The following is a 56,919-nucleotide window of genomic DNA, read 5'->3' as shown; positions in this document are numbered from 1 at the left end:
GTGGCCGTTCGCACTTCGTCAACATGCACCGCTTCGAGCTGCGCGATGCCCACCACTGGATGGAAAAACAGGTTTACCTGGCAGTAGGCACCCTGTTGCTGGGCGCGGCCGCCATGCAGATTGATGCCTGCCCGATCGAAGGTTTCGACCAGAAAGTGCTGGATGAAGAACTGGGCTTGCGCGCCAAGGGGTTCACCAGCGCAGTCATCGTGGCACTGGGCTATCGCAGCGACAGCGACTTCAACGCCACCCTGCCCAAGTCGCGCCTGCCGGCCGACAGCGTCATCACCCGCCTGTAAGCATCAGACCGTCCGGCAACCGCAGGCCACCCGGACGGAACCAGCGCAGCAGGTTGCAGAGATCCCGCTGCTCGCCAGGTATAAGTTGCTGATACGCAGCCTGTGCACGCTGCTGCAGGCCGGGGTCGATCGCCCGGCGCGGCGTGCTACGCAGCACCACCATGAAGGGGGCCAATGCCGTGTAGTAACAGGCCGGGGCGCTGGCCAGCACGGCAGCTGCCTGCTGCAATTCCGTCAGGCTGAACGCGGCTTGCAGGGAATTCAGAAAATCAGCCGTGAAAGCAGGCGACTGCAAATCCATGCGGTCGTAAGCAAAGAAGCGCTGCGTGGCACGGCGCTTGAGGCGGCCAAAATCAGCCAGATACACCCCGCCCTGCGGACGCAGAATGCGGGCAATCTGCTGCGTGCAGTGCTGCAAGGCCGTGCTGTCTGCCAGATGGTGCAGCGACATGGTGCAGGTCACCACGTCGGTGCCGGCGGCAGCCATGCCATCCAGCCGGGTCATGTCGCCCTGTTGCAGGCTGACATTGTGCACACCGGCCTCGCGCAGATTCTGCTCTGCCAGCTCCAGCATGCGGGCCGAGGCATCCATGCCGATGAAATGCGCATCCGGATGCAGGCGGGCATGGCGTAACAGCTGGTTGGCCGGGCCACAGGCCAGGTCCAGCACCACATCGCCCGGCGCAATCAGTGCCGCCGACATCAAGCTGTGAAACAGGTAGATATAGTTGAGAATGCCCTGATCCTTGCCGCTGTCGGCAAAGGCCGCCACTTGCAGCGGGTCTTCCATCACCGCCGCAGTCTCCGGAATACGCGGTAGCGGATGGCGTGCCAGCTGCTCCAATAGCAGATGGACAAGCATGGCGGGGGCAGACATGAGATCAGCAAGCTTTCAGAAGTCAGATGCCGTTAACGCGGCTGCACGGCACGCCGGTACAGCAACAACGGCAGACGCAATGCAAAACCGAACATCAGGCGGATGTGCATCCAGGTCAGCAGGCGGTTATCGCGCCAGTAATTGAAGTGCGACACCCCGCCTTCATCCGCCTGAAAGTATTTGACCGGTGATGGCAGATTAAGCGGCGGCACCCCGGCCCAGCACAGGCGCACCACGGCTTCCGGGTCGAAGTCGAAACGGCGCATCCAGCGCTGGCGCTGCATGATGCGCTGCAAGGGCGCCACCGGGTATACACGAAAACCGAACAGGGAATCGCCTATCCCCATCCACAGGGTTTCCAGATTGGCCCACCAGTTGGAAATCTTGCGTCCCTTCACCCGCAGGCTGGGCGCACTGGCATCGAATACCGGCAGGCCCAATACCATGGCTTGCGGCTGTTGCTGCGAGGTGGCCATGAACAGCGGAATCTGCTCAACCGGGTGCTGGCCGTCCGAATCCATGCACAATACATGAGTGAACCCCTGCCGGCTGGCCTGCTCCAGACCATGCAGCACGGCGGCTCCCTTGCCACTGTTTTGCGGCAGCACGAATACCTGCAGGCCGTCATCCCCGGCCGCCATGCGCTGCAAGCCTTCGGCCGAGCCATCGTCGCTGCCATCCACAATCACCCACACCGGCGACCATTGCTGACGGGCCGCGCGCACCGTGTCATACACCTTGGGGCCGGGGTTATAACTGGGAATCAGAACCACATGCGTGGAAGAAGGTGTAGGCATGGCAGGCAGAAAATGATTGGACACCGGAATACGGTAATGATGTAGAAACGGGAAAGGACATTAGCCGATGACAGTCGGCATGGTCAATCCCGCGTGGTGAGCCGGTAACTGATTTACAAATGCAGTTCCGGGTCAATCGAGCGCGTTAGCGTGCGCTGGTAATACTGCTGAATACGCTGTGTCATTTCATCCCGACAGGCAGACGCTTCAAATTGCTCTCCCGGAATTGCCCGATATATCAAGGGAAACTCCGGAGGTCGCCATATTTTCCAGCCTTTGCTCAAATAAGGCGAATTAGTGCTAATCAGAATGGTTTGCAATGGTGCTTGTGCTCTTTTGGCAATCAGCGCAACTGCCTCACCCATCTCATTCACCGGCTGGCGCGTGGTACGCGTACCTTCGGGAAATATCATCAATACCTTGCCATCGCGCACGGCATGAATGGCGGCGCGAAACATCAACTCAGGGTTACGGTTGGAAATAAAACCGGCCAGATAAGCCCCCGCCCCCAGAAACAGATTGGAGCTGATGCTGGCTTTCATCAGGCACACTACATGCGGAAGGCGGGAAAAGACGAGAAATGCGTCGATCATGCTGGGATGATTGGCAATCAGCACGGTACGCCGACAGCCGCCCAGTCGATCCAGCGCGCGCAAATCCAGCTGCATCAGCCCGCTGGCCTCGGCACCGGCCAGAAAACAGCGGCAAATCAGGCTGATGGCGCGTTGCACCAGTGGTTCACGCCAGGCGCGCGGCGCCAGCAGCAATGGCAGCACCGCCAGATTGCCCAATAACAGCATGAACCCCAGCCAGCACAGCATCAGATAAAACAGCAGGATCTGGCCTAAACGCACACAGCAATACCACATTATTCCACTTCACTTCTCGTTGACTGCCCGCCACATTTAAAGCGCGAGCGAATTGGCCATACCCGGCAGCAATTTCACCCGGATATGGCGAGCCGGGAAAGTGCGACATACCGGACGATAATACAACCGGGTATTCAATGCTGATGGATAGGACATGCTTGAAATCACCCGCAGGCAAGCCGAGCCAAATCAAACCGGGGTAATGATTTTACTATATAATCGGCCCTCTTTGCTGCATGCACCGCTCGGGATTGAATGCTTATGCTAGAAGAAATCATCAAAAACTATCTGATCAATACCAAAGGCAAAGACGCTGCATTGTTTGATGATCCGGACTTGCAAGTGTCTGCTCTGGGCCTGGATTCGCTCGATATGGTCGAGATGCTGTTTGAAATCGAAGACCGCTGCGGCTTTCAACTGCCCGACCCCACCCGCTACCCGAAAATGGGGTTTGCCGAAATGCTGGCCGATATCGAAGCGGCCATTCGCGCGCACAATAACGGCGAAATGCCCGACCTCAGCCTGGAAGCGGAGCAATAATTGGCACAGGTTCTGATTACCGGCATGGGAGCCATCAGCCCGCTGGGGGCAGACCTTCCCACCAGTTTTGCCCGTGCGCTGGAAGGGCACTGCGCCATTGGCACTGCCCCGGCCAACATCAGCAAATGGCTGCCCGACATCCTGCTGGCCCCGGCAGCCAGCGAACCGGCTGCCCTGCTGGACAACAAACATGCCGGGCTGGACCGAGCCAGCCAGTTTGCCCTGGTCGCCGCAGGCGAAGCGCTGCAACAGGCCAACTTCCCGGCCCAGCCGGAAAACAGCCGCCGCGTGGGCGTGTTTGTCGGTATCGGCTTTGGCGGGGCCCACACGCTGGACGGGCTGTACGACCGCTTTCAGGCGGCAGTCAACAGCAATGGCAAGCGCAATCCGGCCATGGTACACCCGCTGTCTGTTCCCAGGATGATGGCCAATGCCGCTGCCGCCGCCATCTCCATGAGCCATGGTTTCAAGGGCCCCAGCAATACCTACTCCATTGCCTGTGCGTCCTCTGCCACCGCCATAGGCGAAGCTTTCCGCGCCATTCGTGACGGCTATCTGGATGCCGCAGTGGTGGTGGGCTGCGAAGCCATGCTGACACCTGGTTCCATCCTGGCCTGGAATGCATTACGTGTGATGGCCAAACCCCATGCCACCGACCCTGCACGCAGTTGCCGTCCGTTCTCACAGGATCGCAGCGGCTTTGTGCTGGGAGAAGGCGCAGCAGCCATGGTACTGGAAAGTGCCGCCCATGCAGGCAGGCGTCAGCAAGCCGGGCTGGGCGAAGTGTGTGGCTATGGTTGCAGCAGCGATGCCGCCCATCTGACTGCACCATCCAGCGCCGAACAGGTATATGCCATGCAACAGGCGCTGGCCGATGCCGGGCTGCAAGCCAGTGACATTCAATACCTGAATGCCCATGGTACGGCGACACCAAGCGGCGATGTGGTGGAAACCGAATCCATCCGCACCGTATTTGGCGCTCGTGAAAACAGCACGCTTGCCATCAGCTCCACCAAATCCATGCACGGCCACCTGATCGGTGCCAGCGGCATTCTGGAATTCGCACTGGCGGTAATGGCGATGAACAGCGGTTCGCTGCCGCCCACGGCCACGCTGGAAACGCCAGACCCGCAATGCGACCTGGACTTCATCCCGCTGCATGCCCGTCACGGCTGCACGGTAAACGCCATCATGTCCAACTCTTTTGCCTTCGGCGGCAGCAATGTCTCGCTGGTGGCCAGGCGGTATCCGTCATGAGTGCTGACTACCACTACCCCATGCTGCTGGCGCGTGAGGATATTGCGGCCATCCTGCCGCACCGTGGTGCCATTTTCGTGTGCGAGCAGCTGTGTATCGAAGGGCCGCACCAGTTCCATGGCACGGCACGCTGGCCGCATGACAATGCGGTGATAGCAGGCCACTTTCCCGGCCTGCCGCTGGTGCCCGGGGTGATGCTGATCGAATCCATGGCGCAGTTTGCCGGTGCCGGCCTGCTGGCGGGCGACCCTTATGTGAAAACCCTGCCGGAAGATTCAATCGGCGTGCTGGCAGCAGTCCGCAACTGCTGGTTCAAGCAGCCGGTACAGCCGGACTGTGCGGTGGATTTTTTCATCCAGTGCCGTCAGGTGGCACCTTTGCTGGTGCAGGTGAATGCCCAGGTGAAAGTGGCGGATGCCGACGTGGCCAAGCTGGAAATCGCGCTGGCTTACGCACCGCGTGCGCAGCTGGTCAGCCAGCTTGCGGCTGACAAGGCATAAGGCCTCTCAGCCCGCCAGAACGGTCTTACAGCATGCCGCCGTTGATGGAAATCACCTGGCCGCTGATATAAGCCGCCTGCTCTGAGGCCAGAAAGGCCACCAGGCTGGCCACTTCCTCTGGCTGCCCTACCCGCTTCATCGGCACCAGCTGCGCCACCATGTCCTTGTCGAACACATCCTTGCTCATGTCCGAAGCAATAATGCCCGGCGCCACCGCATTGACGGTGATACCGCGGCTGGCCAGCTCCAGCGACAGCGAGCGCGTGGCCCCATGCAGCGCGCTCTTGGCGGCGGCATAGTTGGTCTGGCCGCGATTGCCCGCCAGAGCCGCCACCGAGGTGATATTGATGATGCGCCCCCAGCGGGTGCGTATCATCGGCATGGTCAATGGCTGGGTGACATTGAAAAAACCATGCAGCGAAACGTCGATCACCCGGTGCCACTGCGCCGGCTGCATACCGGGAAACACCGCGTCGTCGTGGATACCGGCATTGTTCACCAGCACCTGGACCGGGCCTTGTTCCAGAATGCGCTCCAGCACGGCCGCGCTGGCCGTGGCATCCGCCACGTCAAACTGCACCGCCTCGGCACTGCGGCCCTGCTCGCGCAGCGACTGGCCCAGCGCTTCTGCCGCTGCCAGATTGCTGTTGGCATGAATGATGACGTGAAAACCATCGGCCGCCAGTCGCTGGCAGATGGCAGCACCGATGGCACCACTGCCACCGGTGATCAGGGCGCGTTTCATGAAGACTCCCGGGAAGAAATGGCAAGCGGGGCCAGTGCGGCGGCATCCAGCACCACGCCCAGGCGGCCACTGGCCAGCAGACGCCCGCCGGATGACACGGCAAAACGGTACATGGCGGTAATGTCGTTGCCGGACAGGCGTTCGGCCTGCACGTGCAAGGCATCGTCCAGTTCATCCAGCCGCTGGCAGTGCCAGCTGGCTTCGCGCACGCTGGTGAGATAACCGGCGCGCGGCGCTGCTGCATCGCCCGCCAGCAAGCTGCCATGCACTGCCATGGCCTGGGCGGCATATTCGATGGCATTGGCCACACCCAGTCGCCCGGCCGCGCGCAAGGGGTTATCCGCCTGCAGGTGGCTGCGGGTCAGACAGACGATGTGTTCCGCATCCCAGCGCTCCACGCTATCGAGCAGACACATGCTGCCCTGGTGCGGAATACGGGCGGCAATAGCCTGACGGTCCATCATGCTTGCACCGTGACGGCCAGACGGCAGTCATCCAGATAATCCAGCACTACCCGGCCCGCACTGCGCTGCGCCAGCAATTGCAGCAAAGGCAGGCTGCGTGCTGCCGGAATGGTTTGCCGCAGTTGTTCCAGCGCGGCATCAGCCATGGTGCTGGCCGCTTCGTTGCACAGCGACAGCTGCAAGGCAGCAAGGCTGCGCTCACTCCGACGGGCGCTGAACACCATGCCCACCCCCATCGGGTAGGGAATGGGGCGCTGCGCATACAAGGGTTGCGGATAGGCGGTATCAAACGCCACCAACAGGCCGCGGTCACCACTGGCCTGCACCTGGGTTACCGTTTCCAGCAAACCGGCGGCGAAGGTGGCATCGTAGGCGCACAGGCTGGTGGAAGCCGCAGTACAGCCGGTGGCAATGCCCCAGTAACCGGCCGGGGCATTGTGTACCGAGTTGTGAAAGCGGGTGGGCGAAACCAGCCGCTGGTCGGAGGCCAGCACATCCAGCAGGTTGTGACAGTTGTCGCAGTCGCCACCGGTGGAGCAGAACACATTGGCCAGCAAGGCCGCATCGGCCCCGGCTGCGTCCACGGCGGCAAAGCCGGTGGCCATGGCCAGCTTCACCGCGGCACCCACACGCCGCCGCTCGGTAGCGGGCAAGGCGGTGACCGGCGGCAGGCTGACCTCGGCCACGGCAAATGGCTGCTCGCCGCGCAAACATGCCGCAGCGGCGTTCCAGTCGGCCATGCCAGGGCCCAGTACGCTCAGGCCATCCAGATAGATTGTTGCTGTGCTCATGCCGTCACCTGCGAAAAAACCAGACTGCAATTACTGCCGCCAAAACCGAAAGAATTGTTCAGTACATGCTGCAAGGGCTGCTGCTGATTGTGCAGCAGGTAATTGACCGGCAAGGCCGGATCCAGCGTGCTGGTACCAACGCCGCCGGGCAGCAGGCCGTCGCGCAGTGCCAGCACACAGAAAATGGCTTCGATGCCACCAGCCGCGCCCAGGGTATGGCCGGTATGGCCCTTGGTGGAGCTGCACGGCGTGCCTTGGCCAAACAGCGCCAGCACGGCCGCGCCTTCGGCGGCATCGTTGCTGGGCGTGGCGGTGCCGTGCAGATTGATGTAGCCGATGTCGTCCGGCTGCAAACCGGCCATCTGCAAAGCTTGCTGCATGGCCATGCACGCGCCCAGCCCTTCCGGGTGTGGCGAGGACATATGGTAGGCATCGCTGCTTTCACCCACGCCGGTGAGCAGGATTTCGCCTTCACCTGCGCCCTCACCTGCACCATCGGCGCGCTCCAGCAACACATATGCCGCGCCCTCGCCAATGGAAATGCCATCACGCGCGACATCAAACGGGCGGCAGGGTTCACCCGACACCAGTTGCAGCGAGGAAAAACCATAAATGGTGGTCAGGCACAGGCTGTCCACCCCACCCACGATGGCAGCGTCGATCAGCCCGGCAGCCAGCATGCGCTGCGCCGTGCCAAACACCTTGGCACTGGAAGAACAGGCGGTGGACACCACACAGGCCGGGCCGCTCAAGGCAAAATGCTTGCGCACGAAATCGGCCACTGAATAGCCATTGTGGGTTTCACGGTAGCGCAGCCAGGCCGGCAGGCTGCCGCTGGCAGGGTCGCGCTCGCGATAGGCCAGCTCGGAATTGAGAATGCCGGAGGTGCTGGACCCCAGAAACACACCGATACGGCCCGCACCATGGCGTGCCTTGGCAGCTTCGATCTGCTCGGCAAAACCATCCTGCTGCAAACCAAGCAGGGCCAGACGGTTGTTGCGGCAGTCGTAGGCGGCCAGTCCGGCGGGCAGGGTGATGTCGTCCACACCGGCCACTTCACCGATACAGACATCAAACTCCACCGTTTCCCAGCGTTTTTTGACAATGCCGCTGCGCTGTGCGCGCAGTGCGGCCAGATGTGGTTCCACCCCACGGCCCAGGGCTGTGGTGAGGGTATAGGCGCTAAGTCTGAGAGCTTGCATAGACAACCGATGAATCAGCTTGGATTGAAAAACGGGCTCAGCTTGCGCGCTTGGCCGCAGCCGGTGCGGGTGAACAGGCTTGTGGCAGCGTCACGGCATGTAGCTGGCGGCAGGACAGTTCTTCCAGCAGACGCGGCAGCACCTGCAAGATGACTGGCGTACCGTCTGCCATGCGGGCGGCATTGCCATCGTGCAGCAGCAGTATATCGCCAGCGGCCAGTTGGCGGGTCAGTCTGGCATACACCAGGGCCGGGTCCCGGACGCGCGTATCATAGCCACGGCGCGTCCAGCTCGCAAGAAACACGCCCAGCCGCTGCAAGACCGGTTCCAGCTGCGGGTTGCGCAAACCGGCAATCGGGCGGAAGAACTGCGGCGCACGGCCGGTGATGGCCTGCAAGGTGGCCTGCCCCTCTCCCACTTCACGCCGCCAGCCGGAGAGCCCGAATAACGATGTCTGCTTGCGATGCCGCTGGCCATGGTTTTCCACTGCATGGCCTTCTTGCGCCGCCTGACGCACCAGCTCCGGATAGCGCGCCGCGCGCTCGCCGATGCAGAAGAAAGTGGCTTGCACCTGATAACGCCGCAAGATGTCCAGCACTGCCGGAGTAACCGCCGGGTCCGGCCCGTCATCAATAGTGATGGCCACTTCGCCACGGCGGATGGCGGCTTGCGGCAGGCGGGTCAGGTTCGGCCCCAGCAGGGTGCTGCGCGGCAGCAGACCCAGCAGCGCAATCAGCCCGTGCAACAGCACCAGCGCGCCCAGCAGGACCGGCCACCATGCCGGTTGCCAGCACAGCAACAGCAGCGCCAGCAGGTGCAGCGCCAGGCACAGCTTGATGAATGGAGAAAACACCAGCGAGTTCATGTCCTGTCCTTCTGCCCCGGCGCACCTTGCGCCAGCGGGCCATGGTCCAGCCAATGCTGCCATTGCTGCTGCCACACCGGCCAGCTGTGATCACCCGCCATGCGGTGTACCCGTGCGGCGGGCAGCAGGCTGGCCAGCAGTTGCTGTCCGGCAGCAAAACGGTCGTCGTCGGCCAGACTCAGCCACACCGGGCAAGGGGTGCTTTCCTGCTGAGCAGCCAGCCAGTGCCACCAGTGTCGTTCGTCCTGCAAACCGGGCGAAGCATCCGCCCAGGCCTGCGGCCCGCCAGCTTGGCGGATTTCCTGCAGGATGTCGGCAGTACCGGGATAAGGTGCCAGCAAGAAGATACCGGCCAGGTGCTCAGCATACACCGCCGCATAATGCAGGGCATTGAAGGCACCCAGAGAAATTCCGGCCAGCCAGATGTTGCGGTAGCCTTGCGCCAGCGCAGGCTGTAGCACGGCCTGATGCAGGCTGTCGGCCACCGTACCGGCCAGCACCTGTTGATAACCGACATCCGCCAGCATGATATCCAGCGGCAAGCCGCGCGCGCGCACTGCCGCCACCATGCCCTGCGCCAGCAGGTCGTCCAGACTGGCCTTGGCCGGTGGCAACAGCAGCAGCAAGCTGTCGGCGCGCTGCCCGGCGCGTAAGAGATCAGTCAGACAGCGCACGCGGGGTCATCCTTGCCATCATGGCGGCAAATAGCAGCGCCAGCAGCGCGCCAATGGCCACCGTGCTGCCGATATAGGACAGCACCGGCACGTTGGAGCTGCCCAGCAAACCGAAGCTGGTGACGGTGGCCAGATTGGCCACCACCAGTGACACTTCCACCTGACGCTGCTCGGCCGCACTGCCCAGTTGCTGCTTGTTGGCAAAAAATAGCGCGTAATTGGAGCCGATGGCCACCACCAGCAGCAGGCCTACCAGATGCAGAATGGTCAGCTGAATGCCACAGGCATCCAGCAGCGCCACGGTACACAGCACCGCGCAGCCCAGCGGAATGGTGACGCGCGCCGCTTGCAACCAGCCGCAGGTCACCCCCAACAGCAGCAGGATGGCCAGACTGCCCAGCGAGGAAAACAACAAGGCTTCGTGGGTGTAGCTATCGAAAATGGCGGTGGTTTCTTCCAGCAGGTCGATCACCGTCACCTGCCCCAGCTGCTGGGCAGCCAGTGCCGCGCGTACCTTGTCCAGCGCGATGTTTTCACCACTGGCCGGGCGCAGCGGCATCAGCACCAGATCACTGCCAGGCCGCTTGATCAGCATGGAATCCAGCAGCACGCTGGCCGCACTGCCATGCAGGCTGGCACGGCTGAGCAGCGCTTGCTGCTGCGCACGGGTCACGTCGCTGACAAACCCTTGCAGCTGAGACGCATCCACCGGCAGGCCTTGCAGCGCCTCGGCCAGCCGTGGTGCAGCCGTACCCGCTGGCGGCAAGGCAGCCTGCCGCGCGCGCTGGGTGGCGATGCTCGGCAACAGTTCGTCCGGGGTGTGGAAGCCGCCAATCACGTTCTGCCGGTTCAATTGCTGCAATACCCGGCGCGTGCGCTCGGCCAGTTGCAGGGCGCTTTCCTGATCCGGCGCGCTGAAGCTGGCCACATAGCGCATGTCATTGCCGCCCAGATCGGCCCGCAGTTCGGCATCCAGCTTGTTTTGCGCGGGCGAGGTGGAGCTCAGTGCATTGAGCTGGCGGTTCCAGATGTCCTGATGATGCAGCGCCAGCACCGCCACCGCCGCCAGCATGGCCACCGCCAACAGCCAGCGCAGCCGGGTCAGGCCATCCAGCACTTTTTGCAGCAGCAGGCCGGGCTTGCTCAGGTCGCGCAGGTTCAGCCGTGCCGGCATCAACAGCGGCAGCACATAGCGCGTCACCAGCGCGGCCGTCACCAGCCCGCTGATGGAATACAGGCCCAGTTGCGACAGGCCGGGGAAACTGGAACACATCAGCGCGGCAAAACCGGTGATGGAGGTCAGCACACCCAGACGGATGGTGCGCCAGAAATGAGAGGGATTACCGCCCCCGGCACGCTGGATGAACAAATAGATGGAGTAATCCACCGCCTCGCCGATCAGCGTGGTGCCAAAGCCCAGCGTCAGGCCATGTACATGGCCAAAGCCCAGGCTGACGCTGGCAATGCCCACCAGCGCACCGGACACCACCGGAATCAGCCCCAGCAGCAACAGCGGTAGCGAACGGTAGACCAGCAACAACAAGGCCACCACCAGCAAGGTGCCCAGGGTGGCCAGCCGTTCCACTTCGCTCTGGATGATGTTGCGCGAGGCCACCGAAATGACACTGGTACCACTCATCACCAGCCGGGTGTCGGCATGACGGGCCGGCAGGCTGGCAAAAGCCTGTTTCACATCTTCCAGCGCCGTCGCCTGGGCGTCGGTATTCAGGCCGGACTCGGCCAGTTGCAGCAGCAATACCGCGCGTTTGCCGTCGCGTGATACCCAGATGTCCTTACTGGTGCTGGGCTGGCTTTCGCCCATGAACTGCTCGAGGATTTGCAGGGTTTCGCCGGTGGGGTCGCGCGGCAGGATTTTCTTGACGATCAGCCCGGCATCGCCGGACATCGCCAGCAAGGTGTCCTGGATGGCGTCATGCATGCCGGCAGCAGTAAAGCGCTGCGGCGTGACGGCCGGGCTCAGCAGGTAGCGGTTGTCGAAGAAATACTGCTGGTCGCGCTGCTGGGTCTGGCGGTCGCCGTTCTGCACGGCGGTAAAGCGCGGATTGCCGGACAGCTTGCCCACCAGCAGGCGCGACAGGCGACCGCGTTCGTCCTCGTCCGCGCCTTCGATACCCACCAGCACCAGCCGGGCAATGGCACCGTCGCGCAGCTGGTCGATCAGCATTTGCTGGCGCGCACTGGGCAGCTTGGGCATGAAGGCGGACAGGTCGGCCACGAAGCGGGTCTGGCTGATCACCAGCACCGAGGCCAGCATGGCCGCCAGCCAGATCAGGATGACCGGCTTGAACAATCTGGTTTTCATTTGGCGCTGGTGCCGGTAATGGTCATTTCCGAACGGTCGCCATCCGCCTGCAAAAATTCGATGGTTTTCACCTGGGCGCGGCTACCGGCAATGCGGATCTGGCTGATCACCTTTTGCATGCGCGCTTGCAGCGGGGTCAGTTTGAGCTGCCATTCTTCGCTGCCACCGGACAGCGACGGGGTGTAATAGCGTTCCAGCGCATTGCGGTCGCCCGACAGCGTAGCGCGGATGCTTTCGACAAAGGCCGACACTTCCGGGCGGTCGGACAGGTTCACGCTCATCTTGCGGCCATCGCTGCGCTCCAGCGTCAGCTTGTTGCCTTCCAGCAGCACGGCTTCCGCCTTGGGCTTGAGCGTGCGCTTTTCCAGCCTATCCGGCGCGGTGAAAGCCAGCTCGCCAGAGGACTCCAGCGGCTGCTTGAGCATGGCGATGTATTTTTTCTCGACAAAGGTGGCGGTGCCGGATTTCTTTTGCCCCAGTTGCTGCATCAGCTCGCTCAGGGAGAAATCGGCGGCATGCAGGCTGCTGGCCGAGAGTACGACAAACAATCCGGCCAGGGTCTTGCTGATGATGGATACACGCATGATCGGTCTAGCTTTCATCCCAAAAATCGTAAAAATTGAACCAGTTGTACGGATAGGCCCGGCAATGGCGCTCCAGTGCCGCAACGTATTTGTCCAACAGCGACTGCATGGCCGCCTCACGCTGGGCCCGACCCACGGTGGAAAAGTCTTCCAGCAATTCAAAATGCACCCGGTAGCGATTGCCGCCCAGGTAAATACCCGCCATGAAATACACCGGCTGCTTGAGCATGGCGGCCATGCGCAGCGGGCCGCTAGGAAAACGGGCGGGTGCGCCCAGCAGCATGCGGCAGAGGTATTCGTCCGGCCCGGCGGCACGGTCGGCCAGAATGCCCACCAGTGCGCCCTCTTCCAGCCTGGCATGCACCTTGAGCATGGCATCCATGGTACCCAGCGGAATGATGTCCGGGGCCAGCGCCGGGTTGATGGCATGCAAGGCCTGGTTGATCTGGCGGGCGTTTTCCGGATACATCGCCATGCTCACCTGCATGTCGGGGCGAAAACGCGCCATGGCGCGCAGCACTTCAAAGCTGCCCAGATGCGCGCCAAACAGCAACAGGCCCTGCCCGCCTTCCTGATGCCGGTGCAGGGCTTCGGCACCGGACAGGTCGATCTCGAACACATCAAACCGGTCGCGCAGCAGATAAACCCGGTCGTGAATGGTGCTGGCAAAACTCAGCACATGGCGATACACATCGCGCCAGCGCGCCGGACGGCCCAGGCTGCGCGCCAGATAGCGCCGCGAGGCCTGTACCGCCTTGCCGCCGAACAACACGAAATACACGGCAATACCGTACAGCACCAGCCGGGAGCAAGGCCTGCCCAGCCAGCAGGACAGCGCCGACATGATGCGCAACCAGAAGCGGCTGCCGCGCTCCTGCTGCCGCATCCACTGCGGGCTGGCTTCAGGCTGTGCCTCGGTTTGCGGATTCACGCTGCAGGCTCCGCTGCCAGCACGAATTTGCCGTCCGCCACTTTTTCATCACCGCGCGAGATGACAAAGGCCACGCTGGCAGCATCCAGTCTCCAGGCCAGCTGCAAGCTGTCACCCGGCGCGACCGGACGATGGAACTTGGCCTGGGCCAGTCCGGCCAGCTGCACCGCGGCAGCCTGTTCGATGGCCAGTTGCGCATGGTCCAGCAACACCACGCCGGGCAAGACCGGTTGGCCGGGAAAGTGACCGGCATAGGCCGGATGATCGGCGGCTATCACCAGAGGAAGGGTTTGCATGCTCAGTGGTTTCCGGAAAGATGGCGGACAATCAGTTCCTGCAAGGTACGGGCCAGGATCTTGCCATTACCGTCGCGCGGCAGGGCATCGACAAATACGATATGGCGCGGCAGGAACACCGAATCCAGATGCTGGCGCAGGCCGGCCAGAATGGCGGTACGGTCCAGAGTCGGTGCCACCACGAATACGGCCAGACGTTCGACCACCTCGTCACTGCCGCGTTCCGGCACACAGTACACGCCATCCACCACGCCCGGCAGGCCGGTGAGTACGGCATTCAGAAACGACAGCGAGCTGCGCTTGCCCGCCACGTTGATCATATTGGCCTTGCGGTCCACCAGCCGGAACTGCTGCGGGCTGAACAGTTCCACCGTGTCATTGAGCATTTGCGGGGTCTGATACACCTCGCCCACCGCCCACAACTCGCCGTCACGCTGCTCCAGCGTAATGCCTTGCAAGGTGTGCCAGGTGGTTTCGACATCGGTTTCCCGCGTAGCCACCTGGCCGGTTTCGGTGGAACCATAAATTTCCAGCACCGGGCAGCCAAGCTGCTGCCGGGTTTGTGCTGCCAGCTCGACAGACAAGGGTGCGGTGGCCGACAGGATGGCGGCTATCGGCGGCAGTACGATATTGGCATCCAGCAATTTGCGCAGATGAAATGGCGTGATCACCAACAGACGCGGCGCGGGCATCTGTGCCAGCGCATCGGCAATGTCTGCCGGGAAGAACGGAATGCGCCCGGACAGGCGGCCACCGGCCAGAATGGGCAGCAGCACGCTGGATTCCAGCCCGTACATGTGACGGATGGGCACCGTTCCCACCACCGAGCACGCCTGGCCAGCCGCTCCCCACACCCGCTGTGCTCCGGCCAGAATGGCCAGCCGCAGGCGGCCAAATGTCTTGAAATGCGGCATCGGCGTGCCGGTGGAACCCGAGGTATACAGACAGGCAACCGGCTGGTCGTACGGAATGTCCGGCAGGGGTGCTGCCGCCAGTTCCATGCGCGCCGCCAGCGTGTCTACCTGCAGATACGGCAGGCCCGGCACCGGGTTTTCTGCCTGATCGCCCAACACCAGCAAGCCGGCTTGCTCGCTGGCTACCGCAGCCAGATGCTCAGGGGCCGCGGAATTGGGCAGTATGGTCAGCATATTGCGGGCAATCGCCGCAAACAGTGCCACGGCAAACCAGTAACGGTCGTTGCACATGTTCAGCACCCGCGGGTGAGCGGGCAAGGCGGCAGCCAGGGTCAGCACCTGGGCATGGAAGGTGCCACGGTTGATCACCTGCCCGTGCACATAGGCAAAGTCGGCAGCAGGGTCGGCAGCAGGAAGGAGCGGTATCGGATTCATGGATTCGGTGGCAAGGAAACGGCAGCGGCAGCCTAGCGACGCGTGTCGCCGCCCTGCGTGTATTTTCGGTATGACTGTATGGTGTGGGCAATGCTGAATGAGGGGCTGTCCGGTAACACCAGCCTGCGCACCAGATATTCGCCGCCAAACATCAGGCCCAGCGACAGCGGGGTGCACACGGCAGCATAAAAGGCCCACCACGACAGGGGTGCCAGCGTAAACAGCGCCAGCGACAGCACGGCGGACAGCGCAAAATACAGCGTCCAGGCCAGCGTCACTTTCCAGGTGTAGCGGAAATAAGCCGCATCCAGCGGCCCGGCAATGGCAATGCGCGCAATGCGCGAACACAAGGCATTTTCGTGGCTGCCCAGCGTACTGCCAAACATGAAACCCAGACCGCACATGATGCCGGCGTGCTGCAACAGGTAGAACCAGGCTGCATGACTCAGCAGCTGGTCAATATTGAGGGCAATGGCCAGCAGAACCATGGCCGCCAGCAGCATGACCGGCCAGCGGAAGCGTGAGTTCCAGCCCGCGGTCAGCAGGCCCAGGGTCAGCGGTGCCGCTCCCACCACCACCGCATACAGCGGCGGCTGCCGGGATGAAGACGCCAGATAATCCATCACCACATAAAACAGGCCGGCCAACGCCAGTACAGCCAGGCGCATGCTGCGCCACAGCCGGGTCATTTGCTGCGATGCTCGCGAATATAAGCCGCCAGTTTGCGCAAGGAGGCAAAAATGGTGGAGTTGTCTTCGTTGTCGGCTTTCATTTGCACGCCGTATTGCTTGGACATGACCAGCGCGATTTCCAGGATATCAATGGAGTCGATTCCAAGTTCATCACCGTATAGCGGGGCATCAGGAACAATTTCCGCCGGGGCAATGTCAAGATTCAGCGCGGAAACGATCAGACCGGCAATTTCGCTTTCCAGCGCCAGGTCTGGCGTATTCGATTCAGAAGAGTGTTGTTCCATGATTTGCAATAATCGTATCGGTATGAGTAAACAAGTTGCCCGCAATCGCCAATGTCACAGTGTTTCGGTATCATCGCCGCTCGCAGGAATGCGCTCTTGGTAAATTGAATAATTCTTATCTTTGCGGCAGGACCAAGAGGCATCAGAAAAATGAAGACGGAGTATACCCTCACGTATTCAGCAGGGCAAAAATCAGCTGTTTTACATGTAATTGCATACTAAAACATGCCAACAGGAGGTAACTTGAACAAGGGCATGACGAACATCAATGGCACAGCCGGAATAATTGAAACGGCGCTGACCCGCTTCTGGTTCAAGATGTTCGGCACCATGGGTTTTACCCTGCTGTTTTTTGTCGCCTATGTTTATCTGCTGCATCATCCGGCTGGTGCGGTGCATATTGTGCCGGCCAGCGCGCTGGACCGCTGGCTGCCATTTCAGCCCTGGGCCTTGCCGGTTTACCTGTCGCTGTGGGTTTATGTATCACTTCCGCCGGTGTTGATGCTGTCACATCGCGAGATCATCCGTTACGGTTATAAAGTGGCCCTGCCCTGCGTGAGCGGGCTGCTGGTGTTTTATTTCTGGCCCAATGCCATTGCCCCGCCGGACATAGACTGGCAGCAATACCCCGGCGTGGCCTTCCTGAAAAATGTGGATACAGCCGGGAATGCCTTCCCGTCGCTGCATGTGGCAACTGCGGTATTTTCCGGTGCCTGGCTGCATTGGCGCCTGAAAGTACTGCAATGGAGCCGTGCGCTGCAGGGATTGAACCTGCTGTGGTGTGTGGCCATTGCCTACTCCACCCTGGCGGTAAAGCAGCACGTGGCGCTGGATGTGCTGGCAGGCACCTTGCTGGGCCTGGGCAGTGCATGGCTGGTGCGTTTGCGCGCCCATGCCATACAACCGGACGGTGACGAGCCGCTTGGCCGCTAAACCCTTTTTGTCGACAACTTCCTGTTCAGCAACTGGCAGCATGTACCCAGATACCCGTTTGCACTACACGCCCCCCCATCCGCCAGGCTCGGTGGCTCTCACCCATGAACAGATTCTGGGCATCTGCCGCTTAGGCCTGGATGATCAACATCAGCCCTGGCCTGTGCAATCGGTGTTGATGCCGGTACTGGGCCCGGCCACCGCCAGCTTGCAGGAAGTGTGGCATACCAGCCTGCCAGCGCAGGATGGCCGCTTCGGGGACGTGCATTACCGTCGCGCGGGCAATCTGCTGTTTGGCGTCATCACGCTGGAAGAAGCGCAATTTGCCGGGCAGGACGGGTCTACCGCCTTGCAGACACTGGCAGAGCGCGCCTACCGCCAGCTGTTTGCCCTGTTGGAGCAGCAGCAGTGCCTGCACTTGTGGCGAGTATGGAATTACATTCCGCGCATCAATGTCGAGGAACACGGCATGGAGCGCTATCGCCAGTTCAACATCGGTCGCCATCAGGCCTTTGCCGGTAGCCAGCGTCCGGTACACGGCAGCCCGGCCGCCTGCGCGCTGGGGACAGCCAGTGGTCCGGTCAGCATTGCCTTTCTGGCGGCAAACAGTGCTGCCCTGCCCATCGAGAACCCGCGCCAGGTCAGCGCCTTTGCCTATCCGCAGCAATACGGCCCGGTCAGCCCCACCTTCAGCCGCGCAGCGCTGGCGGGCCAGTCTGGTACGCAATGGCTGTTCATTTCCGGTACCGCCAGCATCGTCGGCCATCTCACCGTGCATGTGGGCGATGTGGCGGCACAAACGGCCGAAACCTTTGCCAATATCGCCATCCTGCTGGAGCAGGCCAACCGTCAGCAGCCACGCCAGCCCTTCACCCTTGCCGGGCTGGATTACCGGGTATATATCCGCCATGCCGCCGACTACCCCGCCGTGCGTGCTGCGGTACTGGCGCGCCTGGGCGAGGACAGCCGCGTGGTGTATGTGCAGGCGGACATCTGCCGTGCCGACCTGCTGGTGGAAATCGAAGCGCAGGGCACAGGCTGAAACCCACCCCGGCATGCACCAGAACGGTCAGGTTCTGCTCGCTTTGGTGCAGCACTGCATAGCCGCTTTCCACCCCCACCTGCATCGCCAGCCCTCACTGCCAGCCGCTTTACAGCCCGCAGCTGCACACTGCACGACCCGCCCGCCAGCACTGACAGCGCCATGACAGATGGCATGAGTCTTGCTAAGATTTCATACATTTTTAAAAATATTCATACTCAGCCTGCACCATGCTTTCGGGTGACAGGCCTGAGAAAGGCAAGCGCATGCACATTCCAGATGGTTATCTCAGCCCGTCCACCTGCGCCCTGACCCTGGCCATTGCCCTGCCCTTCTGGTGGCTGGCCTACCAGCGTGCCAAACGCCTGCTGCACACCCGGCTGGTTCCGCTGTTTGCCGTATTCTCCGCCTTCAGCTTTGTCATCATGATGTTCAACCTGCCCCTGCCTGGTGGCACCAGCGGCCATGCGGTGGGCATGGGCATTGTCAGCATCGTGCTGGGGCCGTGGGCATCCATCATTGCCATCTCGCTGGCCTTGCTGATTCAGGCCTTGTTTTTTGGCGATGGCGGCATCAGCAGTTTTGGTGCCAACAGCCTGAACATGGCCATCGTCGGTTCGCTGGTGGCCTGGGCCAGCTATCGTCTGCTCAGTGCTGGCGCACCGCTGGCCTCGCGCCGCCGCGTGATAGCTGCCGGGGTGGCCGGTTATCTGGCCATCAATGCTTCCGCCCTGCTGGCTGCCATCGAGTTCGGGGTACAGCCCATGCTGTTCCATGACGCCAGCGGCACGCCGCTGTATGCGCCTTATCCGCTGTCGGTAGCCATTCCGGCCATGATGATTGGCCACCTGAGTTTTGCCGGACTGGCCGAAATGCTGCTCAGTGCCGGTCTGGTGGCTTATCTGCAACGTGCCCATCCGGCTTTGCTGGCCGGTACGGCGGGAATCAGGGCAAATAACAGCCAGCAAAACGGCAGCGTGCGTCAGCTGTGGTACGGCCTGGCCGGGTTGATGATTTTGTCGCCGCTGGGCCTGCTGGCAGCCGGAACCGCCTGGGGGGAATGGGGTGCCGAAGACTTTGCCAACCCGGCGGCCCGGCAGGAAATCATCCAGGCATCCGGCCTGCATGCCTTGCCGGATAGCGCACCGGAAGGCCTGGCTAGACTGGCCGGTTTGTGGTCCGCTCCCTTCCCAGACTATGCCCCGGCCTTCATTCACAGCCCGGCTTTTGGCTATGTGTTGTCTGCCGTGTTCGGTGCCGGGTTGATTCTGCTTAGCCTGTTGCTGCTGGCCCGGCTGGGCGGCAAGCGTGGCCTGCCCCAGTGAGTGAACAATCGTTTCTTGCCGGCAAACACCGCCATCACGGCAATATTGCCGAGCGCATGGTGCATGGCTTGCAGCAGGTAATGGAGCATGCGCTGGATGCCGAAGCCATCAGCGCCACGCCCGGCCTGCTGCAACAACTGGACCCGCGCATCAAGCTGCTGTCCTTGCTGGCGGTGCTGGTTGCCACGCTGCTGGCAAGCCAGCTCACCACGCTGCTACTGCTGTTTGTCCTGGCGGTAGTGCTGGCGCTGGCCTCGCAGGTATCGATATCCCGCTTGTACCGCCAGGCGTGGCTGAGCGTGCTGCTGTTCAGCGGCATGCTGGCCCTGCCTGCCATCTTCATGGTGCCGGGAGAACCGCTGTTCACTCTGCCGCTGCTGCACTGGCACATCACCCGGCAGGGGCTGTCCAGTGCGGCCTTTTTGCTGGGTCGGGCCGAAGTCTCGGCCAGCTTTGCCCTGCTGCTGATGCTGAGCACACCGTGGATGCATGTGCTCAAGGCCATGCGCAGCCTGGGGGTGCCGGTGCTGGTGGTGGCCTTGCTGGGCATGACCCATCGCTATGTATTTGTGCTGCTGCAAACCGCCAGCCAGATGTTTGAAGCCCGCCGCAGCCGCCTGCTGGCCCCGCCTTCCGGCCGTATGGCACGCCAACTGGTGGCCAGCACCAGCGGCGTGCTGCTGGGCAAGGCCTTGCAGCTCAGCAGCGATGTACACATGGCCATGGTGTCACGTGGCTATCGGGGAGAGGTTTACCTGCTGCACAATTTTCACACCCGCAAGCGCGACTGGTGCGCGCTGCTGCTGGCCGTGGCACTGCCCTTGGTCATTGTCTGGAATCACGCATGAGCACACCGGTTTTTGCCCTGGACGGGGTGAGTTATCACTATCAGCAGCATGCGGCGCTGCATGCGGTGTCACTGGAGATTGCCGCCGGTAGCCGGGTGGCGCTGCTGGGGGCCAATGGCTCGGGCAAATCCACCTTGCTACGTCTGCTGGACGGGCTGTATTTCGCCACAGCTGGCGAGGTGCGCGCCTTTGGCACGGTGCTGAGCGAAGCGGCGCTGGCGGATGAGGCCTGTCATTATGCGTTTCGCCGCCGGGTGGGCCTGGTGTTCCAGAACCCGGACGTGCAACTGTTCAACCCCACCGTGTTTGACGAACTGGCCTTCGGCCCGCTGCAACTGGGCTGGCCGGAAGCGCAGATCCGCAGCGCGATTGACGCCAGCTTGCAGCAGTTTGGCATCAGCCATCTGCAACAGCGCGCCCCGCACCGGCTGTCCGGTGGCGAGCGCAAACGGGTGGCGCTGGCCTCGGTGCTGATCATGCAGCCCGAGGTACTGTTGCTGGACGAACCCACCGCTGCGCTGGACCCGGCCAGCCAGAGCGAAGTCATCCGTTTTCTGCAGGAAAGCCAGGGCCAGGGCCGCACCATCATTACCGCCACCCACGATCTGGACAGCGTGGCAGACATTGCCGACCGCGTCATCGTGCTGGCCGACGGACACGTGGTAGCACAGGGCAGCCCGGCTGACATCCTGTCCGACCATGCCCTGCTGGCGCGTACCCACTTGCTGCATGCCCACCCGCACCGCCACGCCGACGGACAGGTACACAGCCATCCACACCAGCATGGCCACCGCCACGCTCATGGCAGCAGCGCTGCCCGCTACCGCCGCTTCGGCATGGGGCGGTAGCCGCAGGACAATTACTGAATCAGCGGCCTGACTTCTTGCGATAGCCCAGGCCCGTGCTGGCTGCAGGCTTGACCGGAATCAGCTGCACCTGGCCGTGGCGCACCCCGGTTTCGGCAATCACCGAACGGGCAAAGCTTTCCACCTCGCCACTATCACCGCGCAGGATCACCGTTTCGATACAGTCGTCATGGCTGATATGCGCGTGCATGGTGGCGACAGCAAGGTCGTGGTGGTCGTGCTGCAAGCCGGTCAGCCGGGCGGACAGTTGCCGCTCGTGATGATCAAACACATAGCTGAGCACCGCCACACAGGGCCCGCCTTGTTCACTTCCCAGATTGTCCTCGCCCAGCTCGCGGCGCAGCATGTCGCGCACCGCCTCGGACCGGCTGCTGTAACCGCGCCGGGTCATCCATTCGTCAAATGCATCTGCCAGTTCGTCGCTCAGCGAAATGGTGAGTCTTTGCATGTTTGTCTCCACAAAATCCGTGCCGCAGCATAGCAGACCGGGGCGCGATGGGGTTGACCACTCCCGACATGACAACTGTCATGTCAGGCTGCTGACAAAGTCATTTGGTGCGATGGCGCAGGACCCGGCGAAGCCGGGCCTTCCGGGCAAGGGATTGATTCCGCAGCCTGTCCATCCAATCCCGATCCCCCCGCCCTTTCCCTGACAGGGAGCCTCGCCTTCTTGCCGCAGGCTCGCCGGGCTTGACCACGCCCGACATGACAATTGTCATGTCGGCTTGGCACAAATGCTGCGATAGTGCTCAGGACACATCCACCTTGCCATTGCCCGTCCATGGCCCAGAATCAAAGACAAGCCAACTTCCAGCCAAGAGCACACCATGCAGATACGGCAGCTTAGCTTGCATCAGGACCAGCCCGAGCGCGACCAGCTCGCCACACTGCAAACGCTGGCACCACAGCTGCTGCTGGTGTTTGCCGCTCCCGCCTACTTTGGACGTGGCAGGCTGCTCTTAAGCCTGGAAGCTGCCTTGCCGGGCTGTGTGGTGCTGGGCTGTTCGACAGCGGGCGAAATTGCCCACCACGGTGTGGAAGAAGGCTGCGCCGTGCTGACAGCCATCCGCTTTGGCTCTACCCGCGTGGCCAGTGCCACAACCTTGCTAAAGGACATGCAGGACTCACAGGCGGCGGGCCAGCGTCTGGCCACAGCCTTGCAGGCGGATGACTTGCAACTGCTACTCCTGCTGGCACCGGGTACCGACATCAACGGCACTGCCCTGCTGGACGGCCTGCAACAGGTGCTGGGCGATGCCGTCCCGGTGGTGGGCGGCATGGCCGCTGATGATGGCCGTTTTTGCCAGACCTTCACCCTGCATCAGTCCACATGGCACGATCAGCAGCTGGTGGCCGTCGGCCTGTACGGACAGCAGCTGCAAGTGGGGCACGGCTCCTGTGGTGGCTGGACCACGTTCGGCCCGGCACGGCAGGTCAGCCGCTGCCAGCAAAACATTCTGTACGAACTTGACGGCGCACCCGCTCTGGAAGTGTACAAGCGCTATCTGGGTGAATACGCCAGCGGCCTGCCCGGCAGCGGCTTGCTGTTTCCGTTTGCCATGCTGGGACGCAGCGGCGAAGACCAGGGTGTGATTCGCACCATTCTGGGCGTGAACGAACAGGATGGCAGCCTGACCCTGGCTGGCGAACTGGCCAGCGGCAGCCTGCTGAAACTGATGCATGCCGGCACCGACAGCCTGGTGCGCGGGGCGGAACAGTCCGCTGGTCATGCCCGCTTGTCAGGCGCAGAGCATGAAGACAGCCTGGCGCTGTTGGTATCCTGTGTCGGACGCAAGCTGGTGATGGGCGACCGGGTAGATGAAGAAGTGGAAGCCGTGGCCGACATACTGGGCAAGCAGGTGGTGCTGGCGGGTTTCTACTCCAATGGAGAAATCAGCCCCTTTGCCGTAGGGCAGCCCAGCCGGCTGCACAACCAGACCATGACCATCACCACCTTGCGTGAAATCACGCAAACCGATTGAAACCGGCAGGACAGGCATGCAAAACACACTGTTACGCCAGCTCAGACGCACCATGGGCATTGCCGACGAAACCAGCCTGCGACAGGTGCTGGACGGTTTTGAGCGGCTGGCCGGGCGCACAGACATCGACCCGGCCATTGCCACCGCCCTGCGCGGCTTTACCGGCTTGCTGCAAAGAGTGGGCGACAGCTACACCCAGCAAGACCGCGACATCAGCCTGCGCAGCCGCAGCCTGGAACTGAGCTCGGCCGAACTGGGCGAAGCCAACCAGCGCCTGCAGGCAGAACTGGGCAAGCGCGAACATGCCATTGCCCGCCTGCAAGACACCATACACCTGCTGCGCAAGGAAACCGGACAGCAAAGCGGCACACAGCCAGAGGACGATCTGGAAGGGCTGATCAATGCCGTCTCCTCGCTGGTGGCCTACCGCCAGCACGGTCAGCAAGCCATCCGCCAGGCACAGCAGGCACTGGAAAACCAGAAATTTGCGCTGGACCAGCACGCCATCGTCAGCATTACCGACCGCCACGGCAACATCAGCTATGCCAACGACAAATTCTGCGAGATCAGCGGCTACCGGCGGGAAGAACTGATCGGGCGCAACCATAATCTGGTGAATTCCGGCCTGCACTCAGCGGCTTTCTTTGCCGACATGTGGCGCACCATCCGCGCCGGCAAGGTGTGGACTGGTGAAATCCGCAACCGTGCCAAAAATGGCAGCCTGTACTGGGTGGCCGCCACCATCGTGCCCTTTGCCAACGAGCATGGCGAGCCGGAACAATTTGTCGCCATCCGCACCGACATCACCGCCCGGCATCAGGCCAGCGACCGTCTGCAAGAGCAGCTGCACTTTGTCGAAGAACTGGTGGAGGCCATGCCGATGCCGGTGTATGTCAAAGGACCGGACCTGCGCTATCAGCTGATGAACCGCGCCTTTGCCGAACTATTTGCCATCCGGCGGGAAGATTTCCTGGGCAAAACCTCGGAACAGCTGCTGGACGCGGAACTGGCCAGTTACCACCAGCAGCGCGACCGCGAACTGCTGCAGGAAGTATCGCGCCAAAGTTATGAAACCACCATGCAGCTGCAGGATGGCACGGTACGCTACGGCATCATCCACAAAGCCACCCTCACCCGGCCCGATGGCAGCATTGCCGGGCTGATCGGCACCATCGCCGACATTACCGAACAAAAACTGCTGGCGCGGGAATCACGCCAGGCCCGCGAAGTGGCCGAAGCGGCCAACCGGGCCAAGAGCGAATTTCTGGCCAATATGAGCCATGAAATCCGCACACCGATGAATGGCATTCTGGGCATGACCGAACTGGCGCTGGATACCGATTTGAACCGGGAGCAGCGTGAATACCTCAACGTGGTGAAATCCTCCACCGAAGCCCTGCTCACCGTCATCAACGACATTCTGGATTTTTCCAAGCTGGAAGCCGGCAAGATGGTGATAGACCAGACCGCCTTCGGGCTGGAAAGCGTGCTGGCCGGCACGGTCAAGAACATGGCCATGCATGCCGAGCAAAAAGGCCTGGAACTGGCCTGCCGCATGGCACCGGACATTCCGCCGGTACTGCTGGGCGACCCGGGCCGACTGCGGCAGATTCTGCTCAACCTGTTGTCCAATGCCATCAAGTTCACCCAGCACGGTGAAGTATTGTTGCGTGCCTCCTTGCTGGAACAGGAAGGCGAGCAAGTAGTGGTCAAGTTTTCGGTCAGCGACAGCGGCATCGGCATTGCCCGCGAACAGCAGGAAAGCATTTTTGAAGCCTTTGTCCAGGCCGACAGCTCCACCACCCGCAAATACGGCGGCACCGGACTGGGCCTGTCCATCTGCAAACGGCTGGTCAGCATGATGCAAGGCCAGATGTGGCTGGAAAGCCGCCCGGGACATGGCAGCACTTTCCACTTCACCATCCGCTTCACTCGCGTGGCCACCACACAGCTGCCCGCCCCGCTCAGCCCGGATGCGCTGCGCGGCAGTCATGCGCTGGTGGTGGACGACAACCGCATCAACCGGGAAATCCTGCTGGAAACACTAGCACACTGGGGGGTGCATGCCGATGCTGCCGACAGCGGTGCCCGTGCGCTGGCCCTGTTGCAACAGCCGGGCAAGTCCTTCCGCTTTGTCTTGCTGGACGGCATGATGCCCGAGATGGACGGGCTGGCCACCGCCAGATGCATACAGGCACTGGACCTGCCCGCGCCACCCCGCATCATCATGCTGTCCTCGGCTGCCACCCAGGGTGGTGCCCAGTATCAGCAAGCCGGTATCTGCTGCCACATTGCCAAGCCGGTGTTGCAGTCCGAATTGCAAGAAACCATCTTGCAGGCACTGGGCGACACACCGTGCTGCGCAGCAGGCAGCCCCCCCACGGCCAGACTGCAAGGTGATGGCCAGTGCTTGCGCGTACTGGTGGTGGAAGACAACATCGTCAACCAGCAGCTGGCGCTCAATCTGCTGCAACGCTGGGGCCATCAGGCCACGCTGGCAGAAGACGGCCAGCAGGCACTGGCAGTCCTGGCCAGGGAACAGTTCGATCTGGTGTTGATGGACATGCAAATGCCGGTGATGGGCGGGCTGGAAGCCACGCGCCGCTTCCGCCAGCAAGAAACACCCGGCCAGCACCTGCCCATTATTGCCATGACCGCCAATGCCTTGCAGGGCGACCGTGAACAATGCCTGGCCGCCGGCATGGACGACTACCTGAGCAAGCCGGTGCGGGCCGCCGACCTGCAACAGCTGCTGCAACGCCACGCCAAGACAGCGTCCTCCTCGTTTGACTATCAGGCCGCACTGGGCCAGCAGGATGCGGAAATCATCGACATCGTGGCGGACAGTTTCCTCAACAGTTTTCCGCGTGAAATGCACAGCCTGCGCGAGGCCTTGAACAGCGCCGACAGTGCCCGGCTCAAGCGGGTGGCCCATACCCTGAAGGGCAATGCAGCCCTGTTTGGTGCCAGCCCCATGGTGAATGCCGCCAGCCAGCTGGAGAACCTGGCCACCGAGATGGACAGCCCGCTTGTTCCGGTGTTGCTGCAGCTGCTGGAACAGGCGTTTGCAGACTTGCAAAGCGCGCTGCGCCAGCGACGGCCCGCCGGCTGAAACATGAAAAAGGGCGCGGCCAATACGGTGGCGCCCTGTTCAGTTACCCGTAGCGGGGTTCAGCCGCGCTGCGGATACCAGCCCACCAGGCCCGGTTGCAGATTGATGCTCACCTGCTTGACTTGCTGGTATTCCAGCAAGCCGTTAACGCCCAGATCGCGGCCATAGCCGCTCATCTTGTAACCGCCCCACGGCGCTTCGTTGAAGGTGGGGTTGTAGCAGTTGATCCAGGTCACCCCGGCGCGTACCTCCTTCACCACCCGCAAAGCACGCGCGCCATCAGTGGTGAACACGCCACCGGCCAGGCCATAAGGGGTGTCATTGGCCATGGCGATGGCTTCGGCCTCCGTGGTGAAGGTCTGGATGGCCACCACCGGGCCGAATACTTCCTCGCGCACGATGTCCATATCGCGCGTGCAATTGTCGAAGATGGTGGGCCGCACGAAGTAACCGTTGGCGCACTCGCCCTCGACATAGCGCTCGCCACCGCACACCAACGTGGCACCCTGCTGTTTGGCGCGTTCGATATGACCCAGCACCTTTTCCAGCTGCGCGGCCGACACAATCGCGCCCATGTCGGCATCCTTCATGCCCGGCGCAATGGTCATGGCATTGGCACGTTCGGCCAGACGGGCGACAAAGCGGTCCTTGATGCTTGCTTCAATCAGGATGCGCGAACCGGCCGAGCATACTTCGCCCTGGTTGAAGAACACGCCTATCATCGCCCATTCCACCGCGCCTTCCAGATCGGCATCGGCAAAGATGATGTTGGGCGACTTGCCCCCCAGCTCCAGCCCCACTTTTTTCAGATTGCCCACAGCCGCGGAGGCAATGGTTTGCCCGGTGCGGGTGCTGCCGGTGAAGGTGATCATGTCCACATCATGGCTGGCGGCCAGCTCCTGCCCGGCGGCCGGGCCGCTGCCCAGCACCAGGTTGGCGGTGCCGGCCGGCAGGCCCACCTGGTGGAAAATCTCGAACAGCGCCACGGCCGACAGCGGGGTGACTTCGCTGGGCTTGAACACCACGCAGTTGCCCGCCGCCAGCGCCGGGGCCAGTTTCCAGGTGGCCATCAGCAAGGGGTAGTTCCACGGGGTGATCAGCGCGCACACGCCCACCGGCTCGTGCATGGAATAGGCATGCATGGGGCCAAAGCCGTCGCTGACTTCATACACCCCGCCCTGCGGCTTGGTAATCAGCCCGGCGTAATAGCGGAAACAGGCCACCGCATCGTCCACATCGCAGCGCGCCTCGCGCAGCGGCTTGCCATTGTCCAGCGTGTCCATCACCGCCAGCTCGTCGGCGCGGGCGGCAATGGCATCGGCAATACGCAGCAGCATGTCGGCGCGCTTGGGCCCGGCCATGCGCCGCCAGCTGCCGTCATGGTCAAAAGCATGACGTGCAGCGGCAATGGCCTGCTTGCTGTCCTCGGCCACGCTGTCAGTGACCAGGGCAATCACCTCGCCATTGGACGGGTTGATGACTTCGCGGGTGGCACCGCTGACCGAAGCTTGCCAACGGCCATTGATGTAGTTGTTGCGCACTTCCATGTTTCTTCCTCCTGCCTTGCCATTGTGGTGCCGGGCGGTCTGTGCCGCTCAGGCGATGTAGATCTTGCGCAGTGTTTGTGTCACCACCCAGGTGGTGGCGGTGCCGGCAGCCAGATGTCCTACCGTGCCGGGCTGCAACTCCAACGCTGGCCGGCCATCGGCAAACTGCACCGTGGCGCTACCTGTCAGTACGATAAAGAATTCGTCCACTTCCACATCAGTGGTGACGCTGGGTGACATTTCCCACACGCCAATGCTGCAGCCGTGCAACTGGCCCAGCTCGGCCGTGCCGACCCGGGCCGGGCCGGAAATCAGCTGATCAGCCGGGACATCGCGATATTCCAGCGCAATGCGCGTGGCGTCCACACTGAGATTGGCCAGCAGAGTAAATGGATTGGACATGCTTGCTTCCTTTGATTCTCAAACAGGGGGCGAACAGATTCAGGAGTCGAAGCCCAGGCCCAGCGCATCCATGGTGCGCAGCATCAGATTGCGCTTGCCATGGTTGTGGTCAGCCTGGTTCAGCGACCAGCGTGTGGCCTGCACGGCAACATAGGTCAGCGGCTCCGGCGGAAACGGTGGCGGTATCTCGCGCACCATGCGCAGCCGGGTGCGTGGCGTGTCCAGCCCCTCCAGCTTGTCCAGCAGCACATTGGCGGCAAAACGGGTGGCCCCTACGCCCAGGCCGGTAAAACCGGCGGCATAGGCCACCTTGCCGCCACGTGCCAGCGCAAAAAAGGCGCAGAAGCGGGTAGACGTATCGATGGCCCCGCCCCAGCGATGGCTGAAACGCAGCCCGGCCAGTTGCGGGAAGGTGGTAAAGAAGTGACTGGCCAGCCGGGTAAACGAAGCCGGGCGTTCGTCATAGACATCATCCACCTTGCCGCCAAAGTTGTAGACGGCATCGTAGCCGCCAAACAGGATGCGGTTGTCGCGGGTGATGCGGTAGTAATGAAACTGGTTGGCCATGTCGGCGATACCCTGGCGGTGTTGCCAGCCGATGGACGCCAGTTGCTCATCAGAGAGCGGCTCGGTCATCAGTACATAGTCGTACACCGGAATGGTGTGCCAGCGGTAACGCTTGAGCAGCGAAGGAAAGGCATTGGTAGCCAGCACCACGCGCGCGGCATCCAGTTCGCCCTGCCCGGTGGCCAGCCGCACCCGGCTGCCACGGCTTTGCAGCACAGTGACGGCGGATTGTTCGTGAATCTGCACGCCCAGCTCAACGGCCACCCGCGCCAGCTCCAGCACCAGCTTGCCGGGGTGAATCATGGCCGTAGTGTCTTTTTCCCAGATGCCGGACAGGAAGGTGGGTGAATCGAGCTCGGCGCGGATTTGCGCGGCATCCATATAGCCTTCGCCACGCAGTTGCTCGTCCTGGTAGGGTTCTACTGCCACCACCAGCACGCCGGTGCGCTCGAAGTCACAGTCAATGCCATAGCGACGGATGGTGGCTTCGATTTCATCCAGATTCTGCAGGCCCTGCGCATGCAGCTCGGCCATTTCTTCCGGCCAGCGCTGCTCACCGTTTTCCTCGCCATGGGTGATGCTGGCTTCACAAAAGCCGCCGTTGCGGCCGGATGCTGCCCAACCCACCTGACGACCTTCCAGCAGGGTGACAGAGCGCGACGGATTGCGCTCCTTGGCCAGAATGGCGGTCCACAGACCGAGAAAACCACCGCCGACAATAGCCAGATCGGTACTGGCCTTGCCTTGCAGCGGGGGAAAACTGCGACGCAGATGCGCCACATCGTCTCCCCAGAAAGGGCGGTTGACGCTGCCGGCCAGGGCGGCGTCGATCAGCGCTTGTTGCGGTGCCTCACGTTCAAACACGATTTGCGGCATAAAACAGATATTCCTCGGGCATGGGACAATTCACAGGGAGACGCACCGCGCTGCAAGACAAAGTGGCAGTCGTGGTGTCGATCATGCGATGTCGGCAGTTGGCACGCAAGTCGCGCAGCAAGGCATAGCAAGGTGCAGCCGTCATCATGGCGGATAGCCCGGTAATACTGCGCAGCCCCACACCATGCAACAGCCATCCGGCACCCGTCGGTGCATGGGCAGCTTGTTGCTTGGCATAGCTTGAACCAGGTGATATGTTGAGATAAATCCCGAATTTCTTATCTTCAGTTTCAAAAAAACTCAACTGATGAGCAAAAAAAAATCCCTGGGCCAGGTCAGCGATTTTGATATCCGCCTGCTACGCCTGTTCAAAACCGTCGTCGAATGCGGCAGCTTCTCCGCCGCCGAAAGCGTGCTGGGCATCAGCCGCTCCGCCATCAGCCTGCATATGGGTGATCTGGAAAAGCGCCTGGGCATCTGCCTGTGCCAGCGCGGTCGGGCCGGTTTTGCGCTCACCGACGAAGGACGGGCCGTGCTGCACGCCAGCCAGACCATGCTGTCCGCCATCGAGGAATTCCGTACCGAGGTGAACCAGCTGCACCACCAGCTGCGTGGCGAGCTGAATATCGGCATCATCAACAACCTGGTCACCCAGTCGCACATGCACCTGACCCATGCGCTCAAATCCTTGAGCGCGCGCGGGCCGGGGGTGCGCATCAATATCTCGATGACAACCCCCAGCGAAATCGAACTGGGCGTGCAGGACGGCCACCTGCACGTGGGCGTGGTGCCGCTGATCAACCCGCTGTCAGGGCTGGACTACCTGCCCCTGTACGAAGAACATTCGCTGCTGTATTGCAGCCGCGAGCACCCCTTCTTTGCCCGCGCCGATAGCGACATCAGCCAGGACGAGCTGCACAGCGCCGAGGCCATTGCCCCCAACTACCGGCTGACCGTGGAGGCCATGGCGCAACACCACGCGCTCAACTGCACTGCCACGGCATCCGACCGGGAGGGTATTGCCTTTTTGATTCTCACCGGCAGCTATATCGGCTTTTTACCGGATCACTTTGCCGCCGGTTGGGTGGCACAGGGGGTGATGCGGCCGCTGCACCCGCAGCAATTCTGTTACGACATCCCGCTGAATGTGGCCATGCGCAAGGGACGACGCCCCAATCTGGTACTGGAATACTTTCTGCAAACGCTGGAGCAAAGCCGTAACGGCTGAATACCCACACCCGCCAGACGCAAAAAAGCCCGCAATCGCGGGCTTTTTGCTGTGCTCCGGCCAGGCCGGATGGTGACACAGCGCTTACTTGCCGGCTTCGCCGACAAAGATTTCCACACGGCGGTTGGCGGCACGGCCAGCCAGGGTGCTGTTGTCGGCAATGGGTTGACGCGAGCCCATGCCGTCGATGCTGATACGGCTGGCTGCCACGCCATGGCTGACCAGGTAATCGCGGGTGGCGCTGGCACGATTGACCGACAGCGGATTATTGATGGCATCGCTGCCGGTATTGTCGGTATGGCCGACAATACGCACGGTAGTCACCGGGTTTTGCTGCAAGGTGGTGGCAAAGCGGTCCAGCACCGGACGCAGATTCGGCTTGATGTCGTAACGGCCGGAATCAAACGATACGTCGCTCGGAATATTCAGCTTGAGCTGGTTGTCGGCGGTCTGGCTTACGCTGACGCCAGTACCCTGCGAGGCTTTTTCCATGGCCTCTTTCTGCTTTTGCATATGCTGCGACCACAGATAACCACCGCCCGCCCCCAATGCCGCGCCCACGGCAGCGCCGGTTACTGCGCTGCGGCCGGTATGGCCACCGGCAGTCAGCGCGCCCAGCAAGGCGCCAACTCCCGCACCCACGGCGGCACCGGTACCGGTGGTTTGCTGGGTTTCATTCATGTTGGCACAGCCACTGAGGCTGGCCGAGGCGATGGCAACAGCCACCAGGGTGGTCATCAGGTTTTTCATTGTGATCTCCTCATTACGGTGCGTGCCATGCACGACACCGGCAGGGTTGGGTCCGTGCCGCAGACGCTGCTTTGCCGTCTGCCGCCTCAGGGCTGGGTATGCATGGCAAGGTGCCATCCGGCATGCTCCACGCATTTGCCTGAGGCAGTGCAGGCACAGACAAGTTCACTGACGGTCGGAGACAGACTGCGACACATCGGTTTGCATTAATTCATATTATAGAACTGCTGACAAACCAGCCGTGTAAGCAATCGTGTGCCTTGTGTAAGCAAAAGTACACGCCTGTCCTGCCATGGCCTCAGCCACGCGCTGCCATGCCGCTGCCTGCCTGCGGATTGCTGACAATGCTCCAGCCCTGCCCGGCCCCGGCCCCGGCCACAGCCTGAATCGGCCAGCGATAGGCTTCGGCCAATACCGGATGCGTCAAAACCTCGGGCGGCGTACCACGGCAACGCAGCACACCATCGGCCAGCAGCCACAGCTGGTCTGCATGATTGGCGGCCAATTGCAGATCGTGCAGTACGCACACCACGGTGCGGCCCTGCCCGGTCAGCTGTTTGAGATGCTGCATCAGCAGGTTCTGGTGGCGGATGTCCAGATGATTGCTCGGCTCGTCCAGCAGCATGCAAGGCGCGTCCTGTACCAGTGCGCGGGCAATGGCGGCACGCTGACGCTCGCCACCGGACAGGCGGGACACCCGTTGTGCGGCCAGTGGCGTCAATTCCATCACCTGCATGGCCTCGGCTACCCGGCGGTGGTCGGCAGCATCGGGCAGACGCAACAGGCCCAGCGCCGGCCGTCGGCCCAGCATCAGGTAATCGGCCACCGACAAGGGACTGTCGCCGGTTTCGTGCTGCGCCACCCAGGACAGCAAACCGTAAGGGTAGCCCTTGCCGCCCATGGCGCGGCCCAGCAAACGGCCACGGCACTGTCCGGCAAAACCGGCCATGGCGCGCAGCAGGCTGCTCTTGCCCGCGCCATTAGGGCCGATCAGCACCAGCAACTGGCCGCGCGGCACGGTCAGCCCGCCCAGCGACACCAGGGTGCGGCCTTGCGCACTGACCGTGAGCTGCTCGATTTCCCAGGCATTAGCCACCTGCGCCCCCTTTCTGCAAACGCCAGAACAACCACAAAAAGCAGGGCGGGCCGGCAAACGCCGCCACCACCCCGGCGGGCAGGTCTACCGGGTACACCGCTTCACGCCCCAGGGTGTCGATCAGCAACAAGGCAAGCGCCCCCACCCAGCTGGCATGCAGCATCAGTTGGCGACGACTGCCCTGATGACACAGCGCCACCGCATTGGGCACCATCATGCCGATAAAGCCGATCAGCCCGGACAAGGTGACTGCTCCACCGGTCAGCATGGCCGCCGCCATCGCCGCCAGCACACGGGTCCGGCCCACCTTCACCCCCATGGAACGGGCAACCTCGTCGCCCAGCAGCAGACAGTCCAGGTCCCGTCCCAGCCCCAGCATCAGCACCGCTCCCGCCAGCATCACCGGCCACACATACTGGTGATCGGCAAAGCGTGATTCAGCCAGGCTGCCAGCCAGCCAGTTGCTGGCACCACGCAAGGTGAGGTCGTCGGACAGGAACAACAGCAGGCTGACCAGTGCACCACAGCAGGCGGCAATCACCACCCCTATCATCAACAACCCGGCCTGGCCACCACGCAGCAACTGGTTGAGCAGCAGGATCAGCAAGGTAACGGAGAGACCGCCGACAAAGGCCGCCAGCGGCACCGACACCCCCAGCCCGCCCAGTGCCATCACCAGCACCACGCCCAGTGCCGATCCGGCAGAAGTACCCAGCAGGCCGGGGTCGGCCAGCGGATTGCGAAACAAGGCCTGCAGGCCCGCCCCCGCCAGCGACAAGGCACTGCCTACCAGCAAGGCGTTCAGGATGCGCGGCCAGCGCAGGCGGCTGACCAGCGGGTCGTGCCAGTCCGGCACCGCCCACTGCCCGCCGCCCAGGCCCAGAATCAGCCAGATGAGCAAGGCAGCCAGTGGTGGCAGGCACAGCCAGCGCCAGACGCGGGGGAACAGGCCTCCACTGCGCCGCTGCAACACAATAGTCGCGCTCATGATGCCAACTGGCGCAGACGTGCCACCACCGCCGGGCTGCCCACACCAAGGCGCAGGAAATCTGCCGCCGGCCAGGCCAGTACCTTGCCGCTGCGCACCGCCGGGGAAGACGCCAGTTCAGGCCGCGCCTGCAAGGCCTTGAGCCCGCCATAGACCGGGGCATTGTGCGCGGCGACAATCACGATGTCCGGCGCGGCCTTGAGCCAGGCTTCCGGGTTCATCGGCAAAAAGCCCTGGATATCCGCTGCGGCATTCACCATGCCGGCAGCACGGATCAGCGCATCTCCCGCTGTCCCCTGCCCGGCCACCAGCCGTCCGTCGTAGCTCAGCAGAATGCGCTTGCCACTCCCGGCCTGCGGCTTGAGGGCATGCAACCACTGCTTGGCCAATGCGTCGGCCTGGGCCGGGCGACCCAGCGCCAGGCCGACCTGACGCATGCCGTCGGCAAAAGCCTGCGGGTCGTCACTGTGGTTTACCTTCAGCACCTTGAGCCCCAGCGCGGTCAATTGCTGGTAAATGCCGGGCGGCTGGGCCTGATCACTGCCAATCACCAGATCCGGCTTGACGGCCAGCACCGGCGGTGCGGTCAGCGCGCGCGAACTGCCAATCACCGGCACCCGCGCCAGTTGCGGCTGACGCGCCAGCTTGTCCCGGCCCACCAGTAGCGGGTCGGCCTTGAGCGCCACCACCAGCTCGGCCACATCGGCACTGAGCGCCACCACGCGCGGCCCGGCATGGGCAGGCAAGGCACACAGCAGGCAGAGCAATACCATCCATCGCTTAGGCTGCATGTTCCGCCTCCTGTGCCGGCAGGCTGGCAGCCAGTGCACGCCATGCCGGGAGCTCCGGCTCGCCTTCGCGGCGCTGGCCAAAGAAGCTGAGCACGCTGTCCCCGGCCCCATCGAACGCCTCGACCGAGGTGATGACGCCGTCACGGGTGGGGCGGCGCAGTAACCATAGTTCGGTGATGGCTTCCTCCTGGATGTGCAGGTTGAAGGCAGGGTCCAGCACGTTCAGCCAGGGGCCGACACGACGCACGGACTGGATAGGCCCGGTGTGGATTTGCACCATGCCGCGATTGCCGACAAAGGCCATGATGGGCAGTGCGCTGGCGGCAGCGCCTTCCAGCAGGGCAGTCAGCGCCGTGCCATGCAGGCGCTGGGCAAAACCGGGCGGTGCCAGACGGAAAGCCTGCTGACGTTGCAAACCGTAACGCTTGAGCAGGGCATGAAAGTGATGCACATCCTGCAAGGCCAGCCAGTCAGTGGCAAAGCCGCTGGTATCGCTGACGGCGACCGGTTGCGATGGGGCGGCGATGCCGATGCTGACCGGTGCCGGGGTGTCGGCCGGCAGGCGCTGGCTCTGCACCAGTTTTTCCCAGGCAGGCAGTTTGTCGTCGTCCAGCAAATACAGCTTATTGATGGCCTCGCCCTGGTTATCAAAAAACTGCAGTGAATGCAGCAGGCCGTGCGGACCGGGCTGGCACAGCGCATAGGCGTACTGCCAGTGCGACAGGAACAGCCGCAGGTCCAGACCGTCCGGGTTCAACACCAGGCCGGTTTTTTCCGACAGGGTCAGGTTGCCATACACGCCCTGGGTTTCATGCACTACTACCTGATTGCGGGTGATGGACTTGAGCCGGCCCAATGCCGCCAGCGCAGGCAACAGTTGCGCCGGCTGGCACTGCAAGGGTGTGCTTTCCGGCAGGCAGGCCACCAGCGCGGCCTCGCTGACACCCAGCGCGCTGGCAGCATCGCGCTGACGCAAATGGGTTTGTTCTTGCTTGAGTTGCTGATAACGCTGCAACAGGGTGGGTGTAGTCATGATGTCTCGTTTCAGAAGCGGGTTTCGATACTGGCGGTCACATAACGGCCGGACTGGGTGAAGCGGTCCATCGGGTAGGCCGAGGACTGCAGGGTTTTCACATCACTCCAGTTCCAGTACTTCTTGTTGGTGAGGTTGTTGACGGCCAGCCGCAGCGTGGTCTGCTTGTTCAGCTTGTACCAGCCGGACAGATCCAGCACACCGTAGCCCGGCGTGCGGAAGTAGGCGCTGTTGCTGACATCCCCTGCCGCTTTCTTGGCCGATACCGTCCACTTGAGCGTGCTGCCCCATCGGTCTTGCTGATAGGCCAGGCTATTGATCACACGCAGCGGGTCCACCGAGTCCAGCGCGGTATGGTCGGTATCGTTGTAACCCTTGGCCCAGGCCAGCGAGGAAGACAGCAGCCAATCCTGCGCAAACGCCCACTTGGCGCTGGTTTCAAAGCCGTAGATGTGTGCCTGGGCGATGTTCTGGTATTGGTAGTAGGTGGTAGAACCGGCAACAAAGCTCTTCTGCTCGATGAAGTTGTCGTACTTGTTGTAGAAGGCGGTGTTGTCCCAGTTCCAGCTGTCACTGGCGTATTTGCTGCCCAGTTCGATGCCCTGGGAGGTTTCCGCTTTCAGCTTCACATTGGGAATCAGCATCATGCGGTACACGCTGTAGTCGTGGCCCAGGTACAGCTCCTCGAAGGTGGGCGCACGAAAACCGGTTACCAGATTGACAAAGCCGGTCAGCCGCTCGCTCAGCGCGGTCTTGATCGACAGCTTGGGCGACCAGGCACTGGCGGAGAACTTGTCCTTGCTGGTCACCGTGCCGCTGTTGGCCAGATACACTGCATCGTTTTCCGGGGTGATGCGCGACAGGTCGTAACGCAGGCTGGGGGTGAGGCTGAAACGGCCCAGCTCGAATTCGTCCTGCACGAACACACCAAACTGGTAGCCCTTGGTGGCCGGGTAGTATTTGGCATCAGTACCCGTGCTCTTGGGCATGTCGCGTTCGGAGTTCTTGACCACCAGCTCGGTGCCGGTAGTGAGGTGGTGCCCACCCAGTTGCCAGCCGGTTTGCCCGTTCAGACCCCACAGGTCCTGATCCCAGGTGTAAAGGTCGGTCGCGCGGGTGGTAGTGAGCTTGGTTTCATTCTGCCGGTCGCGCAGTTGTTGGTGATAGACCTTGAGCTTGACGCCATCAAAGTTGCCATCGCCGCGATAGCGGTAATCCAACGCCACCTTGCTGCGCTTCACCCCCACATCCAGATCGTCGGCCTTGGTGCTGCCGGTCACGCCTTCCAGATAGTTGGTGTAGGTGGAGCGGCGGAAATCTTCCAGCGACAGGGTGAGCGCGTGGTCGCCATGGTCTATGCCCACCTTGGCCAGCACGTTCTGGGTTTTCACCAGTTGCGGATCCGCCTGGGTGCGGCTGGTGCCACTGCCCCCCTTGTCTCCCATATTGTCGGTTTCCTCGGCGCGACGGCTGGTCAGCATCAGCAGGCCGGACAGCTCGCCCTGCTTGGTGGCCAGCGTCACCGTGCTGCCCGTTCCCTTGTTGGCGCCATCGTAGGACTGCTTGAAGCCGCCGTAGAAGGTTTTGTCATCGTCGACAAAGTCACTGGCCTGGAAGGTGCGGTAGCTCACCACCCCGCCTAGCGAACCACCGCCATACAGGCCGGATGACGGCCCCTTGATGACTTCCACTTGCTTGAGGGTATCCGGCTCGACAAAGTCCTTGCCGCCACGCCAGTTGGTCAAGGCCTGATCGCTGGCACCGCTATAGGTATCCGGCAGGCGTTCGTCGTCCACCAGGGTCAGCACCCGGCTGCGCGCACCGGACAGGCCGCGAATGGTGACTTCGGCCGCGCCGAACTTGGAGTTCTGCCCTTCCACCGACACGCCCGGCACATCCTTGACGATGCCGGCCAGATCGCTGGCGGCATTTTCATCCAGCTGGCTGCGGGTCACCACATTGATATTGGGTGCCACCTTGGCCAGCGCTTCTTCCTTTTTGTTGGCGGTGACGGTGACCTTGCTCAGGGCGGACACCGCGTCGCTGTCGTTGCTGCCGGTGCTGCTGGCATCGGCATGGGCCAGGGCTGACGCCACGCTCAGCGCGATACCCGCCAGGACAAACTGTTGTTTCTGCATGTATTCACTCTCCAGGCATCCGGACGCCACCGCCACGCCGGTTTTGTCTCAGAATCAAAATGATAATGATAACCATTATCAAAAAAATTTCAGTGAAGAATTCTTAATACAGACCCGGCTTTGCCTGGCGTAGCCTGTGATTTCATGGTCTTGCAGCACAGAGTTTGTGCATGCGGGCGGCTATCGCTGGCCACGATCTTGCCCGTTCAAGCGCTGCTTCATGTATGATAATGATTATCATTATCATACATCGGATGGATGTGACAAATGAATGTCCTGATCGTCGAAGATGACCCGCAGCTGGGCGGCTGGCTGCACCAGAAGCTGGAACACGCCGGTCACCACAGCACGCTGGTCGATAGCGGCAACACCGCCCTCAGCCTGGTGGCAGCTGGCAGTTTTGACGCCATCGTGCTGGATCGCATGCTGCCCGATATCGACGGGCTGGATGTGCTGCAGGCCCTGCACGGCCGACAGCACCCGCCGGTGATGGTGTTGTCAGCGGTAGATGCCGCCAGCGACCGCGTTGCCGGCCTGCGTGCCGGTGCCGACGACTATCTGGGCAAACCGTTCAACTTCACCGAACTGCTGGTGCGGCTGGAAATCCTGGTGCGGCGCTGCCTGCCGGACTACAGCCAGCGCCAGCAGATTGGCGATCTGCTGATCAATTACCGGGCGCGCAAGGTGTCGCGGGCGGGCCTGGCCATCGAACTGACCGAAAAGGAGTTCGATCTCTTGTGCGTGCTGGCGGAAACACCAGGCAAGACCGTCAGCCGCAGCGTGTTGCTGGAAAAGGTATGGGGTTATCAGTTCGACCCGCAAACCAATCTGATCGACGTGCATGTTTCCAAGCTGCGCAGCAAGCTCGACCGGCAGTTCGATACGCCGCTGATCCGCACCATCCGCGCCGTTGGCTATGCGCTGGGATAAGCGCCTGCGCCAGCTGGCGGACACCAGCAATTTCCGCCATGCCGCCATTGTTGCCTGGGTCATCCTGCTCATTGCACTGGCGGCGGTGCTGCTGAGCAGCTACCTGATCGACAAGCTGATCCGCGAGCATGTACGCGACATCGTCAGCATGGACCTGCACAACCAGTCTGCGCTGCTGGCACAGCGCAGCCACCTGCCGCTGCTGACCAGCCTGCTGGCCAATGCCCGCCACGAGCGCGACGGCATCCACAGCCTGCTGCTGGCTCCGGATGGTGAAGTGCTGTTTGGAGAGGCCGACCTCAAGCAACTGCAAAGCTGTTGGCAACACTGTTCGCCAAGCGAGGTGAACGCAGCGCTGGTCGACCGTGCCGGTGCAGCACACCACTTCCAGGGCATGCAGCTTTCGCTACCCGACCAGGCCTATTACCTGGTGGTGTATGACATCCTGCCCATGCAAACGCGGGTCAAGGTGCTGCCGCTGGTGATTGGCAGCGGCTTGTTCCTGTTGCTGATCACCAGCCTGGGCCTGGGGCTGTACGCCAGCATGCTGAGCATGCGGCGGGTGGATGACATCCGCCAGACGCTACGCGGTTATATTGCCGGCAATCGCACACTGCGACTGCCAGAAGCCGCCCATGGTGATGAGTTTGACCTGCTGGCGGCCGACATCAACCGCATGCTCGATCAGCTCAATCACCTGATGGATGAACTGAAAGATGTCAGCAGCCACATGGCGCACGAATTGCGCACCCCGCTTACCCGCCTGCACCTGCAACTGGAAACAGTGGCCGAACACGCCCGCTTCGGCCCCACCGCCGATGCCATTCACCGCGCACTGGAAGAAGCCGAGCGCATCCAGCGCATGTTCAAGGCCGTGCTGCGCATCGGCGAAGTGGAAAGTGCCCGCTGTGCGCATGCCTTTGCCTGGTTTCCCGCCGACCGGCTGTTGCAGGAACTGGCCGACTACTACCAGCCGCTGGCCGAATGCAGCCAGGTGACACTGGAGATTGCCCTGCCGCCGGGACTCGCACTGTATGGTGATCAGGCCCTGCTGTTCCAGGCCATGGCCAACCTGCTGGAAAATGCCTTCAAGTACGGCAAGCCCGCCGGGCATATCCGCCTGTTTGCCGGGATAAACCAGCACGGCGTGCAACTAGGGGTGGCCGACGAGGGCTGCGGTATTCCAGCACACCTGCGCGCAGATGCCACCCGCCGCTTCCGCCGCCTGGGCAGCCGCGAGGATGCAGCGGGACATGGACTGGGACTGGCGCTGGTCAGTGCCATCGCCAGACTGCATGGCGGCACACTGCAATTGCATGACCGGACGCCATGCGGACTGCTGGCCTGCATCGTGCTGCCACAACCATCAGGGCCTGACTGAGCGCCGGTTTCAAGCCAGTTGGAAATGCTGCTGTAGCAACTGGCCAAAACGGCGATAGGCTGCACGTGCGCCATCCAGTACCGCCTGATGCTGCTCTGGGGCAATGCCCTCGCTATCCAGCGAGGCTACGAACTTACGCCACGCAGCTGCACGCCCTGCCGGGTAGGCTGCCAGATTGCGCGCCCCAAAGTCGGCGGTCAGCCCCAGCTCCTCTTGTGCTTGTTTGAACAAAAAGGCTGCCCCCAGAGTGGAGCCTTCCGACACATACAGCCAGCCCAGGGCGGCCGGCATTTGCACCTGGGCAGTGGCTACCTCGCCGCAGGCAGGAAGCGGACTGCCCAGGTCGGACAGGTCATCGCCCGAGGCCTGCATCCGCCCCCGGCTGTCCAGGTCGCTTACCGCCTGCTGCAATTGCGTATCGGCAAACAGATGATCGATATCACGCTGAAACACATATTGGGCCGCCACAAAGCGGGCGTAGTTTTCCCGGCTGGCAAAAGGCCGGGCCTGCTCCATCAAGGCATGCATGTGCTCGTGCAGGCAGCTGGTTTCGGTTTTCAGGCGCTGGGACAGCGCCGGGGAGGCGGTCAGCTTGGACATGGTGTACTCCTGTAGTCTGGCCGCACGACAGATGCCGTACGGTATTGAGAATAAATATCAATTGAGCCAGAAAAACCGCTACAGGACACGTTAAGTTATCTTCATGCAAGCCCTGCCCTGCCCGCGCAGCTGGCTTGCATCAATAAAAAAAACCCCCTTGCGGGGGTGGAAGTAATGCTCTGGGTCGAACAGGGCAAAGGAAGGGATTTGATCGGCAAACCGCGTCTGATCAGGACTGTGTGGCCACCTTGGCAGCACGCGAACCCATCCACGGTGTGCCATACATGCGTGAGCGCACCCAGCCCACCACCAGCAGGGCCAGCGACAACAGGCCGGTACTGATGACTTCAACCTGGTGTTCCGGACGGATGGCCATCAGCACCACCACGGCACAGATAAACACAATCACGATCCAGGTCAGGGTCGGGAACATCCACATGCGGAAGGCCGGGGTTTCGCCATTGGCTTCCATGCGCTGACGCATGCGCAGCTGGGAAACGGCAATCACCAGGTACACCAGCAGCGCGATGGTGCCGGAGGTAGCCAGCAGGATGTCGAACACTTCCTTGGGCATCAGGTAGTTGGCAATCACGGTCATGAAGCCCACCACCATGGAACCCAGCACCGCTTTTTGCGGCGTGCCGTTAGGCGCGATATCGCCAAACATCTTGATGGCATCGCCACGGCTGGACAGCGAGTACAGCATGCGCGAGGCGGTATACAGCGCGGAGTTCAGGCAGCTGGCCACCGACACCAGCACCACCACGTCAACAATGGCCTTGGCATTGGGGATGCCGATCAGCTGCAAGGTGCGCTGGTAAGAACCCAGGGCGGCCAGTTGCGGGTCGTTCCAGGCTACCAGGGCAGTCACCACGAAGATGGAACCCAGGTAGAACAGGCTGATCCGCCATACCACCGAGTTGGTAGCCTTGGTGATTTGCTGTTGCGGGTTGTCCGACTCGGCCGCAGCGATGGTGACGATTTCCGTTCCCAGGAAGGTAAACATGGTGGTGAGCATGGCACCCAGCACCGCACCAAAGCCCTTGGGCATGAAGCCGCCCTGATCAAACAGACGTGCTGTACCGCTCACCTGGCTGCCCGGAATCATGCCGAACATGGCGGCACCGGCCACGGCCAGGAAGGCCACGATGGCCACCACTTTCACCAGCGCGAACCAGAACTCGAACTCGCCATAGTTCTTTACGCTGAACAGGTTGGTGATGGTCAGCAAGATGGTGATGCCCAGTGCAAAGGCCCACATCGGCACGCTGGCAAACCAGGCATGCAGAATGGTGGCGGCGGCATTGGCTTCCAGCGGAATCACCAGTACCCAGAACCACCAGTACAGCCAGCCGATGATGTAACCGGCCCAGTGCCCGATGGCACGGTCGGCATAGGTGGAAAACGAGCCGGTATCCGGCGAGGCAACCGCCATTTCACCCAGCATGCGCATGACCAGCACCACCAGCAGGCCTGCCATGCCATAGGCCAGCAGCACAGCCGGACCGGCCTCGGCGATGGCGTGGCCGGAACCCACAAACAGGCCGGCACCAATCACACCGGCAATGGACAGCATGGTGACGTGACGTTGCTTGAGCCCGTGGCTCAAGCCTTGCGATGAAGCACTCATGAAAGATTCTCCCAAAACCGGCAGCCCGCGTGGGCAGGTCCGCCAGTCATGTCGTTTTATTGTTTTATGTTTTTTGAAATGACCCACATTACTTCTTGGACACAGGCGACACCCTGCCGCTACCGGCAGGCAGCGGTGGTGCACGCCCGTGCTTACAGCTAGCCGGGGCAGAAAGGCCGACCGGGACGGATCAGCCTGGCCTGCCTGACGGCATCAGGCCTTCAGCGCGGCTTCCAGCTTGGCCAGCGCTTCGGCGAAGATTTCGTCTTCGATGGTGAGCGGGAACAGGAAACGCAGCACATTGCCGTACACCCCGCAGGTCAGCAGGATCAAGCCGGATTCCAGCGCCTTGGTCTGTACCTTTTTGGTGAAATCGGCATCCGGCTGGTGCGTACCCGGCTGGTTGAATTCAACGGCAACCATGGCACCCAGGCCACGCACGTCGGCAATCTGCGGAATGTCGCGTTTCAGGCTGTGCAGCTTTTCTTTCAGCAAGTCGCCCAGCTTGTTGGAACGCTCCAGCAGGTTTTCTTCGCGGATGACATCAATCACCGCACCGGCCGCAGCCAGGCCCAGCGGGCTACCAGCATAGGTGCCACCCAGCGCGCCGGGAGCCGACACATCCATCAGCTCGGCCTTGCCCACCAGCGCGGACAGCGGGAAGCCACCAGCCAGCGACTTGGCCAAGGTGGTGAGGTCGGGTGCAACCGGGTAGTGCTCCATGGCAAACAGCTTGCCGGTACGGGCAAAACCGGCCTGTACTTCATCAGCAATCAGCACGATGCCGTGGGTATCACACAGCTGGCGCAGTGCCACCACCCACTCTGTCGGTGCGATATTGAAACCACCCTCGCCCTGTACCGGCTCGAAGATGATGGCGGCTACGCGCTTGGCTTCGATATCGAACTTGAACAGCTTTTCAATGCTGGCCAGCGAATCTTCCACGGAGACACCGTGCAGGGCGTTCGGATAAGCGGCGTGGTAGATCTCGCCCACGAACGGACCAAAACCGATCTTGTACGGGGCCACCTTGCCGGTCAGTGCCATGCCCAGCATGGTGCGGCCGTGGAAGGCACCGCCAAAGGCGATCACACCCGGACGTCCAGTGGCAGCACGCGCTACCTTGATGGCGTTTTCAACGGCTTCGGCGCCGGTGCTGAAGAAGGCGGTTTTCTTGGCGAACTGGCCCGGTGTCAGCTGGTTCAGCTTTTCCGCCACGCTGACATAGGATTCGTAAGGAATGATGGAATACGAGGTATGGCTGAAGCGGTTCAGTTGCTCGGCCACGGCGGCCTGCACCTTGGCATGCAGATGGCCGGTATTCAGTACGCCGATACCACCGGCGAAGTCGATATAACGGTTGCCTTCCACATCCCATACTTCGGCGTTCCTGGCCTTGTCGGCAAAGAACGTACACATGACGCCCACGCCACGCGGTGTTGCCTCCGCCTTGCGCTGCATCAGGTCTTTGTTGCTCATGCTGTTTCTCCTGTCATTGACAAAACGAGTGGCAATTTTTTAAACAGTTGATACCTGGCTACAGTATCCAAAGCTGTCAAATCCTTGTATCAACTGGATTTTCCATTGCATCTCGGCGTACCAATTCTAATCACGCGTTTAACAAAACGCCACAATGAATATTATTTTAAACACACAAAAGTGACTGGAAGTCAGGCGTGATTACAGGACAAGGCATTGAAAAAAAAAGCTTTATCGGGAAAGTTGAACACTGAAGAAAAACAGGGGAAATTCAGCAAAAACACATCAAACTTCGGATAGAGGCCATACAGGATGCATGGCACCGATCATTGGCTTTATCTGAAGAAATATGACATAAACAAGTCATGCCCTATCACAGCCACACGGCAACAACAGGGCCTGCTCTACCCTACCAGTCCCGGCAGGACAGGCCAGGCCCTTGACTGGCAACCGCAAACCGGTCGTCAGTATTACCAGCAGTTGCTGGTACTTACCGTGCTGCCCGTGGAGGTGACATTGGTTTTGTTACCCAGAGAATCCAGCTGATAAATCACACAGGCATCACTAGCCTGCACACTGCCAGTCACCGGCGTGGCTTGCAGCGTATAGCCCGGTACCGTGCCGCTGGTCGCCGATGCCACAGTGATGGTGTAGTAGTTCTGACTGCTACTGGGCACCGGAATACTGTTGACGCTATAGCCCAGCGTGGTTGGCTGGGAGGCATAGACATTATTCAGCGCGTAGTAGGACTCCTCGCGCGCCGCCAGTTCCAGCAAGGCTGTCTTGGCGGCCGGACGATTACCTTTCTGCACATAGCTGGTGTAGGCCGGAATGGCGATGGACACCAGAATGCCCAGAATAGCGATGGTGACGACCAGTTCCACCAGGGTAAAACCGGTCATTGACGGGCGCTTGTGTTTCATCTTCATCTCAATTCAATCCAGGTCAGACGGCTTCCACTGGTGGACACACCCTGGGTATTGACCGCAATGACGTTGCCATTTGCATAGCCTGAGGCGGTTTGATAGACCAGATAGGTTGCCCCGCTATAGGTCACCACCTGGAAAGAACCGGTGGCGCTAAGCTGCACGGCATTGATCACCAGCCCATTGACGCCGGTAAACGTGCCGCTGCTATTGGCAAAGTAAGATGTGGTGAAATTGCCGCCACTGGCCGGACTAAGCGCATAACTCCAACCGGTATCCACACTATTGGTGCAGGAGGTGATGTTGTTGACCGCCGGAATGGTGGTGCTGAAGGTAATGGCCCCGTTCAGGTATTGCGGGTTGTAGATCAGCTGCTCGCTCTGGCTGCTGCTGTAAGGAAACACAAATCTCCAACCATACTGGGTATTGCTGGTGCAGGACGAGGTATCCACCCAGCACACGGTGTTACTGGAGGTGGAACCATAGCTTGCCACCGTGGTGCTGCTGGAGGTGGTGGTGGATGTCAGCGTCTGGGCCACCAGCTGCGAGGCACTCAGTGTGCCCGGACTGTTGGACGTAGTGACAAACTGGGTGGAAGACAGTGCATTCCAGGCGCTGACATTCCAGTCCCACACTCCGTAAAACTCCTGGTCACCCGAGGCATAAGTACTGGAACTGCTGACCGTGGCAGACACTTTGCTGCCGGTGCCGAAATACACCATCACCCGTGGCAGGGTGGAGCTGGCCTTCAGCGTGGCGACCACCGGCTTGGTGGTGATGGGCCGTAATGTCCCGCTGCTGTTAAGCCCGGTGGAAAACAAGGGCTGCTTGGTGCCGGAGTAGCTGGACACCACCCACTTGGTGGGGTCGCTGCTGGTCAGGTCAAAGCGCCACATATTGCCGAACAAATCACCGGCATAGACATAGTCGGCAATATTGTCGCTATCCAGGTCCACCGGCGTGACATAGTAAATGCCGTTATTGGACTTATTACCGGTGGGGTCCTTGCTGGGGCCGTAGCCGGTGGAGTATTCATAGAAGGTTTCCGCCCCGGTGCTGGGGTCTATCATCATCACGAAGATGGATGCCACCCCGGTGGAACTGTTGTATCCATTACCGAATACAGCCCCCCATTTGCCGTTGTGAAAGCGGGTAATCACCGGCGTGCCAACGGTATACCCCAAATCGGACGCGCAGGAGCCCGAGCTGTAGGTACACGTCAGGGTGGAGCTGTTCCACTCCCCTTTTACCAGGCTGGCGGCATTGGACTCGGAAAAATTACCAGGCGTGGTGACGTCCAGCGCATAAATACCCTTGCCGCCGGTACCCATGCCTCCCACCAGCCAGGTATGCCAGCTGTTGTTGTAGAACACGTCGCCACTGGTGGGCGTGGCATCCACAAAGTAGGCATGCGAATAAATGATGTTGCTGTAGCTGGCCAGGTTGGAAGTCACTACGGTACCGGGTACGTAAGCCAGCAGCTCCTTGCCATCATTGGTACTGCTGCTGTCATACACCCCGGAGCTGTTGTAGGCCCCGCTGCGAAAGCCATGCACCATGCCGTCATTGGCACCGACAAACACCAGATTGGTACGGGTCAGGTTATTGGCGGCAAAAGTGGGATAGGTCACCGCACTGGAGCCGTTTTCCGGCAAGGAAGCACCGCTGATGATCTTGTCTGACCAGGTTGCACCATAACTTTTCAGCGGCGGGCCCACCCAGGTGGGGCTGGAATTGATCACGTCGCCCATCACGCTGGTACGGGCGCGATAGGTGCTGGTTTCGTAAGTACGGTCCCCACGCAAATACGCCAGCAAAGTGGAAGAAGAATTCAGTGCGCTTTGCTGTGTACTGCTCAGGCTGCCCAACTGGAAAGCCACCCCCGTCAGCGAGCTGTCATTCCAGCTCAGAATGCTGCGGCTGCTGGAACCCTGCGCACTGGCAATGGTGGTGCCGGTGGTAGAGCAGGCACCGCCAGTCAGCCCGCAACCGCTGTCCCAGGTGGCGGTACTGGCCACGGACACCGTGCCGGAACTGCTCGCCGTGATGGCGTTCGACGTCACCCCGCCATACCAGTTGCTGGCATTGTAATAAGCCAGGTAGGCCTGGCTGCCGGTCTGCACTTCGGACGACTGCTGGTTCAGGCCGGCCCCACTATTGGACGTCGTCAGCGGCGCGGCCTGGAAGCAGGTGATTTCATGGTAGTTGGTAGAGCCGCCGGTAGAAGCGGCAAAGCCGAAAGTCAGGTAGGACGGCAGGGTGCCACCAATCGAAGTGATATCGATGCCATTGGCAATGGTGGTCCATGTACCGCCGTTATAACTGTAACGCAGGGTCAGCAGGTTGCCGGTGGTGATTTGCAGCTGATAGCTATGCGGCTTGGCGTCGGCACGTGTAGTCGCGGACTCATACAGCGGGGTGCTGCTGGACACCTTGTACGACCCGTTGGTGGTGCCACTCAGGCTGTAGAAGGGGTAGTCACTGATGGCTGTGCCACTGAGCTTCCCGCTACTGCACATGCTGATGATGGACGACGAGCCATAGCTGGGATAGGTGTCATTACTGATATCGCCTTTGCCACGGATGGCAATCGCACCGGCAGTCTGCCCGGTACTGCTGCCGGATGCCGTGTTATCGCTTTTATTGGAAAAATTACCAAACTCATCCATGCCTATGGCCAGATAGCCATTGTGAATCCCGGTTGAGCCATAGCCGGTCATTGTTTTATTGGTGGCATTGCCGCTTTGATTGGAGCAGGAATAACCCAGCGAACCGCCATTGGCCCCCAGAGAGGAAGGTGCGGTGATTTTTTGCGCAGAGGACAGCAGGAAAAAGCTCAAGCCATCCGCCCCGCTGCCGCCATAGCTGTAACTGGTCCAGGTGGCATTGATGCCGGTACTGGCCGGGAAGGCATAACCACTGCTGTCCCCGGCATAGATGATGCCGCCAGTCTGATAATTCTTGTTATTTGTCAGCCGTAAAGCACCACTACCGGAGGCATCGGGAATGGTACCTGTCGTCCCGCCAGAGCCAGAACCGCAAGCCGGAATAATACCTGCGCTGGTCGCGCTTGCCGCACCGGACGAGCCAGCCGTAGTGGAGCCAGCTGTCAGGCAGGCGCCCGGGCTACTGGTGTTGGTGGTAGTCTGGCTGGCCGTCAATGCACCATAGGCATACCAATTGACCGAATTGGCCGTCCCGGTGAAGTTGTCCACCACCGTCAACGTAGAGGCGGCAACCACGCTACTGCACAACAATCCGCTCCAGCACAGCCATGGCAGCAGCCGGCTTACACGGTACTCAAGACTGGCTGTATTCATCTTGTTCATCTGCTGATTTTCCCCCGTAAGCAGGTGGCTGGGTGGTTTATTGACCGACATTCTGCACACTGCCGGAAGTGCTCATCGCATAAGTACTTTGCAGTACAGTTACCGCCTGGCTGTTACCGCCATAGCCCAGGGCACTGATGCGATAGATGCTGTAACCGGTACTACTGCTGACCCCGAGGTACTGAATGTAAAACATCGGTTTGGCGGCATACATGGCAATACCGCCAGACGCAATACTCATGCCGCTGGGGGTATAGCTGACACCAACAGTCCACGGTACCGAGGTGGGGCTGCTCAGCGCATTGGAGCACACCACCGCACTGGTCACGACTGCGGAACAGCTGCTGCCGGTACTGCCATTACCCTGCGCCAGCCACCATTCGGCATACACCAGCGCAGCCTGGGCAGCCTCGAAGGAACGCCCCTTCTCGCGAAAGCCGCCAGCCATCTTTCCTTGCAGGCCCATGCTGCGCATCAGCATCACGCACAGGATGGCAATGATCATCAGAAACAGCAGGGAGATGATCAAGGCAAAACCCCGGCTACGCTGCTGGCGCCTTCTTCTGGCTGGTGGCCGCATCCGCGCGTTCCTCATTGCTGGTTTGGCAGTGAAATGGTTTGCGAGAAGGTGACCGATTGCGGTGCCACCCCTTGCTGGAAACAATACAGCTGGGTGATGACCGGCTTGACGGCATACACGTATGACCAGTTGCTGACCACACCGGCAGAGGCATAGCGCGTGACCGAGCCGCTACCGGACGGGTCCAGGCCATACAGGAATTTCACATTGCTGATACCGACATAGCCGACACGGTTGCAGGTGGTGGCCGCAGACAGGTTGACCCCGCCCACCACGCCTAACGCCGTGGCCCCGTTCAAGCCACAGGTCAGCTGCAAGGTCGTAGCCGATGCCGACAACTGATTGATATACGTGGCCGTGGTGGCAGACGCATTGGTGCCGCCCTGACAATTCACCACCCCATCGTTCTGCGCACTCTGGTAACGCACATAGAGCGTGTCGGGGGTGGCGGCAACGCCACTATCCACCCCGTAAATGACTTGCCCGGCAGTAAAGGACACACCGCTGACCGTGGTGCTGTCCGCCGCCAGTGCGGTAGACACCGTGGCCGAGGCCGGATTGGGAAAATAACCAGCAGACTGGATGACCTGGCTCAGAATGGTCATGGCCATGCGCTGGTCATCCTGCATCTGGGCAACCCCACCCTGCTGCAGGCTGGTTTGCTTGAACGACAGAAACAGCGCCGACAAGGCCAGCAGAAACAGCAGGCCAATGGTCATGGCCACCATCAGCTCGATCAGTGTCAGGCCCTGCTGCAGATAACGGTGAACGGGAGGCTGCATCATGGCTGCACCACCATCTGGTAACTGGCGGTGGCAAAGGCACTGCTGGCCGTGGTCGATGTCAGTGCAGGGGCCATGGTTTTTTCCTGCCAGGAAACGGTAATGGTGCAGGACACCGGAGCAGTGGTACTGGAAGTGCAAGAGAAAGTGCCGGATGCGGATGGCAAGGCCAACTGGCTGGATGACAGCTCGCTGCTCCATGACGACACATCATAACCAGCCACCTGGGACGCCGTGCAGGTGCTGCTGCCGCAGCTGCCGGTATTGAGCGCCAGCACCGTACTTTGGCTTACCGTGCCGCTCACGTTCTGCCAGTACGCCGTATTGGCATGCATGGCAGCAGCCAGGCTTTCCGCCTTGATGGCCGCAATCCCCCGCATGCGCGCGGTATTGGTGTTATTGATGCTCAGTGCCTGCACCCCGGCCATGCCCAGCAAGCCAATCGAAATCACCAGCAGGGCAACCAGCACCTCCAGCAGGGTGAAACCGGCAGACTGATGCAGTTTGGGAATCGTCATCTCAGCAACTCCCAAAGCTATCGGTGCTACCAGACTTCACCACGTGCAACAAACCCGCATTGCTGACATACAGACACTGCTTGTTGAACTGGTTGGCACTGCTGCTGGCGGTGGCCGCCGCCACCGTGAATTTGCCGGTAGTGCCGGTTCCCAGGCGGGAAAAACAAATGCCATTGGAAGTATTGCTACCGGAGTAGGCAAAGGTGATGCTGTCCCCCGTCGTCACCGCCGGGCCCACCCGCAACACCGCACTGGCTGCCAGGCCATTGCTGACTGTGCAGGTATTGCTATTGCCCGACAACATCACCACCCAGCCGGTGGCCAGGCTGCTGGCGTTATTGCAGGTTGGAGAACTGCTAGCGGGATTACTGGTGGCACACAACAGGACGTTTTGCCCCTGCTTAATGGCCTCGTTTCTGGCATAAGCGAGGTCTGCACTCAAGGCGTTGATTTCTGCACTGACATTGCTGCTATCCAGCGTCGTGCGATAGCCGGCCACTGCGATTGCGGTAATGATGCTGGCGATGACCATGACAATGACCAGCTCAAACAAGGTATATCCAGCGGACTTTATCAAAGCGAATACACCTTTTTTAAAATCAGGCACACCAAAGCAAGGAAAGCTTGATCACATTTGCTTGGGACATTAACCAGTAAATTTCCGGCTAATCAAACGAATAAATACTAACTCAAAACAATAAGCACCCTCCACAAACTGGCAATAGCAATAAAATAAATAAATGTAAATATTTGCCAATGATCGTATACGGCCATTAACAAACCAAGCAAACACACCAAATAAAAAATGCACTTCAGGGATAAACAGTGCTCGGCCATAAAGCACTGCCTGGCCAATATCCATACACAGGGCACCGCAACGCAATACAGGAGTCCGCTGGTTTATTGCACTAAAGTCGTATAGGAGCACGCTCTCCCACGCTATAGGCTGCAAGCGTGACTTTGCCGTCATGCAATCCATGTTGTTCTAGCCTGCAGTCCGGGCCAGCCCAGCCAAGAGGCTTGCCTGTCAATCAAGGAGATAACACAGTGACCACTACGACATTCTTTATTCCTGCTGTCAACGTCATGGGTGCCGGTTGCCTGAAAGACGCCATCCAGTCCATTCAGGCCTATGGCTTTCGCCATGCCCTGATCGTCACCGACAAGGTGCTGGATGAAATTGGTGTGGCAGGCCGTATCAGGGATTTGCTGGCCGAGCGTGATATCCAGGCCACCATCTTTGCCGGGGCCAAGCCCAACCCGACCATTGGCAATGTCGAAGCGGGCCTCGCCGTGTTGCAGGAAAAGAAATGCGACTTTGTCATCTCGCTGGGTGGCGGTTCGCCACATGACTGTGCCAAGGGCATTGCGCTGGTGGCCACCAATGGCGGCCAGATTGCCGATTACGAAGGCGTGGACCGCTCGAAAAAACCGCAGCTGCCGCTGGTGGCCATCAATACCACGGCCGGCACGGCCAGCGAGATGACCCGCTTTTGCATCATCACCGATGAAGCGCGTCACGTGAAAATGGCCATTGTTGACCGCAACGTCACCCCCATCCTGTCGGTCAACGACCCGGACCTGATGATTGCCAAGCCCAAAGGCCTGACCGCGGCCACCGGCATGGATGCCCTCACCCACGCTATCGAGGCTTATGTTTCCACCGCTGCCACACCCATTACCGATGCCTGCGCACTCAAGGCGGTGTCGCTGATCTCCCAGTACCTGCGCACCGCAGTGGAAAACGGCAAGAACCTGGAAGCGCGTGAACAGATGGCCTATGCCGAGTTTCTGGCCGGCATGGCGTTCAATAACGCGTCGCTGGGCTATGTCCACGCCATGGCGCACCAGCTGGGTGGTGTGTACGACCTGCCGCACGGCGTCTGCAATGCTCTGCTGCTGCCGCATGTAGAAGCTTTCAACGTGCAAACCTCCGCCGCCCGCCTGTCTGACGTCGCTGCCGCCATGGGCGTCAACACCAGCGGTCTTTCTACAGAAGCCGGTGCCAAGGCCTGCCTGGTGGCCATTCGCAAGCTGGCCGCCGACATCGGCATTCCGGCCTCGCTGAGTGAACTGGGGGTCAAGCGGGAGGACATTCCGCTGCTGGCGCGAAACGCGCTGAAAGATGCCTGCGGCCTGACCAACCCGCGACAGGCCACCCAGGCAGAAATCGAAAGCATTTTCGAAGGGGCGATGTAAGCCCCTGCCGGGCTGGCCGGGGTAAACATCCCCGGCCATATAAAAAAACCGCCAATCTTTACGGACTGGCGGTTTTGCTTTGTAGCACGCGGCGTCTGCTGCTAGCGCCAGCAACAAGGCTGTTTACTGATGACAGCTACCGGTGTTGGTCTGGCTACAATACAGGATATTGCCGTCCTGATCGACCGAAATGGTTTCCGTTCCAGCCTGTGACATGCCGTTCACCGGCGTGGCCACCAGTGAGAAGGTATCCGCCGTGGTACCGCTGGCGGCAATATTGTAGAGCGTGGTGCCGTTGCTGGGCGCGGTGGTCAAAGGCAAGGTGGCCGAGGCGTAAGTACCCTTCTCCGCATACCAGCGCGACATGTAATGGGCATCCTCCACCAGATTGGCCTTGGCTGCCGCTTGGTTACCCTTGATGACATGCTGGGTGTAGGACGGATAGGCTATGGCGGCCAGTATGCCGACAATCGCCACCACGATAACCAGTTCGATCAAGGTAAAACCCTGCTGTTTGTTCATAGCCACCTCAGAAAATTTCACGCCAGCCAATACGCCGTCCCACCGACGTGGCTTTGGGAATCAGCTTGCCCGCCGCCACATTGCCGTTGCTGCCCCCCGTCCCGCCCACGTAGAAAGTGAGTACTTCATTGGTATTGGTGGAGGACGGATAAGGATAGCTACCCAGCTGGCCAGCATCGGTTGAAGTGTAGTCCCCCAGGTTTACCGTGGTGACGGTAAACGCAATCGACAGGGCTGAGGGAATACCGATGTTGTAGTTGATGCCGGACGGAATATTGGTTTTTTTATCGGTAAAACTCACCGTATCGCCATCGGGTGATGTGGTGCTGGTGTTGATCTTGCCATCGCCGTTCAAGTCGAAAGCCGGTGAGGTCGGGGCACCACCCGTCAACAAGTCCAGTGCCATCACCCAGCCGCTTTGCTGGTTCACATTGCTGCACACCAGGGAGCTGCCTTTCAGCACCTGGGTGGTGAAGTACAGCTTGCCCAGCGCCACCACCGGCTGGTAGATCATGCGCTCACCGTTTGTGCTGTTCATATTGAATACCCAACCAGCACGATTACCACTGGGCCCTACCGACAAACCACCGGTAGTGGCGGCATCGCTGATAGTGGTGGTTTCACGGAATACCACGCTGCTGCCAAGTTTGCCCGAGGCGGTAGACGTGGCAGACCCGTCAATGGAGGCCGTGCCATTCAGGGTAGCCACTTCACCATCGGTGATGAAAGTGGAGCTGCTATAGGTCAGGTTGGTCTTGGTCTGATCGTCGTAAATGCCGTACAAGGATTGCGGATAGACCGTAGTGCGGTCGTTATAGCTGGTGTTCTCGTACAGCATGCGGCCAGTACCTACGTATACCATGTAGCCACCACCCGGAATGGCATAAATGGCCGGCGCCGCCACGATGGGCTGATTGGCCTGGGCGGTAAAGAAATTGCTGACCGAGGTAGTCTGATCACTGCTGGTTTGCAATTTGAAGCGCCAGAGATTGCCAGCCTGGTCGCCCGCATAGACATAATCCGCCACCTTGTCGTTATTCACATCCAGTACCGCCGGGGAGGACAAGCCATTGCTGGCCGTACCAGTATCAATCTCGTACAACATGGCACCGGTTTTCAGGTCGATCACCATCAAGGTGGTGGCCTTGTTGGTGGAGTCATAACCGTTACCGGTAATCATCGCCCATTTCTTTTGCCCACCATAATAGACTTGGGCGATCACCGGCTTGGCAAAGGTATAACCCAGATTGCTAAAGCCGGAATCTGTCGGTACATGGTCCCACAACACATTGCCGACACCGAATACACTACCACCAGTCAATAGCGAAGGATTGGCGACGGTATTGCTGATATCCAGCGCAAACAGGCCCTGTCCGCCCTGCGCCATGCCGCCAGTCAGTACCGAGGTGGTCGAGGTGGAAAACTGGTTGTCTCCACCACTGACATTGTTGAAGGTCAGGTTGCCATTGACAAAATACAGGTGCGGCTGGGCACCGCCATAAGTCGTGGAACCCAGCAAGGCCAGATTGGCCGCCGTGACGGCTCGCGGAATATAGGAAAAAACTTCAGTGTAATTGCTGGTAGTGCGACCAAACACATGCAGCATGCCGTCATTGGCCCCCACAGCAAAACCGGCAGTGGCCGTAGTGCCGAACGGTGTTGGCGTGGAGTCGATGATGTCACCCAGGGTAGACGGGGTGGATTTGTCACCGCTACGACTACGCCAGCCAGACGGCGAACCACCGGCAAGATAACTGTTCAGATTGCTATTACTGGAAACGCTGGTATAAAGCGCGCCACTGGCACTGCCCCCGGTGCTGGTGAAAATATTTGCCAGCCGGTTGGCACTGGACGAATTGAACTGCACCGGAATGGTTGAAGTCAGGTTAGCCAGACCAGTCGTGCTACTCACATTGTATGCACGCAACTGGCCAGACCAGTCACCGGAATAAAAGGTGGCCTGAATCGCTTCGGAAGGGTTGGTAGGCTTGCTGGCCACCACTGGCACATTAGTTGCAGTGGTGGAGGAAATACTGTTCAACACGGATTTGAGCGAATTGGTCAGCGAGGTTTCATCACTGGCATTAAAGCTTTGCCCACCACCAGCCGTGGCAGTAGCCGCCAGCACCTTTTGACCATCATCCGTAGCAGGCAAACCAAAACCGATGGTGTAAGTCACCACCGGCTGCGCCGTAGCTGCGCTATAGGTATTCCCTTCGGTATCTTTTGTCACCCCATTGGGCACAATACCGTTCTGATAATAAAAGCCGGCATAGCGTACCAGCGTCGGGTCGACACCAGCGGCCACACTGGGCATGGTTACACCGACGGGTGTGTAACTATTCAATGAAACAGATGTGCCAGCTTTATTTTTTTCGGTAGCATTAACTACCTCATCGTTGGGATAGCCATCTGATATGAAAATGACAAAATTTTTCTGGCAGACATATTTGATGGGTGAAGCACCGGTGTAGTCTTGTGGTGTTTGATAACTTGGCATGCCATTCCAGCCTGACCGGCCAGCAAATGAGCGCATGATATTATAAAACGCCCCAGCGCTTGGCGTGCCCAAATAATCTGTCAAGCCACTGCCATTGATGTTATTGACAAAAGTAGTGAGCTGAGAGCTGGAAGTGGAGAGTGTCGGATCACTCCAACCATTTATTTTGAGGCTAGTACGCAATGGGACATAACCCAAATACCACCCACCATTATAATAATAGTCATAAGGACCATAATTAAAATGAAATAATCCCCAATAAGCCATATCCCAATTATTATTCAGTAGATTGGTCAATACTTTTCGGGCAATGGTAATTTTGGATGGATTGGAAGTGCTGACCGCATTTCCATTCGGCGCGTCATTCATACTACCGGAATCATCTACCATCAAGGCAATATTAGGCCGTACGGATTTTTGATTCAGGTAGAGCGGCACAGCCGGATAGGGACTCGCAGCAAAAATCGTGGCAGAAAACAGTGCCAGCACAGCTGCCGTGCAAACAGTAACAGAACGGGACATGGGCAGCCGCCTCAGGAAACGACGTAATAACTTTGCAAGGTCACCTGGGTATTGGCATTGCGGCCCCAGGCACGGGAGGTAATGCGATATAGCGATGCCCCCGAGGTACCGGTCACGGCATCGGTATAATTGCTGTCCAGCAATTCAATGGTGTAGCGCGGCTTTTGCAAGATCTCGCCGGTAATGGTGCAGGTAGTGCACTGCAAGGAGTTGTTATAGGTACCGGTAAACACATTGCTGCGCTCCCAGGCATTGGTCCCGCCCGCAGACTGGCTGGGCAGACAAAGTCCGCCGGTGCAGGCCGCCACAAAGGAACTGGCCACCGGCTTGTTGCTGGCGACATAGCTTTCACCAGACTTCAAAGCCAGCTCGGCCAGCTGGAATGCCAGCGTACGGTCGTTCTGGTTGCTGGCGATCTTCTGTTCGGTCAGCAAGGGGTGCGCCCCGTACACCACCAGCAGGGCAATCACCGCCAGCAGGATGAGCGACACGATCAGGCTGGCCCCGCGCTGGGCATGAGGCAGCCGGGATTTCAGCTGGAGCGGTAGCATTGCTTCCCCCGGATGGCGGCGGTGGTCTGGTAGGTCTGGGTCAGGTAGCCAAAGCTGTTGCCGCTGGCCAGCGGTACCTGGTTCTGGCTGCGCACTGTCATGGTGATGCGTACCGATGACACATTGCGCCAGTTGCCCACCGAAGCGCGGCTACGGTAAGTCACCAGGCAATTGGTACTGTCGGTGACTTCTCCATATTCATACTGCAGGCCGGTGACGTTACCGATCAACTCGTTCGGTCCTTGCAAGGTACCGCCCTGCCCCAGCTCGGTCATCACCAGCGCCCCGCTGCTGTTGACGAAATAGGCACGGGACACCAGGTCCATGATGTCGGCACCGGTAGTCATGCTGCCCATATTCACCGACACCCCGGCCGAGGCCAGACCGGCACTGATTTGCTGCAGCATGATTTTCTGGCAGGTGCTGGCTACCCAGAACTGCTGCCCCACGGTGTAGGTACGCTGGTTATTACTGTTTGCAGAAAAAGTGGCTGTACCACCAGAGGCAATCGCCGTGGCCTGTGCGGTTCCCCGACCATACTGCACGGCCAGCACATCAATGCTTGACGAAGCAGTCTGTCCATTAAGCCAGCTACTGGCCGAACCGG

At 60.6% G+C, this 56,919-nt stretch carries 55 protein-coding genes (2 of these 55 only partly in view); 15 read left to right on the top strand and 40 right to left on the bottom strand.

Features of this window, described 5'->3' with window-relative positions:
* Nucleotides 1-299 carry the 3' portion of an oxygen-insensitive NAD(P)H nitroreductase gene (nfsB, locus tag HWX34_RS12170; RefSeq protein WP_178972491.1) on the top strand. Its footprint begins 355 nt before the window's first position, so the window shows 299 of its 654 coding nt (coding positions 356-654); its start codon lies off the left edge, out of view; the stop codon is at nt 297-299.
* Here nfsB and HWX34_RS12165 read toward each other — a convergent pair.
* The 3 genes from HWX34_RS12165 to HWX34_RS12155 form a co-directional block, all read right to left on the bottom strand.
* The gene (locus tag HWX34_RS12165) at nt 286-1,176 is read right to left on the bottom strand and encodes a class I SAM-dependent methyltransferase (RefSeq protein ID WP_178972490.1); all 891 of its coding nucleotides are present in this window, start codon (nt 1,174-1,176) and stop codon (nt 286-288) included. The two genes, nfsB and HWX34_RS12165, sit on opposite strands and share 14 nt — an antisense overlap.
* Nucleotides 1,177-1,208: 32 nt before the next feature.
* Nucleotides 1,209-1,973 carry a glycosyltransferase family 2 protein gene (locus HWX34_RS12160; protein ID WP_178972489.1) on the bottom strand — a complete coding sequence of 255 codons (765 nt, stop codon included), beginning with the start codon at nt 1,971-1,973 and terminating at the stop codon, nt 1,209-1,211.
* A 113-nt stretch (nt 1,974-2,086) separates the two neighbouring features.
* Nucleotides 2,087-2,827: a lysophospholipid acyltransferase family protein gene (locus tag HWX34_RS12155; RefSeq protein ID WP_370459736.1), complete on the bottom strand. Its 741-nt coding sequence runs from the start codon at nt 2,825-2,827 to the stop codon at nt 2,087-2,089.
* Between the two features lie 276 nt (nt 2,828-3,103).
* On the opposite strand from HWX34_RS12155, the gene HWX34_RS12150 reads away from it, so the two are divergent.
* The 3 genes from HWX34_RS12150 to HWX34_RS12140 are packed head-to-tail and all read left to right on the top strand — an operon-like array spanning nt 3,104 to nt 5,139.
* On the top strand, nt 3,104-3,382 hold the full coding sequence (locus HWX34_RS12150; RefSeq protein ID WP_178972487.1) for an acyl carrier protein: 279 nt from the start codon (nt 3,104-3,106) through the stop codon (nt 3,380-3,382).
* The gene (locus tag HWX34_RS12145) at nt 3,383-4,639 is read left to right on the top strand and encodes a beta-ketoacyl synthase (RefSeq protein WP_178972486.1); all 1,257 of its coding nucleotides are present in this window, start codon (nt 3,383-3,385) and stop codon (nt 4,637-4,639) included.
* Entirely contained in the window at nt 4,636-5,139 is a 504-nt protein-coding gene (locus HWX34_RS12140; RefSeq protein ID WP_178972485.1) for a 3-hydroxyacyl-ACP dehydratase FabZ family protein, read from the top strand. The genes HWX34_RS12145 and HWX34_RS12140 overlap by 4 nt, the downstream gene beginning before the upstream one ends.
* A gap of 25 nt (nt 5,140-5,164) precedes the next feature.
* On the opposite strand, the gene fabG is transcribed toward HWX34_RS12140, so the two are convergent.
* Genes fabG through HWX34_RS12075 form a run of 13 tightly spaced genes read right to left on the bottom strand, consistent with a single transcriptional unit; the run spans nt 5,165 to nt 16,339 of the window.
* Nucleotides 5,165-5,884, bottom strand: a complete 720-nt coding sequence (gene fabG / locus HWX34_RS12135) for a 3-oxoacyl-ACP reductase FabG (protein WP_178972484.1) — start codon at nt 5,882-5,884, stop codon at nt 5,165-5,167.
* Nucleotides 5,881-6,348 carry a 3-hydroxylacyl-ACP dehydratase gene (locus tag HWX34_RS12130; RefSeq protein ID WP_178972483.1) on the bottom strand — a complete coding sequence of 156 codons (468 nt, stop codon included), beginning with the start codon at nt 6,346-6,348 and terminating at the stop codon, nt 5,881-5,883. Before HWX34_RS12130 ends, fabG begins: the two co-directional genes overlap by 4 nt.
* The gene (locus HWX34_RS12125) at nt 6,345-7,139 is read right to left on the bottom strand and encodes a beta-ketoacyl synthase chain length factor (RefSeq protein WP_178972482.1); all 795 of its coding nucleotides are present in this window, start codon (nt 7,137-7,139) and stop codon (nt 6,345-6,347) included. Before HWX34_RS12125 ends, HWX34_RS12130 begins: the two co-directional genes overlap by 4 nt.
* Nucleotides 7,136-8,341, bottom strand: coding sequence for a beta-ketoacyl-[acyl-carrier-protein] synthase family protein (locus HWX34_RS12120; protein ID WP_178972481.1), 1,206 nt, complete (start codon nt 8,339-8,341; stop codon nt 7,136-7,138). Before HWX34_RS12120 ends, HWX34_RS12125 begins: the two co-directional genes overlap by 4 nt.
* A 37-nt stretch (nt 8,342-8,378) precedes the next feature.
* Complete coding sequence (locus HWX34_RS12115) at nt 8,379-9,206, bottom strand: polysaccharide deacetylase family protein (protein WP_178972480.1); 828 nt, start codon at nt 9,204-9,206, stop codon at nt 8,379-8,381.
* Nucleotides 9,203-9,880, bottom strand: coding sequence for an alpha/beta hydrolase-fold protein (locus HWX34_RS12110; RefSeq protein ID WP_178972479.1), 678 nt, complete (start codon nt 9,878-9,880; stop codon nt 9,203-9,205). Before HWX34_RS12110 ends, HWX34_RS12115 begins: the two co-directional genes overlap by 4 nt.
* Nucleotides 9,864-12,203: an MMPL family transporter gene (locus tag HWX34_RS12105; protein ID WP_178972478.1), complete on the bottom strand. Its 2,340-nt coding sequence runs from the start codon at nt 12,201-12,203 to the stop codon at nt 9,864-9,866. The genes HWX34_RS12110 and HWX34_RS12105 overlap by 17 nt, the downstream gene beginning before the upstream one ends.
* Nucleotides 12,200-12,805, bottom strand: a complete 606-nt coding sequence (locus tag HWX34_RS12100; protein WP_178972477.1) for a LolA-related protein — start codon at nt 12,803-12,805, stop codon at nt 12,200-12,202. Before HWX34_RS12100 ends, HWX34_RS12105 begins: the two co-directional genes overlap by 4 nt.
* The gene (locus HWX34_RS12095) at nt 12,795-13,718 is read right to left on the bottom strand and encodes an acyl-CoA synthetase (protein WP_370459734.1); all 924 of its coding nucleotides are present in this window, start codon (nt 13,716-13,718) and stop codon (nt 12,795-12,797) included. Before HWX34_RS12095 ends, HWX34_RS12100 begins: the two co-directional genes overlap by 11 nt.
* On the bottom strand, nt 13,715-14,014 hold the full coding sequence (locus HWX34_RS12090; protein WP_178972476.1) for a 3-hydroxyacyl-ACP dehydratase FabZ family protein: 300 nt from the start codon (nt 14,012-14,014) through the stop codon (nt 13,715-13,717). Before HWX34_RS12090 ends, HWX34_RS12095 begins: the two co-directional genes overlap by 4 nt.
* Nucleotides 14,015-14,016: 2 nt before the next feature.
* Nucleotides 14,017-15,363: an AMP-binding protein gene (locus HWX34_RS12085; RefSeq protein WP_178972475.1), complete on the bottom strand. Its 1,347-nt coding sequence runs from the start codon at nt 15,361-15,363 to the stop codon at nt 14,017-14,019.
* Between the two features lie 32 nt (nt 15,364-15,395).
* Nucleotides 15,396-16,052, bottom strand: coding sequence for a hypothetical protein (locus HWX34_RS12080; protein WP_178972474.1), 657 nt, complete (start codon nt 16,050-16,052; stop codon nt 15,396-15,398).
* Nucleotides 16,049-16,339, bottom strand: a complete 291-nt coding sequence (locus HWX34_RS12075; RefSeq protein WP_178972473.1) for a phosphopantetheine-binding protein — start codon at nt 16,337-16,339, stop codon at nt 16,049-16,051. Before HWX34_RS12075 ends, HWX34_RS12080 begins: the two co-directional genes overlap by 4 nt.
* 255 nt (nt 16,340-16,594) lie before the next feature.
* Here HWX34_RS12075 and HWX34_RS12070 point away from each other — a divergent pair, with 255 nt between their 5' ends.
* The 5 genes from HWX34_RS12070 (at nt 16,595) to HWX34_RS12050 (ending at nt 21,335) form a co-directional block, all read left to right on the top strand.
* Nucleotides 16,595-17,272, top strand: coding sequence for a phosphatase PAP2 family protein (locus HWX34_RS12070; RefSeq protein ID WP_255496694.1), 678 nt, complete (start codon nt 16,595-16,597; stop codon nt 17,270-17,272).
* Nucleotides 17,273-17,312: 40 nt separating this feature from the next.
* Nucleotides 17,313-18,314 (top strand): hypothetical protein, encoded by a 1,002-nt coding sequence (locus tag HWX34_RS12065; RefSeq protein ID WP_255496693.1) that lies wholly within the window; start codon nt 17,313-17,315, stop codon nt 18,312-18,314.
* Between the two features lie 266 nt (nt 18,315-18,580).
* On the top strand, nt 18,581-19,639 hold the full coding sequence (cbiM, locus tag HWX34_RS12060) for a cobalt transporter CbiM (protein ID WP_178972471.1): 1,059 nt from the start codon (nt 18,581-18,583) through the stop codon (nt 19,637-19,639).
* On the top strand, nt 19,636-20,487 hold the full coding sequence (cbiQ, locus tag HWX34_RS12055; protein ID WP_178972470.1) for a cobalt ECF transporter T component CbiQ: 852 nt from the start codon (nt 19,636-19,638) through the stop codon (nt 20,485-20,487). The genes cbiM and cbiQ overlap by 4 nt, the downstream gene beginning before the upstream one ends.
* Nucleotides 20,484-21,335, top strand: coding sequence for an energy-coupling factor ABC transporter ATP-binding protein (locus HWX34_RS12050; protein WP_178972469.1), 852 nt, complete (start codon nt 20,484-20,486; stop codon nt 21,333-21,335). Before cbiQ ends, HWX34_RS12050 begins: the two co-directional genes overlap by 4 nt.
* Before the next feature lie 19 nt (nt 21,336-21,354).
* On the opposite strand, the gene nikR is transcribed toward HWX34_RS12050, so the two are convergent.
* On the bottom strand, nt 21,355-21,801 hold the full coding sequence (gene nikR, locus HWX34_RS12045; protein ID WP_178972468.1) for a nickel-responsive transcriptional regulator NikR: 447 nt from the start codon (nt 21,799-21,801) through the stop codon (nt 21,355-21,357).
* A 379-nt stretch (nt 21,802-22,180) separates the two neighbouring features.
* Between nikR and HWX34_RS12040 the strand changes: the two genes are divergently transcribed.
* Both HWX34_RS12040 and HWX34_RS12035 read left to right on the top strand, forming a co-directional pair.
* Nucleotides 22,181-23,335 (top strand): FIST signal transduction protein, encoded by a 1,155-nt coding sequence (locus HWX34_RS12040; protein WP_178972467.1) that lies wholly within the window; start codon nt 22,181-22,183, stop codon nt 23,333-23,335.
* Between the two features lie 16 nt (nt 23,336-23,351).
* Entirely contained in the window at nt 23,352-26,447 is a 3,096-nt protein-coding gene (locus HWX34_RS12035; protein ID WP_178972466.1) for a response regulator, read from the top strand.
* A gap of 59 nt (nt 26,448-26,506) precedes the next feature.
* Here HWX34_RS12035 and HWX34_RS12030 read toward each other — a convergent pair whose 3' ends face one another.
* Genes HWX34_RS12030 through HWX34_RS12015 form a run of 4 tightly spaced genes read right to left on the bottom strand, consistent with a single transcriptional unit; the run spans nt 26,507 to nt 30,143 of the window.
* Entirely contained in the window at nt 26,507-27,994 is a 1,488-nt protein-coding gene (locus HWX34_RS12030) for an aldehyde dehydrogenase family protein (RefSeq protein ID WP_178972465.1), read from the bottom strand.
* A gap of 48 nt (nt 27,995-28,042) precedes the next feature.
* The gene (locus HWX34_RS12025; RefSeq protein ID WP_178972464.1) at nt 28,043-28,396 is read right to left on the bottom strand and encodes a cupin domain-containing protein; all 354 of its coding nucleotides are present in this window, start codon (nt 28,394-28,396) and stop codon (nt 28,043-28,045) included.
* 39 nt (nt 28,397-28,435) lie between these two features.
* Nucleotides 28,436-29,839 carry an FAD-binding oxidoreductase gene (locus tag HWX34_RS12020; RefSeq protein ID WP_178972463.1) on the bottom strand — a complete coding sequence of 468 codons (1,404 nt, stop codon included), beginning with the start codon at nt 29,837-29,839 and terminating at the stop codon, nt 28,436-28,438.
* Nucleotides 29,820-30,143, bottom strand: a complete 324-nt coding sequence (locus tag HWX34_RS12015) for a hypothetical protein (RefSeq protein WP_178972462.1) — start codon at nt 30,141-30,143, stop codon at nt 29,820-29,822. Before HWX34_RS12015 ends, HWX34_RS12020 begins: the two co-directional genes overlap by 20 nt.
* Before the next feature lie 3 nt (nt 30,144-30,146).
* Between HWX34_RS12015 and HWX34_RS12010 the strand changes: the two genes are divergently transcribed.
* Nucleotides 30,147-31,067, top strand: coding sequence for a LysR family transcriptional regulator (locus HWX34_RS12010; RefSeq protein ID WP_178972461.1), 921 nt, complete (start codon nt 30,147-30,149; stop codon nt 31,065-31,067).
* A gap of 84 nt (nt 31,068-31,151) precedes the next feature.
* On the opposite strand, the gene HWX34_RS12005 is transcribed toward HWX34_RS12010, so the two are convergent.
* From HWX34_RS12005 to HWX34_RS11980, 6 genes are all read right to left on the bottom strand, one after another.
* On the bottom strand, nt 31,152-31,817 hold the full coding sequence (locus HWX34_RS12005; RefSeq protein ID WP_178972460.1) for an OmpA family protein: 666 nt from the start codon (nt 31,815-31,817) through the stop codon (nt 31,152-31,154).
* A 298-nt stretch (nt 31,818-32,115) separates the two neighbouring features.
* Nucleotides 32,116-32,913, bottom strand: a complete 798-nt coding sequence (locus HWX34_RS12000; RefSeq protein ID WP_178972459.1) for an ABC transporter ATP-binding protein — start codon at nt 32,911-32,913, stop codon at nt 32,116-32,118.
* A complete protein-coding gene (locus HWX34_RS11995) occupies nt 32,906-33,901 on the bottom strand; it encodes an iron ABC transporter permease (RefSeq protein ID WP_178972458.1) in 996 nt (331 codons plus the stop codon). Before HWX34_RS11995 ends, HWX34_RS12000 begins: the two co-directional genes overlap by 8 nt.
* Nucleotides 33,898-34,692: a hemin ABC transporter substrate-binding protein gene (locus HWX34_RS11990; RefSeq protein WP_178972457.1), complete on the bottom strand. Its 795-nt coding sequence runs from the start codon at nt 34,690-34,692 to the stop codon at nt 33,898-33,900. Before HWX34_RS11990 ends, HWX34_RS11995 begins: the two co-directional genes overlap by 4 nt.
* Nucleotides 34,682-35,725 carry a hemin-degrading factor gene (locus HWX34_RS11985; protein ID WP_178972456.1) on the bottom strand — a complete coding sequence of 348 codons (1,044 nt, stop codon included), beginning with the start codon at nt 35,723-35,725 and terminating at the stop codon, nt 34,682-34,684. The genes HWX34_RS11990 and HWX34_RS11985 overlap by 11 nt, the downstream gene beginning before the upstream one ends.
* 11 nt (nt 35,726-35,736) lie before the next feature.
* A complete protein-coding gene (locus HWX34_RS11980; RefSeq protein ID WP_178972455.1) occupies nt 35,737-37,863 on the bottom strand; it encodes a TonB-dependent hemoglobin/transferrin/lactoferrin family receptor in 2,127 nt (708 codons plus the stop codon).
* A gap of 267 nt (nt 37,864-38,130) precedes the next feature.
* On the opposite strand from HWX34_RS11980, the gene HWX34_RS11975 reads away from it, so the two are divergent.
* The gene (locus HWX34_RS11975) at nt 38,131-38,793 is read left to right on the top strand and encodes a response regulator transcription factor (RefSeq protein WP_178972454.1); all 663 of its coding nucleotides are present in this window, start codon (nt 38,131-38,133) and stop codon (nt 38,791-38,793) included.
* On the top strand, nt 38,780-40,174 hold the full coding sequence (locus tag HWX34_RS11970; RefSeq protein ID WP_178972453.1) for a HAMP domain-containing sensor histidine kinase: 1,395 nt from the start codon (nt 38,780-38,782) through the stop codon (nt 40,172-40,174). Before HWX34_RS11975 ends, HWX34_RS11970 begins: the two co-directional genes overlap by 14 nt.
* A 9-nt stretch (nt 40,175-40,183) precedes the next feature.
* Here the strand turns inward: HWX34_RS11970 and HWX34_RS11965 are convergent, their stop codons facing one another.
* From HWX34_RS11965 to HWX34_RS11925, 9 genes are all read right to left on the bottom strand, one after another.
* Nucleotides 40,184-40,774, bottom strand: a complete 591-nt coding sequence (locus tag HWX34_RS11965) for a biliverdin-producing heme oxygenase (protein ID WP_178972452.1) — start codon at nt 40,772-40,774, stop codon at nt 40,184-40,186.
* Nucleotides 40,775-41,003: 229 nt separating this feature from the next.
* Entirely contained in the window at nt 41,004-42,404 is a 1,401-nt protein-coding gene (gene gabP / locus HWX34_RS11960) for a GABA permease (RefSeq protein ID WP_178972451.1), read from the bottom strand.
* A 213-nt stretch (nt 42,405-42,617) separates the two neighbouring features.
* Entirely contained in the window at nt 42,618-43,883 is a 1,266-nt protein-coding gene (gabT, locus tag HWX34_RS11955; protein ID WP_178972450.1) for a 4-aminobutyrate--2-oxoglutarate transaminase, read from the bottom strand.
* Nucleotides 43,884-44,353: 470 nt separating this feature from the next.
* A complete protein-coding gene (locus tag HWX34_RS11950) occupies nt 44,354-44,806 on the bottom strand; it encodes a type IV pilin protein (RefSeq protein WP_178972449.1) in 453 nt (150 codons plus the stop codon).
* A 2-nt stretch (nt 44,807-44,808) separates the two neighbouring features.
* Nucleotides 44,809-48,138 (bottom strand): pilus assembly protein, encoded by a 3,330-nt coding sequence (locus HWX34_RS11945; RefSeq protein ID WP_218645155.1) that lies wholly within the window; start codon nt 48,136-48,138, stop codon nt 44,809-44,811.
* 37 nt (nt 48,139-48,175) lie between these two features.
* Nucleotides 48,176-48,667 (bottom strand): PilX N-terminal domain-containing pilus assembly protein, encoded by a 492-nt coding sequence (locus tag HWX34_RS11940; protein WP_178972448.1) that lies wholly within the window; start codon nt 48,665-48,667, stop codon nt 48,176-48,178.
* A 62-nt stretch (nt 48,668-48,729) separates the two neighbouring features.
* Nucleotides 48,730-49,503: a PilW family protein gene (locus tag HWX34_RS11935; RefSeq protein ID WP_178972447.1), complete on the bottom strand. Its 774-nt coding sequence runs from the start codon at nt 49,501-49,503 to the stop codon at nt 48,730-48,732.
* A complete protein-coding gene (pilV, locus tag HWX34_RS11930) occupies nt 49,500-50,018 on the bottom strand; it encodes a type IV pilus modification protein PilV (RefSeq protein ID WP_178972446.1) in 519 nt (172 codons plus the stop codon). The genes HWX34_RS11935 and pilV overlap by 4 nt, the downstream gene beginning before the upstream one ends.
* A gap of 1 nt (nt 50,019) precedes the next feature.
* Nucleotides 50,020-50,625, bottom strand: coding sequence for a GspH/FimT family pseudopilin (locus HWX34_RS11925; protein ID WP_370459732.1), 606 nt, complete (start codon nt 50,623-50,625; stop codon nt 50,020-50,022).
* Nucleotides 50,626-51,065: 440 nt separating this feature from the next.
* Between HWX34_RS11925 and yiaY the strand changes: the two genes are divergently transcribed.
* Nucleotides 51,066-52,217, top strand: coding sequence for an L-threonine dehydrogenase (gene yiaY / locus HWX34_RS11920; RefSeq protein WP_178972444.1), 1,152 nt, complete (start codon nt 51,066-51,068; stop codon nt 52,215-52,217).
* Nucleotides 52,218-52,340: 123 nt separating this feature from the next.
* Here yiaY and HWX34_RS21315 read toward each other — a convergent pair whose 3' ends face one another.
* The 4 genes from HWX34_RS21315 to HWX34_RS11900 all read right to left on the bottom strand — a co-directional run.
* Complete coding sequence (locus tag HWX34_RS21315; protein ID WP_045847481.1) at nt 52,341-52,739, bottom strand: type IV pilin protein; 399 nt, start codon at nt 52,737-52,739, stop codon at nt 52,341-52,343.
* 7 nt (nt 52,740-52,746) lie between these two features.
* Nucleotides 52,747-55,056 carry a pilus assembly protein gene (locus HWX34_RS11910; protein WP_178972443.1) on the bottom strand — a complete coding sequence of 770 codons (2,310 nt, stop codon included), beginning with the start codon at nt 55,054-55,056 and terminating at the stop codon, nt 52,747-52,749.
* Between the two features lie 716 nt (nt 55,057-55,772).
* The gene (locus HWX34_RS11905) at nt 55,773-56,312 is read right to left on the bottom strand and encodes a PilX N-terminal domain-containing pilus assembly protein (RefSeq protein WP_178972442.1); all 540 of its coding nucleotides are present in this window, start codon (nt 56,310-56,312) and stop codon (nt 55,773-55,775) included.
* On the bottom strand, nt 56,294-56,919 hold the 3' portion of the coding sequence (locus HWX34_RS11900; protein ID WP_178972441.1) for a PilW family protein. 340 nt of this gene lie beyond the right edge of the window; the window shows 626 of its 966 coding nt (coding positions 341-966); its start codon lies off the right edge, out of view; the stop codon is at nt 56,294-56,296. The genes HWX34_RS11905 and HWX34_RS11900 overlap by 19 nt, the downstream gene beginning before the upstream one ends.

This window comes from Aquitalea sp. LB_tupeE (genome assembly GCF_013391415.1).
Lineage (GTDB): Bacteria > Pseudomonadota > Gammaproteobacteria > Burkholderiales > Chromobacteriaceae > Aquitalea.
This window is presented reverse-complemented; position numbering and strand designations above follow the sequence as displayed.

Coding starts and splice junctions, on each gene's coding strand:
- HWX34_RS12105 (WP_178972478.1), bottom strand. CDS start 12,203: ATGAAAACCAGATTGTTCAAGCCGGTCATCCTGATCTGGCTGGCGGCC.
- HWX34_RS11970 (WP_178972453.1), top strand. CDS start 38,780: ATGCGCTGGGATAAGCGCCTGCGCCAGCTGGCGGACACCAGCAATTTC.
- HWX34_RS12090 (WP_178972476.1), bottom strand. CDS start 14,014: ATGCAAACCCTTCCTCTGGTGATAGCCGCCGATCATCCGGCCTATGCC.
- HWX34_RS12070 (WP_255496694.1), top strand. CDS start 16,595: ATGACGAACATCAATGGCACAGCCGGAATAATTGAAACGGCGCTGACC.
- HWX34_RS11950 (WP_178972449.1), bottom strand. CDS start 44,806: ATGAAACACAAGCGCCCGTCAATGACCGGTTTTACCCTGGTGGAACTG.
- HWX34_RS11990 (WP_178972457.1), bottom strand. CDS start 34,692: ATGCAGCCTAAGCGATGGATGGTATTGCTCTGCCTGCTGTGTGCCTTG.
- HWX34_RS12160 (WP_178972489.1), bottom strand. CDS start 1,973: ATGCCTACACCTTCTTCCACGCATGTGGTTCTGATTCCCAGTTATAAC.
- HWX34_RS12115 (WP_178972480.1), bottom strand. CDS start 9,206: ATGAACTCGCTGGTGTTTTCTCCATTCATCAAGCTGTGCCTGGCGCTG.
- HWX34_RS12020 (WP_178972463.1), bottom strand. CDS start 29,839: ATGCCGCAAATCGTGTTTGAACGTGAGGCACCGCAACAAGCGCTGATC.
- HWX34_RS11945 (WP_218645155.1), bottom strand. CDS start 48,138: ATGAACAAGATGAATACAGCCAGTCTTGAGTACCGTGTAAGCCGGCTG.
- HWX34_RS11980 (WP_178972455.1), bottom strand. CDS start 37,863: ATGCAGAAACAACAGTTTGTCCTGGCGGGTATCGCGCTGAGCGTGGCG.
- cbiM (WP_178972471.1), top strand. CDS start 18,581: ATGCACATTCCAGATGGTTATCTCAGCCCGTCCACCTGCGCCCTGACC.
- HWX34_RS12080 (WP_178972474.1), bottom strand. CDS start 16,052: ATGACCCGGCTGTGGCGCAGCATGCGCCTGGCTGTACTGGCGTTGGCC.
- HWX34_RS11975 (WP_178972454.1), top strand. CDS start 38,131: ATGAATGTCCTGATCGTCGAAGATGACCCGCAGCTGGGCGGCTGGCTG.
- HWX34_RS21315 (WP_045847481.1), bottom strand. CDS start 52,739: ATGAACAAACAGCAGGGTTTTACCTTGATCGAACTGGTTATCGTGGTG.
- HWX34_RS11985 (WP_178972456.1), bottom strand. CDS start 35,725: ATGACTACACCCACCCTGTTGCAGCGTTATCAGCAACTCAAGCAAGAA.
- fabG (WP_178972484.1), bottom strand. CDS start 5,884: ATGAAACGCGCCCTGATCACCGGTGGCAGTGGTGCCATCGGTGCTGCC.
- HWX34_RS11905 (WP_178972442.1), bottom strand. CDS start 56,312: ATGCTACCGCTCCAGCTGAAATCCCGGCTGCCTCATGCCCAGCGCGGG.
- HWX34_RS12100 (WP_178972477.1), bottom strand. CDS start 12,805: ATGAAAGCTAGACCGATCATGCGTGTATCCATCATCAGCAAGACCCTG.
- HWX34_RS12125 (WP_178972482.1), bottom strand. CDS start 7,139: ATGAGCACAGCAACAATCTATCTGGATGGCCTGAGCGTACTGGGCCCT.
- HWX34_RS12005 (WP_178972460.1), bottom strand. CDS start 31,817: ATGAAAAACCTGATGACCACCCTGGTGGCTGTTGCCATCGCCTCGGCC.
- HWX34_RS11965 (WP_178972452.1), bottom strand. CDS start 40,774: ATGTCCAAGCTGACCGCCTCCCCGGCGCTGTCCCAGCGCCTGAAAACC.
- gabT (WP_178972450.1), bottom strand. CDS start 43,883: ATGAGCAACAAAGACCTGATGCAGCGCAAGGCGGAGGCAACACCGCGT.
- HWX34_RS12065 (WP_255496693.1), top strand. CDS start 17,313: ATGTACCCAGATACCCGTTTGCACTACACGCCCCCCCATCCGCCAGGC.
- HWX34_RS12130 (WP_178972483.1), bottom strand. CDS start 6,348: ATGATGGACCGTCAGGCTATTGCCGCCCGTATTCCGCACCAGGGCAGC.
- HWX34_RS12150 (WP_178972487.1), top strand. CDS start 3,104: ATGCTAGAAGAAATCATCAAAAACTATCTGATCAATACCAAAGGCAAA.
- nikR (WP_178972468.1), bottom strand. CDS start 21,801: ATGCAAAGACTCACCATTTCGCTGAGCGACGAACTGGCAGATGCATTT.
- HWX34_RS12075 (WP_178972473.1), bottom strand. CDS start 16,339: ATGGAACAACACTCTTCTGAATCGAATACGCCAGACCTGGCGCTGGAA.
- HWX34_RS12120 (WP_178972481.1), bottom strand. CDS start 8,341: ATGCAAGCTCTCAGACTTAGCGCCTATACCCTCACCACAGCCCTGGGC.
- HWX34_RS12025 (WP_178972464.1), bottom strand. CDS start 28,396: ATGTCCAATCCATTTACTCTGCTGGCCAATCTCAGTGTGGACGCCACG.
- HWX34_RS12010 (WP_178972461.1), top strand. CDS start 30,147: ATGAGCAAAAAAAAATCCCTGGGCCAGGTCAGCGATTTTGATATCCGC.
- HWX34_RS12050 (WP_178972469.1), top strand. CDS start 20,484: ATGAGCACACCGGTTTTTGCCCTGGACGGGGTGAGTTATCACTATCAG.
- HWX34_RS12040 (WP_178972467.1), top strand. CDS start 22,181: ATGCAGATACGGCAGCTTAGCTTGCATCAGGACCAGCCCGAGCGCGAC.
- pilV (WP_178972446.1), bottom strand. CDS start 50,018: ATGACGATTCCCAAACTGCATCAGTCTGCCGGTTTCACCCTGCTGGAG.
- HWX34_RS12085 (WP_178972475.1), bottom strand. CDS start 15,363: ATGAATCCGATACCGCTCCTTCCTGCTGCCGACCCTGCTGCCGACTTT.
- HWX34_RS12035 (WP_178972466.1), top strand. CDS start 23,352: ATGCAAAACACACTGTTACGCCAGCTCAGACGCACCATGGGCATTGCC.
- HWX34_RS12030 (WP_178972465.1), bottom strand. CDS start 27,994: ATGGAAGTGCGCAACAACTACATCAATGGCCGTTGGCAAGCTTCGGTC.
- HWX34_RS11935 (WP_178972447.1), bottom strand. CDS start 49,503: ATGATGCAGCCTCCCGTTCACCGTTATCTGCAGCAGGGCCTGACACTG.
- gabP (WP_178972451.1), bottom strand. CDS start 42,404: ATGAGTGCTTCATCGCAAGGCTTGAGCCACGGGCTCAAGCAACGTCAC.
- HWX34_RS12165 (WP_178972490.1), bottom strand. CDS start 1,176: ATGTCTGCCCCCGCCATGCTTGTCCATCTGCTATTGGAGCAGCTGGCA.
- HWX34_RS11910 (WP_178972443.1), bottom strand. CDS start 55,056: ATGCCCAGTGTGGCCGCTGGTGTCGACCCGACGCTGGTACGCTATGCC.
- HWX34_RS12140 (WP_178972485.1), top strand. CDS start 4,636: ATGAGTGCTGACTACCACTACCCCATGCTGCTGGCGCGTGAGGATATT.
- HWX34_RS11995 (WP_178972458.1), bottom strand. CDS start 33,901: ATGAGCGCGACTATTGTGTTGCAGCGGCGCAGTGGAGGCCTGTTCCCC.